Source organism: Xanthomonas bonasiae, from assembly GCF_014836395.1.
GTDB lineage: Bacteria > Pseudomonadota > Gammaproteobacteria > Xanthomonadales > Xanthomonadaceae > Xanthomonas_A > Xanthomonas_A bonasiae.
Map to the genome: position 1 here is coordinate 57,672 of NZ_JACSQX010000009.1, position 57,671 is coordinate 115,342.

Here is a 57,671-nt window from a genome sequence, read left to right on the forward strand (position 1 = left end):
CGCCGATGGCCGCGTGCGTAGCGGCGAAGGCGAGGTCATGGAAGCGCGCCTGGAAGATGGCCAGGTCGCGCTGCGCCAGCAGGATGGACAACAATGGCGGCTGCGTCCGCTCGGCGCGAAGCGGCTGCTCGGCCTGGATCGCGCGCACCGCTTCGTGGTGTTCTTCGGCGACGAGGCCGACCACTGCGGGGCCACGGCGCCCTAGGGCGTGTCCTCCCTCCCCGGGCGACCCGCGCCGCCGCCGCGCATGCGTGTCCACGTCGGCGCCGACACGGCAGCGCGCACGCGCGGGCGTAGTCCTGCGGGTTGGGACTGCGACCTGCTCTGAAATGGATGACACCCCCCAGGCACACGACACGGGCGGCCCGGAAAGGCCCCCGGGCGCCCAGCCAGCCGCGGCGCACGCCTCGACGCTCGAACGCAGCGCACGGCAATGCGGTCATCCGATCGCGTTAACAGCCCCCGGCGATCGGCACGCAATAATGTGCGGCACGCCGCTGCCTGTCGCCCAGCTACAGGTGGCTGCCCCTCCCCCCGCCCGACTGCCTACCGCCACCATGACCGAGTTCGACCGAGTACGCGACTACCTGACCGGGCTGCAGGACCGCATCTGCGCCGCCATCGAGGCCGCCGACGGCCGCGCCCGCTTCGCCGAGGACCTGTGGCAGCGTGCGGAGGGCGGTGGCGGGCGCACCCGCATCCTGCGCGACGGCGCGCTGTTCGAGCAGGCCGGGATCGGCTTCTCCGACGTGTCCGGCACGCGCCTGCCGCCCTCGGCCAGCGCCAACCGCCCGGAACTGGCCGGCGCCTCGTGGCGCGCCACCGGCGTGTCGCTGGTATTCCACCCGCACAGCCCCTACCTGCCCACCACCCACGCCAACGTGCGCTTCTTCCGCGCCGAGCGCGACGGCGAAACCGTGGCCTGGTGGTTCGGCGGCGGCTTCGACCTGACCCCGTATTACCCGTTCGACGAGGACGTGCGCCACTGGCACCGCACCGCGCAGGCGCTGTGCGCGCCGTTCGGCGAAGACCGCTATGCCGCGCACAAGCGCTGGTGCGACGAATACTTCTTCCTCAAGCACCGCAACGAGACCCGCGGCGTGGGCGGGCTGTTCTTCGACGACCTGCACGCCGACTTCGAGCGCGACTTCGCCTATCAGCGCGCGGTCGGCGACGGGTTCCTGGATGCCTACCTGCCGATCGTCGAGCGCCGCCGCGCGCTGCCGTGGGGCGAGCGCGAGCGCGAGTTCCAGCTGTACCGGCGCGGGCGCTACGTCGAGTTCAACCTGGTCTACGACCGCGGCACCCTGTTCGGCCTGCAGAGCGGCGGCCGCAGCGAGAGCATCCTGATGAGCCTGCCGCCGCGGGTGCGCTGGGAATACGGCTTCCAGCCCGAGCCGGACAGCGCCGAGGCGCGCCTGGCCGACTACCTGGTGCCGCGCGACTGGCTGCCATGAGCGCGACGCGCCGCGCACCGCTGCCGTCGAGCGTGCTGGGACGCGAGGACAAGGCCCGCATCGCCGAACAGCTGCAGCGCTATCTGCGCGAGGAGCTGCAGCAGCAGATCGGCGGCTTCGAGGCCGAATTCCTGCTCGATTTCGTCGCCGAGCGCATCGGCGCGCATTTCTACAATCGCGGCCTGCAGGATGCGCGCACGCAGCTCGCCGCCCAGCTGGACGCGCTGGACGACGCGCTCTACCAGCTGGAGCAACCAACCGAGCCACGCCGCTAGGTGGGGCGCGGCGTCCTGTAGGAGCGGCTTCAGCCGCGACCGGGCGTTACCGGTGAAGCCCGGTCGCGGCTGAAGCCGCTCCTACAGGGACAGCGGGCAGGCGCCCCGGCGCTGCCGGAAGCCCCGCTCAACTGTCCTTGGCGGTCAGGATGGTGATGTGGCCATTGGTCTCCAGCAGCGCCAGGCGCACGTTGTCCAGGCCCGGGCAGCCCTGCTGGCGCATCGCCGCCTCGAAGTCGGCGTTGCTGACCAGTTCGCGGCGCAGCACCTGGCGGAACACATGGCCGTCGCGCGCCAGCACCACCGGCTCGCCTTCGATCAGGCGCTCGGCGCGATCGCTGCGCGAGGTGATCAGGCCGACCCCAAAGTTCAACGCGATCAGCGTCGCCGCCAGCAACAGGCCGCCGCCGAGCGAGGTGTCCTGGCCCAGCAGGGCGTTCTGCACCGCATTGCCGAGCAGCACGATCAGCAGCATGTCGAACGGTGTCAATTGCCCCATCGCGCGCTTGCCCGACACCCGCACCATGGTCAGCACCGCCACATACACCACCACCGCGCGGAAAATGAATTCCCACCACGGCATCGACAGATGAAAAAGATCGGGCATCGCGCGGCTCGCAGGTTGGTGGTTGCGCCCCGGCGTGTGCCGGCGGCGATGGCGCTGAACTGGATTTTTTCGCAGGCAATAAAAAAGCCCCGCGGACCAGGGGGAGGTCGGCGGGGCCAGGGAACGGAGACTTGGGGAGGAGTCGCCGTTCCTAGATCTGCTCCAGGGGATGGGAGGAGATCCGCGACAGGTATTGCGCCTGTCGAGGGATATAAAACCATTTTGCACCTTGCTAGTTCGTGAAGATTTTAGTTAAAAATTCATCGAATTAAGGACCGATTCATTCACGAAATCCAGCGCAACGCAGGGTTCCAGAAACAACTGCTTTTTATAGGGTGGATCCGTGCGCAAGAACGCGGCGAACGATCGTTTGTGATGCGGAGTGGATCCCGAAACCGTGCGCTGTTCGCCGGTCTGGCGCATGGATGCTCCAAAACCGCTGCGAAACCGTCTGCTTCGCTACGCGAGCAACGCCGGGAGCAGCGCGTAGACAGTTGCGCTGCGACGCTCCCCCGTCCGTTCCATCGCCACGCCGCGCGATTTCGAATAAAGGCGTTCAGGCGTGCCGCAACATCACGAGCGCGGCCCGGCCACCACTCCTGCGCCCGCGAATCGGGCCGCCCACGGCAACGCGCCCCCATCCCCGTTCACCACACCAAGCCCCGGCCACTGGCCGGCCCGGACTTCCCGCTCCCGATTCTCGACTCCCGATTCCCTGCCCCCGACTAATGCGCCTCGTCCCAGTTGTCGCCGACGCCGCTGTCCACCACCAGCGGCACCTTCAGCGCGGCGGCGCCGGCCATCAGCCGGGTCACTTCGGGCAGCAGCGTGTCGACGAAGTCGGCATCGGCCTCGAACACCAGTTCGTCGTGTACCTGCAGGATCATCAGCGCGCGCTCGCGGTGCGGCTCCAGCCAGGCGTCCACGGTGACCATGGCGCGCTTGATGATGTCCGCCGCGGTGCCCTGCATCGGCGCGTTGATCGCCGCGCGCTCGGCGCCGGCGCGCAGGCCCTGCTGCTTGGCGTTGATGTCGTTCAGGTACAGGCGGCGGCCGAACAGGGTCTCCACGTAGCCCTGGGTGCGCGCCTGCTCGCGCATGCGCTCCATGAAGTCGCGCACCGCCGGGTAGCGGCTGAAGTACAGCGCCACGTAATCCTGCGCCTCGCCGCGGCCGATGCCCAGGTTGCGGGCCAGGCCGAACGCGCTCATGCCGTACATCAGGCCGAAGTTGATCGCCTTGGCGGCGCGGCGCTCGTTGTTGGTGACGTCCTCCAGCTTGCGCCCGAACACCTCGGCGGCGGTGGCGCGGTGCACGTCCACGCCGGCGCCGAAGGCGCGCAGCAGGCCCGGGTCCTCGGACAGGTGGGCCATGATCCGCAGCTCGATCTGCGAGTAGTCGCAGGCGATCAGCTTGCGCCCGGGCGGGGCGACGAAGGCGCGGCGGATGCGGCGGCCGTCGTCGGTGCGGATCGGGATGTTCTGCAGGTTCGGATCGGCCGAGGACAGCCGTCCGGTGGCGGCGCCGGCCTGGTGGTAGCTGGTGTGCACGCGGCCGGTGTCGGGATTGATCATCTCCGGCAGTTTGTCGGTGTAGGTGCTGCGCAGCTTGGCCAGGCCGCGGTATTCCAGGATCACCCGCGGCAGTTCGTGCTGGTCGGCGATCGCCTCCAGCGCCTCTTCGTTGGTGCTGGGCTGGCCCTTGGGGGTCTTCATCAGCGCCGGCAGTTTCAGTTCGTCGAACAGCACCGCCTGCAGCTGCTTGGGCGAATCCAGGTTGAAGGTGCGCCCGGCCAGCGCGGTGGCCTTCTGCTGCGCGGCGAGCATGCGCTGGCTCAGGTCCTGGCTCTGCCTGCGCAGTTCGGCCATGTCCACACTGACGCCGTTCGCCTCGATCCGCGCCAGCACCGGCACCAGCGGCATCTCGATCTCGCGGTAGACCTTGGCCAGCGCCGGTTCGGCGTCCAGCTGCGCGGACAGCGCGCGGTGCAGGCGCAGGGTGATGTCGGCGTCCTCGGCGGCGTAGCCGGTGGCGTCGTCGATGGCCACCTGCGAGAACGCGATCTGCTTGGCGCCCTTGCCGGCCACGTCCTCGTACTTGACCGTGTCGTAGCCCAGGTAGCGCCGCGCCAGCGAGTCCATGTCGTGGCGGCTGGCGGTGGAATTGAGCACGAAGCTCTCCAGCATGGTGTCGTCGGCGTAGCCGCGCACGTCCACGCCGTGGCGGCGCAGCACGTGCAGGTCGTACTTGCCGTGCTGGCCGACCTTGGGCTTGGCCGGGTCCTCCAGCAGCGGCTTCAGCGCCGCCAGCGCCAGGGTCCGGTCCAGCTGCACCGGCGCGCCGGGGTAGTCGTGGCCCAGCGGCAGGTAGTCGGCGCGGCCCGGTTCGATCGCGAAGCTGAGCCCGACCAGGTTGGCCCGCATCGCGTCCAGCGCGTCGGTCTCGGTATCGAAGGCGAAGCCGGCGGCCGCGCGCAGGCGCGCCAGCAGGTCCTCGAACTGCTCCGGGGTCATGATCGCGGCGTATTCGCCCTTGGCGGCCAGCGCCGGGTCCAGGGTGTCGTCGATCGGCGCAGCGGCGCGGGCGTAGCCGGCGGCGGTACCGCGCAGGCTGGGGGTCACCTCGGCGGCGCCGGCCGGGGCGGCCACGCCGCCGTCCAGGTCGCGCAGCGCCTGGGTGAAGCCGTAGCGCTGGTACAGGCCGCGCAGTTGCTCCGGGTCCTGCTCGCGCAGGGCCAGCGTGCGCGGCCCGCCGGGCAGGGCCACGTCGGTCTTGATGGTGACCAGTTCGCGGTTCAGCGGCAGCCGCGCCAGCGCCGCGCGCAGGTTCTCGCCGATCTTGCCCTTGATCGCGTCGGCATTGGCCATCACCCCGTCCAGCGAGCCGTATTCGGCCAGCCACTTGGCCGCGGTCTTGGGGCCGCACTTGTCCACGCCCGGCACGTTGTCGATGGCGTCGCCCATCAGCGCCAGCAGGTCGACGATCTGGCTCGGCCACACGCCGAACTTCTCCATCACCGCCGCGTCGGAGTCCATGCGGCTGCCGCTCATGGTGTTGACCAGCTGCACGCCGGGGCGCACCAGCTGGGCGAAGTCCTTGTCGCCGGTGGAGATGGTCACGTCCAGGCCGTCGCCGGCGCCCTGCAGGGCCAGGGTGCCGATCACGTCGTCGGCCTCGACCCCGCCCTCGCGCAGGATGGTGATGCCCAGCGCATGCACGATCTGGCACATCGGCTCGACCTGCGCGCGCAGCTCGTCGGGCATCGGCGGGCGGTTGGCCTTGTACTGCGCGTACAGGTCGTCGCGGAAGGTCTTGCCCGGCGCATCGACCACGAAGGCGACGTACTCGGGGCGCTCCTTCAGCGTGGCGCGCAGCATGTTGACCACGCCGAACAGCGCGCCGGTGGGCTCGCCGGCGGGGTTGGTCAGCGGGGGGAGCGCGTGGAACGCGCGATACAGGTAACTGGACCCGTCGATCAGGACTAATCGGCTCATCGGGCAATTCTACGCTGCACCTGGCTGGGGACCGGGGATCCGGAGCCCCTCTCCCGCCGGGAAGGGGTTGGGGTGAGGGTGCGGTGCGAAGCGACTCGCTGGGGGTGGGTGCGCGAGGCTTCGCCCGTACCCTCATCCGGCCCTGCGGGCCACCTTCTCCCGAGGGGAGAAGGAACAGCCGACTAGCCCCTCTCCCGCCGGGAGAGGGGTTGGGGTGAGGGTGCGGCGCGAAGCGACTCGCTGCGATTGGGTGCGCGAGGCTGCGCCCGTACCCTCATCCGCCCCTGCGGGGCACCTTCCCCCGAAAAGGGGGCCATGGTCCCGGTGGGAGAAGGAACAGCCGCCAGCCCATCAAGAGAGGGGTTGGGTGAAGCGCTGCGCGCATCCAGCCGTTACGCGCCGAATGCGGCCTCTCGGCGCATAATCCGTGCGACGACTTCGCTGTGGAGAATGCTGCAATGAAAGCCCTGATGCTGGTTCCACTGTTGCTGCTGGCGGGCTGCGCCTCGACCGGGATCGGCCCCGACGGCCCGCCGGTGGACGTCCGCGGCGCGGACGTGACCCATCGCACGATGGACAACGGCGACAGCGTGGACGAATACCGGGTCTCCGGCCAGCTGCGCGCGGTCAAGGTGACCCCGGCCAACGCCCCGGCCTACTACCTCTACGACCAGAACGGCGACGGGCACATGGACGGCAGCAAGGACAATGTGTCGCCGGTGTACTGGAAGCTGTATAGCTGGTGACGCCGGATCGGGAATGCTCGATCCAGCGCCGGCCGCGCACCGCTGCCACGAACGGAAACCTGGCGCGCTTTCGGATGCTCCGCGCGTCGCGACCGAAGTCGCTCCCGCAGTGCGCCCAGCCAGCGCGCCGCTGGCCTTTGCGGGAGCGACTTCAATCGCGACGCACGGAGTCGGCAACAACAGCGGTTTCGGCGCCATGTCGGGGCTGAAGCCCCTCCTGCGGTGCACCCGACACGTCGGCCGTTTCCCGTAGGCACGGTTTCAACCGCGACGAGCGAAGTCGTCCAGCTATCCGGCTTCGGCAGCAGTCGGGGCTGAAGTCCCCCACAGTGCACCGGCCGGCACGCCGTAAGCCCCTTGTGGGAGCGACTTCAGTCGCGACGCACGGCGCCTGAAACACCCGCGACTTCGGCGGTGCCGGGCCGAAACTGCCTGCGCCGGGGAACTCCGGCACCGCAGCCGGCGGCACGCGCCGGCTCAGGCGTCCTCGTCGCGGACGCCGGCCACGTGCTGCAGTTCGCTGACCCCGGCCGGGGCCAGTTCCTTGAGCAGGTCCAGGAAGTTGCGCCCGACCAGGCGCTGCGCGCGGCGCAGCAGCAGCGGCACCGGGCTGGAGGGTTCGTGGCTGGCGTAGTAGGCGCAGATCTCGTCGAGCCGGCGCATCACGTCGTCGGGACTGGCGATGCGGGCATTGCCGCCGGCTCCGGCGGGTGCTGCAGTGCCGCCCTGGCCGTCGGCCGGCTCCTCGCCCGCCGCGTCGCCCTCGGCTGCGCCGCCGTTGCGCGCGGTCCATTGCGGCAGCAGGAAGCGCTCCAGGTCGCGCAGGTCGCCGAGCAGCGGCTTGAGGTCCGGCGCGGCGCTGCCGATGCGTTCGGCGAACAGCGCGTCCACCTCGCGCGCCAGCTGCTGCGCACGCTGCACCGCGGCCACGGTCTCGCCCAGCGCTTCCAGCGGGCAGTCCAGGCAGCAGGCCTCGATCTCGGTCAGCGACGGCACGCTGTCGCCGGCATTGGCCGGCTTCACGCTGCCGTTGGCCACGCGCAGGTCGCGCAGGCTGAAGCGGCCCAGCCGCGGCGATTGCACGAAGGCGGTGCTGCGCAGCGCGCCGAGCAGGCCCAGCGGATCGCCCAGCGCGACCACCGCGTTGACCCGCGCGGTCGGGTCGTCGTCGTCCTCGGCATCCAGCTGCGGATGCACGCTGTCCCAGCGCTGCGCCAGCAGCGCATGCACCAGGGCCAGGCCGTCGGCCCAGCCGGACAGGCCGCGCAGGCGCAGCCAAGCCGCGCTGAGATGGATCGCCACGCGCAGGTCGTGGCTGCGGCGGAACAGCGCCAGCGCCAGCGTCTGCACCTTGTCCCAGTCCGGCTCCTCGGCGGCGATCACGCTGTCGCCGACCGCGCGCTCGGCCTTGTTCGCCGCGGCGCGGTCCAGCGCCAGGAAGTCGGGGTCGTATTCCAGGTCCGGGCCGGACGCCGCGTCGTCGGCGATCGGCGCCAGCAGCGTCTCGAGGGTCTGTTCGGTGCTCATGCGCAATCACTCCGGGGCGGATGCGGCCGGCGTGGCGAGGGCGCACGCCGGCAGGGAAACGGGACGGCGGCGCGGTGCGCTCACTCCTGCGTGCATTGCGCATCCGGATCGTCGGCGTCGCAGGCCGGCTGCTGGTCGGCCGGCAGGCGCAGGCCCGGCTTGACCAGGCCGAACGCGCGGTAGTTGGCGTTGGCCGCGCTCAGGTCCACGTAGGCGATGGTGCGGTTGCTGGAACTCTGCGCGCGGCTGGCGAACGCCGAGGTCGGTACGTTGATGCCCGACTCGCCAACCACGCCGAGCAGGCTGCCGTCGGCGGCGAGCGCGTAGAAGTACGCCGGCGGCAGGCCGATCGCCGCCACGGTCTGGTTGCGCACGCCCAGCACGTAGATCGGATTGGCGGCGGTGCCGATGCGGCCGCTGGCCGAGAAGGTGCCGGCGCCGTCGTACAGCCAGGTGGTGTCGGCCTGCAGCAGGTCGCCGAGCACCGCCAGGTACAGCGCCGAGGTGCCGGCATTGACGGTGTAAGCGCTGCCGTTGAGCGCGGACAGGGTCAGGCTCTGGCCATTGGTCAGGCTGAAGCCGCCGGGCGAGGAAAAATCGCCCAGGGTGCCGATGCGATTGTCGATCGCCGCACCGGCGGCGCCCAGCCGGGTGCTGCCGCCGACGCTGCCGCTCAGCGTGTCGGCGCTGATGCGGCCGCCGCCGGTTTCGCTCAGGTCGCCGCCGGCCTGCAGCCAGACGCTCTGGCCGCTGAGCGCGCTGCCGATCGCCAGATCGCCGCCCGCATCCAGGCGCAGCGCACCAGCGACCGCGACCGGACCGGTCACGCTCAGGTCGCCCAGCGTGCGCAGACTCAGCTGCGTCGCGTCGAAGGCGCCGAGCGCGGCGATGGCGTTGGCGCCGGTCAGGCTGGTGGCGCCGCCGGAACTGCCGCTCAGCGACGCGGCACTGAGCGTGCCGGCGGTCTGCGCGATCGCGCCGCCGCTGTGCAATTGCAGGCTGCCGCCGCTGCTCACGTCGTGGCCCAGGCCCAGGTCGCCACCGGCGCTCAAGCCGATGCTGCTGCCGCGCAACGCGCCGGCCGTGCGCAGCGCGCCGGCCGCGCTCAGCGCCAGGCTGCCGCTGGCCTGCGCCGCCACCGTCAAATCGTTGCGATCGGCAATGGCGATGTCGCCGCCGCTGGCCTGCACTGTGCCCTGGAAATCGTTGCCGGCCTCGGTCAGCGCGATCGCGCCGCTGCCGGCATCCAGGGTGGTGGCGCCGGCGACGGTCAGCGCGCCGCGCTGGCCGATACCGCCGCCGCTCGCCGCCGGCGTGGCGGCGCTGGCGGTGACGATGCTGGAGGTGGTGCCGCCGCCAGCATCGCTGCGTGCGACCAGATCGCCGCCGATGCGGCCCTGGCCCAGCGACAAGGCGCCGCCGCTGGTCACGTTCAGCGCGGCGACCGCCACGCTGCCCAGCGCCAGTGCGTTGCGATCGCGCAGGGTGACGGCGCCGCCGGCGAGGTTCACTTCGCCCTGGAAGTCGTTGCCGGCCGTGTCCAACGCGATCGCGCCGCCGCCACTGTCGATCGTGGTGCTGCCGCCCACCTGCAGCGCGCCGCGCTGGCTCACCGCGCCGCCGCTAGCGGCGACCAGGTCGCCGGCGATGCTGCCTTCGCCCAGGTTCAGTGCGCCTTGGCTGCCGACGTCCAGCGCGCCCAGCGACAGCGTCCCCAGGGACAACGCGTTGACGTCGCGGATGCGCGCGGCACCGCCGCTGAGCGCTAACAGGCCCTGGAAGTCGTTGCCGGCGTTGTCGAGCGCGATGGCACCGCTGCCGGTGGCGATCGCGGTATCGCCGGTCACGATCAATGCGCCGTTCTGGCTCAGCGCACCGGTGGTGGCGAGCTGCAACGCGGTGGCGTTGGAGGCACCCAGGGTCAGCGCGTCGAGCGCGTCGATGCGGACGGCGCCACCGTCGAATGCCAGCGTGCCGGCGAAGCGGTTGGCCTGGTCCAGCGTGATCGCGCCGCTGCCGGCCATCAGGCGGGTGGCGCCGCCGATGTCGAGCGCGCCGCTCTGGCCGATCGCGGCGTTGCCGCTGTCGGCCTGCAGGGCGCCGCGCACCGTGCCGTTGCCCAGGTTCAATGCGCCGCCGCTGCTCACCGCCAGGCTGTCGACCGACAGCGTGCCCAACGTCAGCGCGCCGCTGTCATGCAGTTGCACCGCGCCGCCGGCGATGTCGACGCTGCCGGCGAAATGGTTCCCGGCACCGGTCAGGGCGATGCTGCCGCTGCCGGTGGACAGGGTGCTGCTGCCGCCGACGGTCAGCGCACCGCCCGACTGCACGATGGCCGCGTTGTCGGTGCTCAGCAGCAGGGTGCCGGTCGCGGCGACGTCGTCGGCCAGGCTCAGGCCGCTGCCACCGCTGAGGGTCAGGTTGTGGCCGCTCAGCGCGCCGCCCAGATGCAGGGTGCCGTGGCGGGCGATCAGGCTCAGATCGCCGCTGCCGGTGTCGATCGCGCCGCCCGGCAGGTCGAGCGAACCGTCGGCGAGCAGCGACAGCGCGGCGTTGTTGCCGTTGTGGACGGCGGCGATGCTCAGGTCGTTGCGGTCGGCGAGCTGGATGCCGCTGCCGCTGAGATCGACCGCGCCGACGAAGTCGTTGCCGGCGTTGGCGAGCACGATCGACCCGCTGCCGGCGTCGAGCGTGCTGGTGCCGGCGACCGTGAGCGGGCTGCTGGCGGATTGGGTGATGGCGCCGCCGTTGCTGGTCGCGGTCAGCGCGCCGTTGATCGTGCCGCTGCCCAGATTCAGCGCGCCGCTGCTGGTCGCGGTGAGGTTGCCGGTGGTCAGCGTGCCCAGGGTCAGCGCGTTGCTGTCGGTGATCGCGCTGCTGCCGCCGGTCAAGCTGACCGCCTGGCCGAAGTCGTTGCCGGCAGTGGCCAGCGTGATCGATCCGTTACCGGCGTCGAGGTTGCTGCTGCCGGTGACGACCAGTGCGTTGGTGGTGGACTGGGTGATCGCGCCGCCATTGCTGGTCGCGGTCAATGCGCCGTTGACCGTGCCGCTGCCCAGGTTCAGCGCGCCGTTGCTGGTCGCGACGAGGTTGCCGGTGGTCAACGTGCCGAGCGTCAGCGCGTTGCTGTCGGTGATCGCGACGCTGCCGCCGGTCAAGCTGACCGCCTGGCCGAAGTCGTTGCCGCTGGTGGTCAGCGTGATCGATCCGGCGCCGGCGTTGAGGGTGCCGGCGCCGGTGACGACCAGTGCATTGGTGGTGGACTGGGTGATCGCACCGCCATTGCTGGTCGCGGCGAGGGTGCCGGTCACCGTGCCGCTGCCCAGGTTCAAGGCACCGGCGCTGGTCGCGGTGAGGTTGCCGGTGGTCAGCGTGCCGAGCGTCAGCGCGTTGCTGTCGGAGATCGCGGTGCTGCCGCCGGTGAGGTTGACCGCCTGGCCGAAATCGTTGCCGCTGGTGGTCAGGGTGATGGCGCCGCTGCCGGCATTGACGTTGCTGGTGCCGGTGACGCCGAGTGCGTTGGTGGTGGACTGGGTGATCGCGCCGCCGTTGCTGGTCGCAGTCAGCGCGCCGTTGACCGTGCCGCTGCCCAGGTCCAGTGCGCCGCTGCTGATCGCGGTGAGGTTGCCGGTGGCCAGCGTGCCGAGCGTCAGCGCGTTGCTGTCGGTGATCTGGGTGATGCCACCGGTGAGGCTGATCGCCTGGCCGAAGTCATTGCCGTTGGTGGTCAGGGTGATCGATCCGGCGCCGGCGTTGAGATTGCTGGTGCCCGTGACGCCGAGTGCGTTGGTGGTGGATTGGGTGATCGCATTGCCGTTGCTGGTCGCGGCCAGGGTGCCGGTCACGCTGCCGCTGCCCAGATTCAAGGCGCCGCTGCTGGTGACGGTGAGATCGCCGGTCGCCAGCGTGCCCAGGGTCAGCGCATTGCCGTCGGTGATCTGGGTGGTGCCGCCGGTGAGGCTGATCGTCTGGCCGAAGTCGTTGCCGCTGGTGGTCAGGGTGATCGCGCCGCTACCGGCATTGAGATTGCTGGTGCCGGTGACCGTCAATGGGTTGCTGGTGGATTGAACGATCGCGCCGCCATTGCTGGTCGCGGCCAAGGTGCCTGTCACCGTACCGCTACCCAGGTTAAAAGCGCCGTTGCTGGTCGCAGCGAGGTTGCCGGTGCTCAACGTGCCCAGGGTCAGTGCACCGCTGTCGGTGATCGCCGTGGCGCCGCCGGTCAGGCTGACCGCCTGCCCGAAGTGGTTGCCCGCGCCGGTCAACGTGATCGCGCCGCTGCCCGTATTGACGCTGCTGGTGGCGGAGGCGGTGATTGCGCCGGCGCTCTGGGCGATCGCGCTGTCGACGGTGGTCAGCGCCAGCGTGCCGGTGGCGGTGACGTCGTGCGCCAGGGTGATGCCGTCGTCGCCGCTCAGGCTGACGTTGCTGCCGGACAGCGCTGCGGCCGTGGCCAGCGCGTTGCCGCTGTGCAGGCTCAGGTTGGCACTGCCGGTGGCGATCGCGCTGCTCGGCAACGTCAGCGTGCCGGCCGCAGACAGGGACAGCGCGCTGTTGTTGCCCAGGGTCAGCGCGGACACGTTGAGGTCGTTGCCGTCGGCCAGGCGGATGCCGCTGCCGGTCAGCGACACGGCGCCGCCGAAGTCGTTGGCGGCGTCATCCAGTGTGATCGCGCCGCTACCGGCATTGAGGGTGCTGGTGCCGGTGACGGTCAGCGGATTGCTCGCGGACTGGGTGATCGCGCCGCCGTTGCTGGTCGCAGCCAAGGTGCCGGTCACCGTGCCGTGGCCCAGGTTCAGTGCGCCTGTGCTGGTCGCGGTGAGATTGCCGGTGGTCAGGGTGCCGAGGGTCAATGCGCCGCCGTCGGTGATCGCCGTGGTGCCGCCGGTCAGCGTCACCGCCGCCTGAAAATCGTTGCCGGCGTTACCCAGCGCGATCGCGCCGGTGCCGGCGTCGATCTCGGCCAGGCCGGTGACGGTCAGCGCGTTGCTTTGACCGATCGCCCCGCCGTTGCTGGTCGCATCCAGCGTGCCGGTCACGCTGCCGCCGCCCAGGTTCAAGGCGCCGCTGCTGGTCGCGGTGAGGTTGCCGGTGGCCAGCGTGCCCAGGGTCAGCGCATTGCTGTCGGTGATCTGGGTGATGCCGCCGGTCAGGCTGACCGCCTGACCGAAATCGTTGCCGCTGGTGGTCAGGGTGATGGCGCCGGTGCCGGCATTGAGGGTGCTGGTGCCGGTGACGGTGAGCGGGTTGCTGGTGGACTGGGTGATCGCACCGCCGTTGCTGGTCGCCGACAACGCGCCGGTCACCGTGCCGCGGCCCAGGTTGAGCGCGCCGGTGCCGGTCGCGGTCAGGTTGCCGGTCGCCAGCGTGCCGAGGGTGAGCGCGCCGCTGTCGGTGATCGCGGTGGTGCCGCCGGTCAGGCTGACCGCCTGGCCGAAGTGGTTGCCGGCGCCACTCAAGGCGATCGTGCCGCTGCCGGCGTTGACGCTGCTGGTGCCGGTCGCCGTCACTGCGCCGGCGCTCTGCACGATCGCGCTGTTGACGGCGCTCAGCGCCAGCGTGCCGGTCGCGGTGACGTCGTGCGCCAGGGCGATGCCGGCGTCGCCGCTCAGGCTCACGTTGCTGCCTGACAGCGCCGCGGCGGTGGCCAGGACGTTGCCGCTGTGCAGGCTCAGGTTGGCGCTGCCGGTGGCGATCGCGCTGCCCGGCAAGGTCAGCGTACCGGCCGCGGACAGCGACAGCGCGCTGGCGCTGCCCAGGGTCAACGCGGCGATGGTCAGGTTGTTGGCGTCGGTTAGGGCGATCCCGCTGCCGGTCAGCGACACCGCGCCGCCGAAATCGTTAGCGGCGCGCTGCAGAGTGATCGAGCCGGTACCGGCGTTGAGATTGCTGGTGCCGGTCACGGTCAGCGCATTGCTCGCGGACTGTGTGATTGCGCCGCCGTTGCTGGTGGCAGCCAGCGTGCCGCTCACCGTGCCGCTGCCGAGATTGAGTGCGCCGCTGCTGGTCGCCGTGAGATTGCCGGTGGCCAGCGTGCCCAGGGTCAGCGCGCCGCTGTCGACGATCGTGGTGGTGCCGCTGCTCAGGCCGACCGCCTGCCCGAAGTCGTTGCCGGCGTTGTCCAGCGTCAGCGCATGGCTGCCCAGCGAGAAGCTGCTGCTGCCGCCCACCGTCAACGCACCGGACTGCGTCAGGTCGATGGCATTGGACAGGCTCAGGTTGCCGCTCACGTCCAGCGTGCCGAGTGCGGCAATGCGGTTGCTGCCGCTGAAGCTGGCGTTGCCGCCGATGCTGCCGCTCAGGGTGCCGGCGGTGTAGGTGCCGCTCTGCTGCACGCTGCGCTCGGTGCTGATGCTGATCGCGCCGCTGCCCACGTCGATGCTGCCGCTGCCGCCGATGCCGGTCTGGCCGGCGCCGTTGGCGACCAGCGACACGCTGCCGTCGCTGCCGCTGCTGAGGGCGGCGGCGGTGATGGTGCCGCTGTTGTTGATCAACTGGTCGAACAGGCCCTGCGCGGCGCGCGCCTGCAGGGTGATGATGCCGCCGGGCGCACTGAGGCTGCCGCTGTTGTCCACCGCCAGCGTGTCCAGTTGCAGTTGCAGCGCCTTGTCGACGACGACGCCGAAGCCGCCGCTTTCGAAGGTGAGGGTGACCTTGTCGGCGCCGACCAGATTGATGTTGCCGGCGCTGGCGGTGATGGTGCCGCTGTTGACCACCTTGCCGCCGATCAGGTCGACCGCACCGGCGGCGGCGTTGATGGTGCCGCTGTTGGACATCAGCGCGACCGTGTTGCCGCCGGCGTCGAGCGTGTCGTTGCCGCTCATGAAATCGGAGGCGCTGATGCCAAGGGTGCTGGCCACCAGCCCGCCGACGTTGAACTGCGCGGTGCTGCCGAAGATGATCCCGTTGGGGTTGATCAGGAACACCTGGCCGTTGGAGTTGAGATTCCCGAAGATCTGCGTGGGATTGCCGCCCTGCACCAGGTTCAGCACCGCGGCGCTGGTGGACGGCTGGTTGAATGTCACCGTGGCCGCCGAGCCGATGTCGAAGGTGGACCAGTTCAACGCCATCCGGCTGGAGGTCTGGTCGATGGTCAGGGTCGCGCCGCTGGCCGCATTGATGGTGCCGGTGCCGCCGGCGATGCTGCCGCCGGTCGGCAGCTGGGTGCTCGCCACCTGCGCCGCCGCCATGCCCGGCGCCGCGCCGAGCGCGACCGCCAGGGCCAGCGCGAGCGGCGAATGGCGCAACGCGCGCGAGCGTGCGGCACGGGTGGCGAGCGAAGTCTGGGCGATGGCGGACATGAGCGGATTCCTCAAAAGGTGAAACCGAAACGCGAATAGAAACGGACGTCGCGTCCGTCGGACGCATCGCGCCCGCCGGTCGGCTTTGCGGCGCTGAGCCGCAGCTCGAAGCTCTTCCATTGCGGCACGCGCACGGTGACGCCGGCACCGACGCCATCGAACGTGGTCACCGCCGCGGTGGTCGCGCGGTTGCCGCCGGCCGGATAGACCTGCGCGTGGTCGGCGAACACGTCCAGCTCCAGCACCTCGCGCCACGGCCGGCCGTTGAACGGCGAGGCGGCGTCGGCGAAGCCGGGCGCATCGACGTGGTACTCCAGCGCGGCGTAGTAGCCGCGGTCGCCGAGCGCGTCGGACACCGGGTAGGCGCGCACGCTGTCCGGCCCGCCGACCGCGAACTGCTCCATCGGGGTCAGTGCGTCGTCGCTGTACTGACCGTTGAGCTTGAGGTACAGGCGCTGGGTGCGGCTGAGGTACTGCATGCGCGTATAGCTCAGCCGCGCGATGCTGAAGTGGCTGTCGTGTTCCGGGCTGACCAGGTCAGGCGTCGCCGAGCGGTCCTTCAGCGACTGGCGCAGGCTCAGCTGCAGCAGGTCGATGCCGCGCCAGCGCAGGTCGGTGCGGCGCAGCGCGGTGCTCAGTTCGACCACGTCGAACTTCTGGTCGGACAGCTGGATGCCGGCGGCGCTGAGCCGCGACTGCTCGCGCAGGTAGCGCGCCGAGGCCTGCCATTGCAGGTTCTCGCGATTGACGAACTTCCAGTCGCTGCCGAGGTAGACCACCGAGGTCGGACCCTGCAGGCCGAGCGTGGCGAACACGCCGTTGCGCACTTCCAGTTCGCTGCGGCTGGCACCGATCACCGCGCCGAACCCGGGCACGGCCGGCACCGGCAGCGCGTAGGACAGCGCGCCGATCCGGCTCTGCCGCGGGTCCAGCGAATAGGCGTAGTTGGCGGAAAGCACATCGCCCAGGCCGAGCGGGCTGTTCCAGGCCAGGCCGAGCTGGGCGCGGTAGCGGCCGGTCAACTCGGTGCCGTAGTTGTTGCCGCCCAGGCTGATCGCATACGGGCGCGGCGCTTCGCTGGCGACCAGCAGCACGTCGGTCTCGCCTTCGTGCTGGCCCGGCTGCAGCACCGAGGACACTGACACGCCCGGCAGGTCGCGCACGTACAGCAACGCGCTGTCCACGTCCTGCTTGCGCAGTGCCCGCCCCTGCAATGCCTGCAGCGGCGCGGCCAAGGTGCTGGCGCGGTAACGCGACGCACCCTTGACCTCGACCTGGCCGACGCGGCCTTCGAGCACGCGGATCTCGACGATCTGTTCCGGCCCCGGGGTCTGCGCCGGCAGGTAGGCGGTGCTGACGATGAAGCCGGACAGGCGGTAGGCGCGGGTGATCGCGTCGGCCACCGCCTGCAGTTGTTCGAAACGCAGCGCCACCACCGGCTGGCCCTGCGCCAGTGCCTGGAATTGCGCATCGGCCAGCGCCTGCACGCTGGCCGGGGTGATGCCGGCCTTGGCGTGTTCGCCGACGTCGCGCACGCGGAAGCCGCGGACCTGCAAGGTCACCGCGTTGTCGTCGCGGTCCTTCAGCGGCGGCAGCGTGGCGCTGGCGCCGCTGGCGGCAGTGCCGGTGTCGGCGGCGGCAGGCGGCAGCTGCGCCCACGCCGGAACGGCAGCGAGCCACGCGGACACGGCCGCGGCCAGACACGTCATACGCATGCGATTTCCCCTGGAACGATTCCCTGTCGTGCGCCGGCCTCGCCCCACTGCGTCCCGGGCCTTGCGGCATCGACGAGGCGATGCGCGCGCGGATCGGGAGCGGCCGTCGCTTGCGCCTGCCCTGCGAATGCGGGCACGGCGCCAGCGAAGAATAGCAGCAGAAATGCGAGCAGCGTCACGAAAATAAACACGACGAGCCAGCGCCGGCGGCGGCGTGCCGGCGCGTCGGCGAACAGCGCCCGCAGCGGCTCGTGCGCGGCGCGCGTGGCGTCCGGCGCGGCGACGACGGCGGTCGGCCGCAGCGCATTGCGATGGGTCACCCCCTGCCCGGCGCCGCGCACGGAGGCCAGCACGTTGCGCCGGCGCGCGCGGTATTCGTCGCGGCCGATGCGGCCGTGCTGGTAGGCCTCGGCCAGGGCCTGCAAGTGCGCGTTGGCCAGTTGCTGGGCCTCGTTCATGGCAGCTCCCGCAGCACGCGCAGGCCCACGTCCGGCTGCGCCGAGCCGTTGTCGGCGCGCCGCGCCTGCACCGTGCAATCGGCCCAATAGCTGGCGAAACTGCCGCCGCGCGCCTGCACTCCGGCGCCGCTGGACACCCATTCCCAGACGTTGCCGGTGACATTGACCAGCCCCCACGGATTGGGTTCGCGGCCGCGCGGCGGCAACGGTGCGCGGCTGGCGTCGCCGGCGCTGGCGGTGGGCGGCACGCAATTGCTGTCCTCGGCTTGGCGCCAATCGCTGCCGGCCTGCGCGGCGTGCTGCCATTCGGCATCGGTGGGCAGGCGATAGCGCCAGCCGCCGCTGGCGATGGTCAGCCAGCGCAGGTAGGCACGGGCCTGGGTCAGGCTGATGTTGCGCACCGGCGCACGCGCCAGTTCCAGGTCCCCGGCCGGTTGCGCGGTGCACTTGCCGGTGGCCTGGCAGAACAGGTTGAAATCGGCCACCGCCACTTCCGCGCGCGACAGCGCGTAGGGCTTGCCGCCGGCCAGGCCGGGCACCACCACCAGCATCGGCCCGCGCTGCGCGCCGAGCGCATCGAAGCAGGCCCTGCCGCGTCCGGGTGCGGCGGCGGCGGCGGCGCAAGGATCGGGGCCGGTGGGCACCGGCGGCAACGGGTCCTCGTCGCTCGCCGCGCCTGCGGCGGGCGCGCGTGCGCTGGCCGCAAGCGCGGTCGCCGGCTTGGCGGCGGGCTTGCCGGTCGCCGGCTTGCGCGTGGCGTCCTTGGCGGCCGGCTCGGTCGCCGCGGCCGCGGCCGCTGTCGGCGCCACGGCATCGGAACCCGGCGCATCGCTGCCGGCCTGGCGCTGCAGGCGCGCGCCGAGCGTGCCTTCGGGCAGCTGCCCGCGCGCCTTCAGGTCGGCTTCCAGCTGCGCCATCGCCTGCGCATCGCTGCGGTACAGCGCCTCCAGGCGCTGGCCCAGGCGCTGCCGTTCGGCAGCGGGCAGGGACGGCGTCGCAGCGTCCATCACCGCCGCGACGATGTCGTAGCGGGCCTGCGCGGCACGCAGTTCGGCGCGGTCGCCGAGTGCGGCGACGCCCTGGCCGAGCACGTCGGCGGCCTGGCGATAACGGCCCTGGCGGAACGCGCCGGCGGCGTTGCCGAGATAGACCCCGGCCAGCAGCTGCGGCGCTTCCTTCTGCAGGAACGGATGTTGCGGCTGCAGCGCGCCGATGCGCGCCAGCGCCTGGCGCGCCTTGTCCAGATCGTTGGCGGCCGCGGCGCGGCGCATCGATTCGATCCGCGAGGTCACTTCGGCCTCGGCGCTCTCGCGCGCCAGCATGGTCTGCAACTGTTGCTGCAGGGTCTGCAGGCGCGCGCGCTGGGCCAGCAGCTGCGGCGCCTGCGGCGCCTGGGTCAGGCCGAAATCGACCAGGGCCTGCGCGCCCGGCAACTGCAGCGGATCGCTCTGCGGCGCGACCGCCGCGGCGATCGCCGCCGCCAGCGCCGCGTCCTGCGCATCGCGCTCGGCCGCCGGCAGCACCGCCAACGCCGCTTCCACGTTGTCCTGCCAGTCCGGGTCGGCGGAAGGCTCGGCCAGCAGCCCAGCCAGCGCCTTGCGCGCCTGCGCCGGATCGTGCAACGCCGCTGCCGCCGGCTGGCTGGCATGGTGCTGCGCCAGTTCCAGCTGCGCGCCGCGCAACTGCAGGCGCAGCGAATCGGGCAGCGCCGCACGCGCCTGTTGCAGGCGGGTGCGCGCCTGCGCCCACTGCTGCGTGTCGGCCGACTGCTGGATCGCCGCGTCCAGGCGCAACTCCAGTTCCGGGTGGCGCAGCAGGGCGCTGTTCGGATCGATGCGCCGCACCTGGTCCAGCGTGGCCAGTGCGTTGTCGGCGCGGTCGCGGAAGATGGCGCCGGCGGCGATCTGCGCGTTGAGCGCGGTATCCAGCGCGTTGAGGCGTTCGTTCTTCTCGCGCTCCATGCTTTCGCGGCGCGCGTCCAGCGCCGGCGAATACAGCCGCAGCCGGTCGCGCAACGCGAACACCTGCAGCGCGCCGCGGTAGTCGTAGCGCCCGCTGGCCGGGTTCCACAGCGCATCCAGCCGGCGCAGCAGGAAATCCTGGATCAGGTCGCCGCGGTCCACCAGCAGGCGCCGGCGGTCGTCGTCGTCGAGGCTGGCCAGCGCCTGCATCGCCTGGGTCTCGTCGACGTAGCGCTGCGGATCGGCCGCGCCGAAGCGCGCGGTGACCTGCTCCAGATGGCGCTGGTGCAGATAGCGCGAGACGCCCCAGCCGCCGGCACCGACCAGCACCAGCGCCGCGGTGCCGTAGCCGAGCAGCGGCAGCGCGCGCTCGCGCAGCGGCACCTCGCGCAGGCCGTCCAGCAGCGCCTCGACCTTGCTCAGGCGCTGCGCGGCGGGAAACGCCACCGCCGCGCACAGGGTCTGGTACTGGCGCCTGGTCAGGCCCGGCACCGGCGGCGGCACGCGCTTGTCGCGCAAGGCCACTTCGGCGCTGAGCTTGTCGAACGGATGCTTGCCGGTGAGCAGTTCGAAGCACACGCAGCCCAGCGCGTAGATGTCGTCGGCAGGCGTGGGTTCCTGGCCGCGGATCATCTCCAGGCTGGCGTAGGCGGGGGTCAGCGCGCCGAGCGTGGCCGCGTCGAACACGGTCTGCTCGCCGGCCACGTCGGCGGCGTGCTTGCCGGCGCGGGCGATGCCGAAGTCGAACACCTTGGCCACGCCGTCGCGGGTGACCATCACGTTGCCCGGCTTGAAATCCGAATGCACCACGCCGGCGGCATGCGCCCGCGCCAGGGCCCGGGCCATGCCTTCGATCAGCGGCCGCGCGCGCGCCAGCGGCATGCCGTTGTAGGCCTGCTCGCGGATCAGCGTCTTCAGGTCGCAGCCGTCGATGTACTCCATGGTCATGAAGACCAGGGTGCGGTCCTTGTCGAAGTCGTAGACGCGCACGATGTTGTCGTGGGCCAGCTTCTGCGAGCGCCGCGCCTCGCGCTGCAGCGCGATCAACGAATCGGGATGGCGGCGGAACTCGTCGCTGAGCACCTTCACCGCCAGCCACGGGTCGCGGTCGCGCGCCTCGACCTTGCGTTCGTCGCGCGCCAGGTAGACCACGCCCATGCCGCCGCGGCCGAGTTCGCGCTCCAGGTAGAAGCGGCCCTTCAGCAGCGTGCCAACCGTGGCGTAGTCGCCGCCGGCGGCATCGGCCAGGCGCTGCCAGCTGGACAGGCTGGCGGTGCCCGCGGTGCCGGTCGCCCCGCCGGTGCCGGTGGCGCCGGTGCTGTCGGCGCCGGCCTGCGGCAGCGGCATCGCCGGTTGCACGCGGGTGGCATCGTCCTCGACGGCCGATGGCAGCGGCGCGGCACGGCGCGGCATCACCACGGTGGCGTCGTCGTCGATCGGCGCGGCCACGGGCGCGCTGCCACCGTCCGCGCGCAAGGCGTCGAGGCGGGTCACCAGCGTGGTCACGGTGACGTCGTCGAGCAGGTGCTGCTGGCGCAGCTGCCACAGCGTTTCCACCCCGGCCCGGTAATCGGCTTCGGGCACGGCGCTGCGTCTGGCCAATGCGTCGAGCACGGCCTTCAGGTCCAGCTCGCCGGTGCGCATCGCGGCGACCAGCTCGACGACGGTAGCGGTATCTTCGTGCACGTCCTTCACTCCTGCAGGCGGACGACGACGGCGGTGACGTTGTCGCGCGCCGCCCGGCCCATCGCCAATTCGAACAACCGCGTCAGCAGCGCCTGCGGCTCGCCATGCAGGCGGCACTCGGCATCCAGCTCCGGGTCGGGGATTTCCTTGTTGATGCCGTCGCTGCACAGCAGGAACTGCGCGCCGGACGCGCTCGGCGCCAGCACCCAGTCCACGAACAGCGGCTCCTGCGCGCCGACCGCGCGGGTCAGCACGCCGGCGTTGGCGGCCGGCTCGGCGCTGGCGCCGGCCTGCGCGAACTGGGTGGCGTCGTCCTTGACCCCGTGCACATGGTCGCGGGTGAGCTGGCGCAGCGGCCCCTCGAGGCGGCCGTAGCCGCGGCTGTCGCCGACCCAGCCGTACAGCATGAAATCCGGATCGTGCACCAGCAGCACCACGGTGGAGGCGATCATGTCGACCTGGCGCTGCTCGGCGCAGCGCAGCAACTCGGTGTTGATCTGCGCCAGCGCGTCTTCGATCGCTTCGATGAAATCGCATACGTCGGCCGCGCGCGGCAGCGTCGCCAGGCGCTCGACGATCAAGCCGCTGGCGTAGTCGCCGGCGGCATGTCCGCCGAGGCCGTCGGCGACCACCCACAGCCCGGCGTCGTCGCGCAGCAGCAGCGCGTCCTCGTTGTGGCGGCGCACCTTGCCGACTTCGGTATGTCCGGCGGAACGGTAATGCAGCGCGGCCATCAGCGCGTGGCCTCCGGCAGCGCGAGCGCGGCCGGCGCCAGCCAGCCCAGGTAGTCGTGCGCGGACAGCAGGCCGACGCTGTGCTGCACCACGCCGTCGCCGCTCCACCACAACGCCTGCCCGGCCAACGCGCGCGGCGCATTGGGAATGGCGGTGGCGTCCGGATCCGGCGCCAGCGCCTGCAACTGCGCGTCGAACGCCTCCACGCCCAGCGTGCGGTCGGCCAGCGCCTGGCCGAGCAGCGTGGCCGCACGCGCATACCAACTGCGGTCCGGCGCGGCCTGCGCCAGCGGCAGCGCGATCGCCAGCGGGAAGCAGCGGCCGACCCGGTCCTCGCCCGGCCCCAGCACGCCGGCCCAGGCCCCCGCGCCGCACAGGCCGCTGCCGAGCACGAACGCATGCAGGCCGCTGCCGCGGTAGGCGGGCGCCCACTGCGTGCCGAGCTGGTCGCGCGCGCCGGCGATCAGCTGCGAAAAATGCCGGTCCCACGGTTCGACGAACGCCGGCGGCAGCCGCCGCTGCACGAAGTCGCCGGCGCTCGGCAGCTTGCCGAAGAATCCGGGCTGCATGGCCTGCGGCATCCTCAACCCCCACACGCGAAACGACGCACGTCGGCGTCGAGGAAGGGATGGCGCAGGTTGCCGGCGCGCAGCGGCAGTTGCACCGCATGTCCCCCGACATCGAAATGGGCGACGAAGCGCAGGTCGGACGGGTTCTGCAGGTCGCCGGCCTGCAGGGCGCGGAACAGCGCCCAGTCGCCCTGGTAGTCGAGCCGGCCCAGCGCCGCGCCGTCGGCGCCGAAGGCGGCGATGCTGACGTGGCCGGGGGTGGGCCCGGGCCATTTCATCGGCATGCTGTCCACGCCGCCGGCGGTGTAGTCGAAGCGCTGGCCTTCGATGTCCACGGTCAGCCGCGCCACGCCGGCATCCAGGATCGGCGCCAGCATGGTGAAGCCGACCTCCGGCTGCGCCGCGCCGCGGAAGTATTTCTGCTTGATGCGCTCGGCCAGCTGCAGCTGCGCCGGCAAGCCCGGCGCGCCGGCCAGCGCATCCGGGCCGCTCTTCCAGCGCCAGTCGCGGCCGCTGGTGTCGAGCAGCTTCTGCAGCGCGTCGCGGTACAGCGCGTCGAAGCGCCCGCCGACGCCGAACAGCTCGCCGAAGTTCTGCAGCGGGATCTCCTGCGCGCTGGCCGGATCGAACGGATAGCGGCCCTTGACGAATTCGGCGCAGACCACGCCGACCGCCTGCTGCACCTGCGCGTCCAGCGCGGTCTGCGCGCCGCGCGTCATCAGCGCGGCGCTGCTGCCGGTCAACGCCTGCAGCCAGCCCGACAGCGGCGGCGGCAGTTGCGCCGCTTCCTGCCGCGCCAACAGCAATTGCGCATTGGGCTGCGGCGTGGCGGTGGCCGGATCGGTCATGGTCAGCAGGGTCTTGCTGAGCTGGTCGAGCACGCCGAGCAGGTGGTCCAGCGGCGTGGCGCCGGGCGCACCGCTGGCGAGCGCGTTGAGCGCGGCGAAATGGCTGGCGATGGCCTCGCCGGGCGGCGCGGCACCGGCATCGCCGGCGTCGCCGCTGGCGGCCAACGCCGCGGCCATGGCCGCGTTGCCGCCGGGCAGCTTGGCCGCCAGCTTCGCGCCGGCCTTGCCCGCGGCCTTGCTCGCCGCATCCTGCCCCGGCTTGGGCGGCGGCGCGCGCAGCAACTGCTGGGTGTTGTCGCGGACCACGCCGAGCAGCAGCCGCAGCGGCGAACTCGGCCCGGCCAGCTTGGCCGCGATCGCGCTGGCCTGCTGCAGGTCGGCGGCCGGCTGCAGCTGCAGATCGGCGAGCAGTCCGTCCCAGTAGCGGATGTAGTCCTGTTCGTAGAGCACGCGCACCTGCTGCGCCAGCCGCGCCTTGCCCAGCGCGTCGATGCGGCGTGGGCCGAACACCCAGTCGTCGCGCACGAACTGTTCGACCGCCTCGCCGATGCCCTGCCCGGCCAGCGCGGCGAACACCGGTTGCGTGTACAGCGCCGGCAACGGTTCGGACAGCGCGGTGCCGCTGCTGCGCTGGAACACATTGCCGAGCAGGCCCAGCGCCTTGTCCAGCTGCAGCGGCTCGGCGCCGGCCTGCGGTTGCGACAGCTTGAGGTTGCCGTACACCAGCGTGGCCAGGTCGGCCGAACGCAGCGTGTTGCGCGCCTGCTCCAGCAGCGCCGGATCCAACGACAACGCGCGCAGCCGTCCGGGTTCGTCGAGCAGCGCCTGGAAATGCCCGGCCAGGGCTTGCTGCAGCACCGTATCGGCAGGAAACAGCTTGCGCCATTCGATCGCGCTCAGCGCGGTCAACTGCGGCGCGTCCAGATGCTGCGGCTGGCCCAGCATCAGGTAGCCCTTGAGGTAGTAGTACAGCGCCTGCGGCGCGCCCGCGTTCTCGGCCATGCCCTGGCGCAGGCGCAGCGCCACGCCCGGCACCAGGGTGCCGTTGAGCTGGCGCAGGTAGGCATCGTGCAGTTCCTCGCCGACCGCATCGCCCTGGTACAGTCCCATCCGCATCGACCACGGCGCGCCGTCGCGGTACTGCTGCGCGACCTGCGCCAGCGCGCGGGTGCCTTCCAGTTGCTGCAGCGCCAGCGCGAAGTACTGCGGCGTGGTCGCCGCGCTGTCCGGATCCGGGCTGCGCGGGCGCGCATCCAGCGCCGTGCGCACCTGTTGCAGGTAGGCGCGATTGCCCAGATAGCTGCCGGCAAGTCCGCCCAGCAGCAGCGCGCCGAGCAGCGCGATGCCGGCGTAGCCGGCGACCTGCAGCCAGGCGCGGCGCCGCTCCAGCGCCGGCGCGCGTCCGGCCAGGCCGGATTCGCGCAGCAGCACCTGGCTGAGCAGGCGTTCGACGAAGAAGGTGCGGCGCTGCGCGCCCGGCGCCTGCACGCTGGCCTCGGCCAGGCCGAAGGTGCGCGCCACCGCGCCCATCATGCGGTCGATCGGGGTGCCTTCCTGGGTGCCCGAGGTCAGGTACACGCCGCGCAGCAGCGGCGGCGTGCCGTAGGCGGTGCCGGCGAACACGCCTTCGACGAACTGCCGCGCCGCTTCGCCGAGCGCGGCGAACTGCTGCGGGAACGACAGGATCGCCGCGCGCCGGGCGCGGTCGCGCTCCACGTGCATGCGTTCGAACAGGCGCGCGTTGAGCCGCTCCTGCAGCAGCGCGTACTCGTCGGCGAAGCCGCGCGCAGCACTGCCGTCGAGGCTGCGCGGCAGCGGGAACGACACGCCCCACACCTGCGCGCGCTGCTCGGGATTGAGATCGTCGAAGAACTCGCCGAAGCCGCCGATCAGGTCGCACTTGGTGAACACCAGGTACACCGGCACGCTCATCTTCAGCTGCTCGCTGAGCTCGTCCAGGCGGCGCCGGATCGCCTGCACGTGCAGGTCGCGCTCGGCATCGTCGAGCAGCAGCAAGTCGGACATGCTCATCGTCACCAGCACGCCGTTGAGCGGACGGCGGCGGCGGTAGCGGCGCAGCAGGCGCAGGAAATCGATCCACGCGCCGGCATCGACCTGGCGGTCGGAATCCTGCGTGGTGTAGCGGCCGGCGGTATCCAGGAACACCGCTTCGTCGGTGAACCACCAGTCGCAGTTGCGGGTGCCGCCGATGCCGCGCAGCGCCTGCTGGCCGAAACGCGCGGCGAGCGGGAAGTGCAGTCCGGAATGCTGCAGCAAGGTGCTCTTGCCCGAGCCGGGCGGACCGATCACCACGTACCACGGCAGCGTGTACAGGTCGCCGCCGCCGCGGCGCTTGCGCAGGACCTGCACCGCCTCGTGGAAGCGCGCCTGCAATTGCTCGCGTTCGTCGGCGCCGCGCGCCTGGCGGTCGTCGCCAAACGCGTCCAGCGCCGACGGCGTGGCCATCTCGGTGGCCAGCTGGCGGCTGTGCCGGCGCGCGCGCAGTTGCTGCCACTGCAGCCAGCCGGCCCACGCGCCGACCAGCAGCAGGATCAGCAGCAGCCGCGGCACCGCGCCGGCCAGCGGCTGGTGTCCGGCGATGCCGATGTAGGGGCCGATCAGCCAGATCAGCAGCGCCGCCAGCAGCAGTCCGACCATGGTCACGACCCAGCCGGATCGCAGCATTCCCAGCAGCTTGCCCACGGCGCTCACTCCCCCGGTTGGAACAGGATTTCGACGCGGCGGTTGCGCGTCCGGTTGGCCGCCAGGTCCGGCGGCACGGCCACCGGCTGCGAATCGCCGGCGCCGGCCGATTCGATCCGCCCCGGCACCGACAGGCGTTGCCCCAGCAGCTGCGCCACCGCCTCGGCACGCGCCGCCGACAGCGCGTAGTTGTCCTTGAAGCGCAGCGAGCGCAGCGGCTGGTCGTCGGTATGCCCGACCACGATCACCCGCCCCGGCAGCTGTTCCAGCGCCGCGGCGATCTTGCCCAGCAGCGGCAGCTGGTCCGGATCGACCTCGACCCCGCCGGAGGCGAACATCGCGTTGGCGTTGAGCCGCACCCGCGCCTGGCCGTTGGCCTGTTCTTCGACGACGAGCAGGCCGGCGCGCTCCTGCGGCGCCAGCAGCTGCTTGAGCGTGACCCGCGGCGGCGGCGGGCGCAGCGCGTCCGGCGGCGTGCCGCGCTGCAGGCCGATCTGCGCGGCGGCGGCGCTGATCGGCGCCGACAGCGCATTGAGCCGCGCGTTGAACCACGCGAACGCCAGCAGCACGATGCAGGCCATGCCCAACGCGGCCACCCACAGCGGCAGGTAGCGCGCCAGGCGCCGGCGGCGGTCGTCCACGCCCTGCCAATGCGGCGCCAGCGTGTCCGCCGCGGCGCCGCGCTGGGCACGGATGCGCCGGTATAGGTCGTCCTGGATCTCGGCCAACCTGGCGCGGCCGCCGGCCTCGATCTGGTAGCGGCCGCAGAAGCCCAGCGCCAGGCACAGGTACATCAGCTCGATCAGGTCGACGTGGCGCGGCACGTCCGCGCACAGGCGTTCGAGGATCTGGAAGAACTTGGCGCCGCCGTAGGACTCGCCATGGAACACCACCAGCAAGGTCTTCTGCGACCAGCCGCTGTGCTCGCCCCACGGCGCATTGAGCACCGCCTCGTCGAGCATCGCGCACAGCACGTAGCGCGCCGCGGTCACCGCTTCCGGCGCCGCGCCACCGTCGCGCGCGCGCTGCTCGAAGCGCCGCACCTGCGCGGTCACCTGCTCGCGCAGGCGGGCCACGTCCGGCAACGCCACGCTGTGGCGCAGTTGCACCGCCAGCAGCAACAGCGGACTGGCCGCCTGCACCAGCGGATTGACGCTGCGGCCGAGGAATTCGCTGATGTCGGCATCGCCGGCAGCGGCCGCCGCCGCGCCCGTTGGCGTGGCGAACGGCGCGGCGCCGCGCTGCGGGCGCATGACGGTGGCATCGCTCAACGGATCGACAGGCGGTCGTGCATTCATGCGCTCAGCTCCGGATCGCCCACAGCTGCAGGTCCAGCCCGGCGAACTCGCTGCCGAAGTGGAACGCGATGCCGCCGGAGCCCTTCAACGTGCGCCACAGCGGCGACTGCTTGTCGAATTCGAAATACAGGTAGCCGGCGTGGTACGGAATCTGCCGCGGCGCCACCGGCATCGGCATCGCCGCAATGCCGGGCAGCTGCAGATTGACCAGGTCGCGGATCTTCTCCACCGGGCCGATCTTGGCCTGCAGCGGCAATTGCCGGCGCAGCTCTTCGGCGGGCACGTCGGCCTTGGCCGCGAGCACGAACGCGGCGCTGTCGAACAAGGCCGCATCCGGCACCATCGCCACCCACACGCCGAACTTGCGCGCCTGCACCGGGATCGGCAGCGCGGTCTGTTCGAGCACCGCGCTGAGGCTGCCGCGCAGGCTGGCGATCACCGGCTCGAAGCTCGGCTGCAGCGCGTCGTGGCGATACGCCGGCCATGCCGACGGGCGCTTTCCCGGCGTGGTGAAGGTGCTCAGTTCGCCGGCCAGCGCGATCAGCGCCGCATACAGATCCTGCGGATGCAGCAGCGGCGCCGACGCCCAGTGCGCGACCAGCGGCTGCCACCGGTTGACCACCTGCAGCAGCAGGAAATCGGCGATTTCCGCCGCGCCGCCGCGGTCGCCGACCGACACCCGCGCGGCCAGCGCTTCGCCGCGCTGGTGCAGCAGGCCGAGCAGCTCGACCAGGAACGTGGCCAGCCGCGGCGCCGCCTGACAGGCCAGCGCGGTCGGCACGAACGCCTCGTCCAGCGTCACCTGGCGATCGGCGCGCGATTCGACGATGCGCGCCAGCGGCATCCGGGTCAGCCCGTCCAGCGGCTGCGACTGCGGCAGCAGGCGTGTGCTCATCCCGCCCACTTCCATCAGCACCGCGCCCTGCATGCTGCCGGAGGCGTCGTCGACTTCGGTCTCGCGCACCCGGTAGCGGAACAGTTGGTCCGGCGGCGCCTCGGCGCGGCCCACGTCGGCCTGCGCCGCCGCGCGCAGCGGCAGGGTCAGGTACACGGTCTGGTCGCGCCAGTTCGGCTCCACGTCCAGCGCCGGCGGCAGCGGATCGTCGCCCGGCATCGCGAACGGCGTGCCGTCGGGAAACACCCCGCGCGCGCGGCGGATGCCGAGCTTGCCGATCGCCAGCAGATCGGTTTCCAGTTCCAGTTCGGAGAAGCCCCAGGCATGGGGATGCAGGCCGCCGGCGCGCAGCTCCACGTAGCGCTCCAGGTAGCGCTCCTGCTGCTGCAGATGCTGGGGGCGCAGAAACAGCCCCTCGCTCCAGACGACCTTGTTGTTGTGCATGATCCGCCGTGTCCGCTGCTGTCGATGGCGATGCGGCCGCGGCGTTGGACGCAGCAGCCGACCCCAATGTGCGATCCCCTTGCCGACGGCCCGGACGCGGCGCGCGGCGCGCGCAGTCCAGGCTGGCGGGATGCAGTGTGGCCAGCGCGGATGCCGGCTACCCGACAATTCGTCTCAGGGCGGTGGGGACGCCGCGGCGCTGCGCTGCGCTCGAGAAGATCGTCTACGCAACGATGCCGACCGCAGCGCGCGCATTGCAGGCCGGCGCCGATGTCCTGGTGTCGTGCGCCGACATGCACCGCGGCGCCGACGCGGTGCGTTGCGTTGCCGCCGCCGCATATCGCCGATGCCGCGGCCGACGCCCTGCAGGCCACCTGCACCACGGCGTCGGCGGCATGCGCCGTGCGTACGTTCCTGTAGCTGCCGCCACGGCGGCTTTTTGCAGGAGCGGCTTCAGCCGCGACACGTGCTGCGGACACTCCCTGTCGCGGCTGAAGCCGCTCCTACAGGGGAGACTTCCCCGCGCGCCGCGCCGACTTCAGCCGCGCCAGCTGCGCCTCGTAGGCGCGGGCGAACTCGTCGCCGAACAGGCGCCGGAAGCATTCGTCCGGGTCCTTGGCCAGGGCCTGGAAGTTGTCGCGATAGCGCTCCCAGTAGCGGCCCTTGCCGGCGAACGCCAGGCGTTTGCCGCTGGCGTCCACCTCCTGCTCCAGCCGGTCGGGGCTGAAGTGGAACAGCATCGATTCGAACGCGGCGCGCATGCCGGCCAGCATCGCCATCTGGTGGCAGCGGATGTCGTCGAACGCGTCGTCGAACGCGGCCACGCCGGACAGGAACGCCGGACTCGGCGGCGCCAGCAGCTTCTGCAGCGCGTCCTCGGGCGTGGCAGCGAACTTGAGCGGGTTGTTCTCCGAACGCTGGATCACCGTCACCGGCAGGCGGAAGGTGTTCTTGATCTCGGCGCGCGCGCGCAGCACCTCCATCACCCCTTCGACGACGATCTCGAAGATCCGCGCCACGTCGTCCGGCATCTGCGCGGATGGCGCGGCCTGCGCCGCGAACGGTGGAGGTGCGGCAGGCATGGTCGCGGCGCTCGCCAGCGGCGGCGGCGGCGCGAAATCGCCGGTGGTCAGATCCCAGTTTTCCGGCAATTCGAAGCCGCGCGACGCGGCCGCTGCGGGCGGCGCGGGAACGCGGAAATGGTCGTGGCCCGCATCGCTGTGGTTCCAGCTGTGCGTCGGCTGCGGCGGCACCGGCGGTGCCGGCAGCGGATCGAGCAGGCGCAGCGGGTCCAGTTCGCCGGCCGCGCCCGGCACGCCGAGATCGCCGAGCAGCGCATCGTCGTAGGCGCCGCCCGCGGGCGCGGCAGCGCTGCCGAATCCCGGCAGGCCGAAGTCGAAATCGAACGCGCCGGCGGCGCCGGGCGCACTGCTGGCTGGGTGCGGCGGCAGCGGCGCCGGCACCACCTGGGTCAGGTCCGACGCGTCGTCCGGCACTGCCACGGCGGGCGGCGGCGGGGCGGCGGGCGCGTCGGCCTGCAGCTGCACCTGGATCTCGAAGCTGTCCAACTGCAGGCGGTCGCCGTCGCCGAGCGCGGCCGGGTCGCCGCGTTGCAGCGCGGCGCCGTTGAGCAGCATGCCGTTGGTGCTGCGGTCCTCGATGAAATACATGCCGTTGAGATAGCGCACCACCGCATGCGTGCGCGACACGCCGGGCGCGGCCAGCACCCAGTCGCTGTCGTCGGCGCGGCCAATGCTGCCGCCGCGCTGCGCGAACACCATCTGCGCGCGCGCGCCGAACTGGGCGGCGGCCTGGCCGGCGACGGTGAGGGTCAGTTTGGACGGTAGGGACACGGGGCGCTTCCTTCGGATCGGGTGGCGCGGCGCGGCCGCGGACACGCTGGTACGGATGGGCGAGGCGTTGCCGCACGCGCGCGGCGGCGTGGCACGACCGCGCTCATGCCGCAGCTCCGCCGGCCAGCAACTCCAGCGCGTGCAGCGCATAGCCATGGCGCCGCGCCTCGAACTGCGCCGGTTGCTGCGCGGCGAGCAGGTTGATCGCCGCCACCGCCGCGCGTGCGGTCAGGTGCTCGGCCGGCGGCACCGGGGTGTCCTGGGTCGGCGGCGCCAGGCTGCCGCCGGACCAGGCCACCGCCGCCGCCAGCCACGCGCCCAGCGAGGCATAACCGCCGGCCTGGGCGAAGGCAGACGCGGCGCGGCGGTTGGCTTCGTTCGGCTCGCGCACCCATTTCTCCGCCAGCGCGGCGCCGGCGCGGTCTTCCGGCGACAGCGCTTCGCCACGCGCGCACTGGCACAGCCAGGCGACCACGTAGCGCTTGGGCAGCAGCCGTGCCAGCAGCTTCAGCGCATCCTGCGGCTGGCCGCCGTCGAGCAGCACGCGCACCGCGGCCTGCGCCGGCTGCGCGGTGTCCAGCTGCGCGCGCGCCGGCGCCGACAGCTCCATGTCCACGCAGGCCTTCTCGATCGCATTCATCGCCGTGCCCTCAGCCGATCATGATCAGCGCGCCGCCGATCTGGTGCAGCGCGTCGGCCTTGAGGCTGAGCATCGGCGCCTTCAGCGTGCCCATCGCCCCGCCCTCCAGCGCCAGCATCGCGTCCGAGTGCACCTTGACGCTGGCGCCGGCGCCCATGTCCACGGTCGCCCCGCCCTTGATCGCCACCTGCACCTTGCCTTCCACGTTCACCGCGTTGTTGCCGGTGACGGTGATGGTCACGCCCTTGATCTCGATCTCGCCGCTGCTCTTCATCACGATGCTCGACGCGCCGGTGACCAGTTCGATCTCGCTGCCCGCACTGAGCTTGAACTTCTGTCCGATCGCGTGCCTGGCGTTGTTGCCGACGTCCAGCGTCTCGTCGTTGTCGACCTTGTGCTTGCGGTCGTGCTTGACGGTGCTGGTCTGGTCGTTGTCGACGGTGGCGAAGTGGTCGTGCTCCACTTCCTCGCGCAGGTCCTTCTGCGCATGCACGAACAGTTCCTCGCTGCCGAGCTTGTCCTCGAAGCGGATCTCGTTGAAGTCCGCGGCGCCGCCGCCGGCGCTGCGGCTGCGCACCCCGCTCTGGGTCTTGTGGTCCGGCAGCGCGAACGGCGGCATGTGGTCGGCGTTGTAGACGCTGCCGATCACCAGCGGGCGGTCCGGGTCGCCTTCCAGGAAACTGACCACCACCTCCTGCCCGACCCGCGGCAGGCTCATCGCGCCCCAGCCCTTGCCGGCCCACGACGAGGCCACCCGCACCGGGCACGACGGCTTGCTGCCGTCGCGCGCCGACGTGTTCCAGTGGAAGGTGACCTGGATGCGCCCGTACTGGTCGACCACGATGTCCTCGTCGGTGTCGCTGCCGGTCACCACCGCGGTCTGCAGGCCGGCGATCAGCGGCTGCCGCGCCCGCGCCGCGTTGCGGAACGGCAGCTTGCTCTCGATCGCCTCGAACCGGCACGCGAACGGCGCCGCGCCGCTGCCTTCGCCGGAGGCGTAGCCTGGCGCTTCCAGCGCGGTCTGCGCGCCGATCACCAGGTATTCCTGGTTCCATTCCGGGCGCGGGAACGCCTTCAGCGAGAACAGCGCGCCCACGCGCAACCCCACCGCGTCGCTGTCGCCGCGATAGCGCGAACGCTGCACGTTGTGCGCTTCCGCACGCACCTGCGCGTAGCGCTTGCCATCGGCGACCAGCACATGCGCGCCGGGGTAGTCGAAGGCGGTCAAGCCGCTGACCGGATGCAGATCGCCGCCGTGGCCGATGTCCTCGTCCACCGCCAGCGACGCGCGCGGGCGCAACGGATCGTAGTCGGTGAGCTGCTGCGCGCTGGTGTGCACGCGGCGCGCCAGCTGCCATTGGCTGATGGTGGCGCCCATCCCGTTGGCATGCTGCCCTGGCGGCACGTACGGCAGGGTCTCGAAACCGCTGCTGCTGGCGTGCGCGCCCAGCGCATCGGCCAGCACCAGCGTGTGCGTGGTCTGGCTGTGGGTGAAGAAGTAATAGATGCCTTCCTGCTCGAGCAGGCGGCTGATGAAATTGAAATCGTCCTCGCGGTACTGCACGCAATAGTCGCGCTTGGGATAGGTACCGCTCAGGCTCAGGGTCACATCGCCGTAGCCGATGCCGTCGAGCACCGTGCGTACGATCTCCGGCACGCTCTGCGCGGTGAAGATGCGGCAGTCGCGGCGCTGGGTCAGCAGCCACGGCTTGGGCACCAGGGTCACCTCCAGCACCGCGTAGCTGAGCCGGTCGACGACATGGAAGCCGGTCTGCGCGACGTGCGCGACGATGCCGTGGTACCAGCGCACATGGCCCTCGCCCGCCTTCAGCTGCACCGCCATCGAGGTGCCGAGCAGCGCGCGCAGGTCCGGCCGCGGCTGCGTGCTGAGCGCGGTCAGGCGGTACTCGAACAGGTCGCCCAACGCTTCCGTCGCCTGCATGCGCCAGAACAGCAGCGCATCGCCAAGGTCGGAGTGCAGCGTCATCATGGGCGTGGGCATCGTGGTGTCCGGGAAGTCGAGCGCCGCGCAATGCGGACCTGGGCCGGCGATCGCGAGCGGCGTTCGCGGTGCGGCGCGCAACGCCGGCACCGGCCCGAACGCCGCCCCCGCGCGCTGCCGGCAGGGCGATACTCACACGGCGCCTGCCGCGAAAGCCGACATTTCGTCTCAGCGCTGCGGCGGTTTGCGGCGTGCGTCCTCGCCGCATACCGGTGCGGAAGTGCGCGGCGCTAGCGACGTGCCAGCACCACCCAGCCCTGCACCGGCGCACCGCCCTCCTTGCGCAGCTGGTCGGCGCGGAGCTGCACGCGGGCGAAGCCGGCCTGCGCCAGCGCCGCCTGCACGTGCGCGCGGCTGTGCCGGTAGCGCCCGCTCGCACCGAGCTGCACCCGATCGTCCGCAGCGTCCAGCGCCTCCACGGTGAAGGCCAGCCAGCCGTCGCGGCGCAATGCCGCGTGCGCAGCCGCGCAGACCTCGCGCAGGTCGCCGAAGTACACCAGCGTATCGGCCGAGACCACCACGTCCCACGCCTGCGGCTGCGCCTGCAGATACGCGGTCAGCTCGCCGACCACCAACGCGTCGTAGCCGCCGCGCTGGCGCGCCTTGTCGATCATGCCGCCGGACAGGTCCACGCCGGCCAGCCGCCGCGCGTGCGGCCGCAGCAGCGGCGCGCACAGGCCGGTGCCGCAACCGGCGTCGAGCACGTCCAGCGCCGCGCCCGGGGCAGGCAGCACCTGCGCCAGCGCCGTAGCCAGCAGCTGCGGCGCGCGATACTCGAGATTGTTCAGCAGTTGCTCGTCGAAGCTCTCGGCGAAGCCGTCGAACACTTCGCGTACGTAAGCATCGTCGGCGCGCGGCGGCGCGTCGCTGCCGCCGCAGGCGGCCAGCATGTGCCGCGCCACCGCGTTGTGCGGGTCGCGCGCCAGCCAGTCGCGGTACACCGCCACCGCTTCGTCGTGGCGACCGAGCAGATACCAGGCGGTGCCCAGCGCCTCCAGCGCGCGCAGGTTGGCCGGGTCCAGCTGCCATGCGGTGCGGAAGCACTCGGCCGATTGCTCCAGGTGCTCGTGCTGCTGCGCGTGGTTGCGCAGGAACAGGCCGAGCAGGTAGTGGCCGTGGGCGAACGTGGGCAACTGCTGCAGCAGTTGCGCATAGGCCAGGAAGGCCTCGTCCAGCCGCGCCTGCGCTTCCAGCACCACCGCCAGGTTGCTCAGCGCGTTGTGGTGCGACGGCGCGCACGCCAGCGCGCGCCGGTAGCAGGCCTCGGCCTCGGCCAGGCGCGCGCATTCCTTGTGCACGTTGCCGAGGTTGTTGTGCGCGTCCGGGTAGGCGGGGATCAGCGTCAATGCGCGCTCGATCAGTCGCTGCGCTTCGTCGCTGCGCCCGCGTTGGTGGCACAGCACGCCGAGGAAGTGCAGCGCGTCGGCATGCGCGGCGTGCTGCGCGAGCAGGTCGCGATACCCGCGGCGGCGCGGCGGGCGGCCCCATGCCGGCCGCGACCGCTTCCGCATCCCCATGCCGCGCCAGCGCGGCCCCCGCCTGCTGCATCGCCCCGCTCCCCTTATCCGATCAACACGGTGAAACACCCCAGCACGATCGCCCCGCCGTGCGCGGTGCTGTCGCCCAGCCGCGCCGCGGGCATGCCCGCGATCAGCACGGTCGGCGCGCCGGACACGATGCTGTCCGGCGGCCCCACGCACACCGCCATGTCGCCGATCCGCGCCGCCGGCAGCCCGCCGATCAGGACCGTCGGCGCACCAGGCGCCAGGATCGGCCCGCCCACATGCGGCACCACCCCGGTGACCATCGGGCAGACGTGTAGATCAGTGAGGCGGGCGGCGGGTTGCATGCGGAGCCGATAGCGCAGTGGCCAGGCGTCCAGCTTGGCGCGCGCGGCGGCGCGCGACCCGTCATTTCGTCTCAGCCACCAGCGAAGAGCGCGGCGCGTCCGGCGCGTCCAGCTTGGCCATGGTCTCGCGGACCTGCGCCAGCGGCCCGGGGGCATCGCCGTACAGCCCGACCAGGATCGCGCGTGCGCGTTCGGCATGCGCGCGCGCCTGCGCGCGCTGGCCCAGCGCGATCTCCGCCTCGGCCAGGCCGCGCAGGATTTCCGCGGTCACCTCGTGCCTGCCGCCGAGGATGCGCTCGGACTTGGCCAGCGCCGCCCGCTGTTCGGACGCCGCGAGGTCCGCCTGGCCGTCGTCCAGCAGCCAGAAGGCGTGGTTGGTGCGGGCCATGATCGTGGTCGTGTTGTCCTCGCCGTACAGTGCGCGCGCATTGTCGAGCGCCTTGCGGTAGTACGGGCCGGATTCGGCTACCTTGCCCTGCTGGCGCAGCGCCCCGGCCAGATTGTTGTAGATCATCTGCGTGTCCGAGCCGCGCTCGCCGTACAGGCCGATCACGACCGGCAGCAATGCCCTCAGCTCGCGCTCGGCGGCGGGATAGTCGCGCTTCATCAGCAGATAGACCGCCAGGCTGTTGCGCATCGACAGGGTCAGCGGGTGCTCCGCGCCCAGGCGCTCGCTACGGCGGACGATCAGCGCGCGGATCAGCGCGATCGCCCGGCCGTATTCGCCGCCATCGGCCAGATTGCTCGCATAGCGATCGCCCGCGGTCAGTACGCGCTGGTCGTCCCCCGGCAGCACCCGCGACAGCCCCTCGTAGGCCAGCTGGCTCTCGCGCAGCGCGGCCTTGGTCTGGCCCTGCGCGCGCAGCGCCCAACTCAGGCGCGATTGCATGTCGTACGCCAGCGGCGCCGCATCGCCGCTGCGTTGCCGTACCTGCGCGATGCCCTCGCGCAGGATCGCGGCGGCCTGCGTGGATTTGCCGACCGGCACCAGCGCCTCGCCGAGCAGGCGCATGATCTGCAGTTCCTGATCGCTGTAGGCGCCGAAGTGCGCGACCGCATGGCGCCGCGCCGATTCCAGTTCGGGCACCGCGCGCTTGTACTCGCCCAGCGCCATCAGGCTGCGGCCGATGGTGGTCTGGACCTCCACCAGCGCCTGCGGCTGGCTGGCCAGCTCGCGCGTGGCACGCCGCGAGGCCTGGTCCATCACCTGCAGCAGCAAGGTCTTGTCCTTGTCCTGCGCGACCGCCGGATCCACGCTGGACAGCAGCGAGCCGAGGAAGTCCGCGGTCACCTGCGCCCGCTGCGCCTCGCGCTGCGCATTGCGCAACGACCACAGCGTGCTGGCCAGCCCGCCGCACAGCGCGGTCAGTACCAGCAGCGAGGCCAGCACCGCGCCACGGTTGCGCTGCACGAACTTGCGCACGTCGCGCCCGCGCGAGCGGCGCAACGCCCTGGGCGGATAGTCGCCGAGCCAGCGGCGCAGATCGTCCAGCAGCGACGACACCGATGCATAGCGCGCGGCGCGATCCGGCGCCATCGCCTGCAGCACGATCGCGTCCAGGCCGTCGTGCAGCCCGCGCAGCAGTTGCGCCGGCGACAGGCCACGCTGCAGCGCCAGTTCGCGCTGCAGCGCCAGCGGCTGCGCCTGGATCCAGCACGAGGGCGCTTCCGGCACGCCCGCCTCGAACAGTTCCGGGCGTACCCCGCAGATCAGCTCGTACAGCAGCGCGCCCAGCGAATACACGTCGCTGCGCGCGTCCACCCCGCCATCGTCGCCCTGCGCCTGCTCCGGACTCATGTAGCCGGGCGTGCCGCTGGCGCCGGCCGGATTGCGCGAGGGCTGCGCGGTTTCCACCGCGATGCCGAAGTCGATGATGCTCGGCGCCGGGCGCCCGTCGACATCGCCGACCAGCACGTTGTTCGGCTTGAGATCGCGATGGATCACGCCCTTCTGGTGCGCGTGCTGCACGCCCTCGCCGACCCGCACCAGCAGCTCCACCCGCGCGCGCAGCGACAACCCCTGCTGCGCGCACCAGCGGGTCAGCGGCTCGCCGCGGATGTACTCCATCACCAGATACGGCCGCCCCTGCGCATCGGTGCCGGCATCGTGGATCTGCGCGATCGCCGGATGCTGCATCTGCGCCAGCAGGCGGCATTCGAACTCGAACACCGCCCGCTGCTGCGCATCCAGCCCCGTCGCGGCGATCAGCTTGATCGCCACCTCGCGCGCGTAGGCGCCATCGGCGCGATGCCCCAGATAGACCTGGCCCATGCCGCCGCGGCCGATCAGCCGGTCGATCGCCCACGGGCCGAAACGGGTCCCGGGCGGCAGCTCGGCGGCGTTGCCATCGCCGCCGAGCAAGGTGCCGAGCAGGCCCGGGCGCGGCAACTCGGTGGCGCGCAGGTCGGCCTCGAGCAGGCCAAGCAACTCGTGCAGCAATGCCGGATCGTCGCCGGCCTGCGCCCGCGCGAAGGCGGCACGCTGCGACTCGGGCAGCGCGCAGGCCTGGTGGAACAGCGCCTGCAGGCGCTGCCAGGCGGCGGGGTTCAGCGGCATGGCGGGGGGGGCCGCGGCTCGGACCGTTCCCGGGCGAGGCGGGCCGCACGAACCCGGCAACACCCTGCACGCGCCGGTCCGCCCCTCACCGGCAGGCCCTGGCCAGGGATCGGGATCGGGCGGAGCAGACTGTCGGACATGGCCGTACGCGCGGGCTGGGAAGCGCTAAGTATCACGCATAAATGGCGATAGAAATCACACATCGGTCCGGCAGCCCTGGCAGCGGGGGCGGCACCCGCATCGGCACGCGCCTGGCCTCGACGTGCGAGCCAGATGGAGTTACATCCTTATCTCGTCGGTGACTTTCGCGACCAGTATCGCGCTGAGCCGCCTCATCGCCGCCTCGACATCGACCGGTGCCCACATGAATCGTACTTTCGCGCGGGTTCCTTCCTGTGCCGCCATCTTGAGGATCTCGCTCGTATCGCCTTCGTGCATGCTCTTGCTGGAGAGCATGTACGCGTCCTGATAGAAGCCGTCGGGTGTCATGTCCTTGGGATTTCCGATCCCGCACAACCGCGTGGCAAGCGCGCACAGATGCCACGCAAGGTCCACTTCCTGGAGCGACTTCGCATCCGCGACCCAGTCGTTCAGCCCGAAGGCATTGCTGACGTGACAACCAACGTTGGTCTGGTAGATGTACCCCTGCAGATCATCGCCGCCATGGCGCTGTTTGCTGAGGAAAACGTACGAATGCCCGGCGCCGCCGCCAATCACGTTGATCCGCACGATCAGATGGCCCTCGACAGCACGCATCTCTTCCAGCGCTTGCAACGGCGCCTTTCCATCGATCAGCGGAACGGCTTTGGGATTGGTCATGATGTCGCTCATCGGCGTCCCGGCCAATATCTCGCACAGGCGCGTGGCACTGGTGCCGCAGGCCATCTTGTTTCTGATCTGGTTCTCCAATGAGAACTCCGCGACGCCCCAGGACATCATTTCGCGGTCGATCACCACGCCTTTGAAGGCCTGCTGGCCCGCGAGATTCTCCCAAGCGCGAAGCACCACGTGCCGCAGGATGACGTGCAACGTATCCATTCCCCCTCCTATCGATCAACCATGCGTTCAATCTCCGGGCCGCGACCAGGTCCACCGACGAATCGTGGCCGGATCCGCCCAGAGGCGGTAAGGCGCGCCGAGCGCGAGGGATGGCAATGCGCCAATGCCCCACCGTATGGACGGCTAGCTCCCTAGCAGGCGGCAATGGCCGACGAATGCGAGCTTCCGCCTCCTCCCCCGCCGCTCCCTGCATCGTCGTCAGGATCGCGCTTCTTATGCCAGTGTTCGATCGCAGGCTTGCAGCTGCTGGGCAGCATGCTCCAGGGGTCGAGCCAATGCGTACTCGAATCGCTGGTCACCCATGCTTCCGAAAAGGCAATACCCAGGTATTGCAGTACTGCGCGACACAGGGGGCAGATAGGCTTGCTGACGCCGATGCGCTCGATCTCGCTGGCGGGGTTCTTCCCGCGCAGAAGGTAGTGCAGCACGGCATACATCTCCGCGTGGAGATGAGCGCCACCTCCAGGCTTGAAGACGAGACCATGATCCGCGTAGTGGCGTAGCGCATAGTCTTCCATCGCAGACATGAAGCGCTGGGAAAACACCACGTGGCGGCCATTGCGCTTCCTGACCACCGCGGTGACGCATTGATCCCCGTGCCCTTGCCAGTCGTAGGCGTTATGAATGTTGTGTGCCACATCGTCCAATGCCGAACGGCGGGCGTTCGTCGTTGGCGGCGCGGCCAACAACGCTTGCCGCGTTTGTTCCACGACCTGCCTGCGCGCTTCCACTTCCCGCGCTCGCTGTGCGGCGGCCTGGACGCGTTGTTGCTCGCGCAGCGCTTCCGCTTGCGCTGGCGTCATGCGAACACGTGTGGACCGTTGCCGCGCCAGCCTGGCGCAACCGCGTGCATGGCCTATTCCGTCGGCCGTTAGATTCTGACCACATTCCGAGCATCTAGCCACTTGGCACCCCACTGAATGACATTACGCCACCGCGCTACCGAGCAGCGGAGGCGATCTCTCTGGAAGAAGGTCGCGCGACTTCTTCTCGCTTTGACAATGCACCGGCCGGTGGTGGTCAGGACGCGATGCCGACGGCTTCAGAAACGCGGCGCCAGGCAACGCTCTCGGCATCTCGAATGTCGAAGCCGCATGGATTCGACGCCGCATCAAGACCACTCGGCGACGATCGCGCCATGGTCACTGAATCTCCCGACTTCGATTCCGATGGACACCGAGACATTGGTCGCCGGCTTCGCCAGTACGTAGTCCAGCGTACCGCCGCTCTTCTGGGTATGCGGCACGTACTTGGTGATGTTGCCCCGATAGGCATGCCAGCGGCGTCGGAAGCTGACCGGCCTGGTGCCCGGCGGCGGACCGAAGCACGCACAGAGATTGTTGTGGAAGTTCGCGAACAAGGCCTTGCTCGTGTCCTCGGCCACCTCGGTCCGAAATTCCTCCAGATCGATGTTCAGGTCGCCGATGGCGATGCACGGCTTTTGTTCGACGGCGATCATGCCGGCAAGCTGTTTGACCGTCTCGCCACCACCCTTGCCGAACGCTGGCGCGTGCACGGCGTAGATCACCCTGTCCACGAACTCCAGCCGGACGATCTGGCGCTTGGCAGACGTGACATTGACCTCGACCTGCGTCATCTTGAAATCGAGATTGGTGAATATCAAATAGTTGCGATGTTTCTGCTGGGAATCCAAGGCTTCCCACCGGTGATATTTCCAGATCAAGGGCGATAGCTGAACTCTGGACAGCCGCAATATCACCTTGGGCTGTCTTGCTGTGGCGATCATGGAGGCCAGTGTGCCGGGGTCTTCGATGGCGCGCACAGCGGACCCGAGTTCCCGCATGATCTTCTTGTTGGTTCGCAGGATGTGATTGCGCGACTTGAACTTCATGCCGCTTCGCGTTCGCGAAGACTCCATGCCGATATGCGTCTTCGCCTTGTTCAACTTCGCGCGCCGTGCCGCCATGATGTTCACATAGGGCGACGGAATCTTTTCCTCTTCGCAGATCACCTCCAGCGCCGCCGCCTTTTTGATCGACTCTATTTCCGCAAAGTCGATCGCCGCATCCTGAACTTCGCAACAGATGACCACGTCACAATGGAGGCTGTTGATCGCGCTCTGGATCAGCGACCCTTTGCCGTCCATGCCCATCTCCATGGGGTTCCCGCTTTCAAGATTCCAGAAAAGTACGCGCATTGCGCTGCCTCCATGCCGATGTCGAAGTTGCGTTTGGGTCGAGACTCGCATCCGCCGGCACGTCGGATCCGGTCTCGATCGCGTCGCACCGAGGAGCGTGCGTCCGCGCGGAAGGCATCACCTCAGATACTTGTGGCGTTGGTCGGCTGGGTTACCTTTCGCCGTATCGCGCCAGTGCGCACCGTATTCACTTGAGCCACAACGCCGCCGACCTCGGCGAGTTTTGCGGCGACGATGAACGCCTTTTCCTGGGCATCCGTGTAGTTATCGACCCATCGATAGTAGGTTTTGCTTCCTGCATTCACCACGAGGTAGGTACCGCCATGACCAGGCATAACAAGCTCCTTCGCTAAACAACGGAAGCCGGCCATGCTGGCCGGGACTGGAAAAATCCGATCAAACGCAGTCGCAGGCGAATCCATCTTCGCCGGGCAGCGCCGGCGGGAAGATCTTCATCGGCCTTTGCAATCCTTCATTCCACACATGTACAGCGCCCTTTTCCTTCGTTCCCATTGCGATCCGACGATCGCTGTCGGCGATGCCGATACGCTTCGGCGCCGCCCCCATCAATTCAACACCTTGGCCATCGGCGCGACGATGGGGATTGCCTTGTCCAGGTCGATATCCGCCGCCGTCATTTGTCCCGTGACCACCTGCGCCACGAACTTCCAACCCATCGGCGTCGCATAGCCGATGACGAAAGAGGAAGTGCTGTTGGTGTAAGGGGTCCCGCCCGACATCGACATGCGGCGCGCGCGCGTGTCGACCGTGCCTGGCGTTGCCCCCGGAAACAGGCGGCGTTCTGCCCGATTGCGATCCACAGCTCCGCACGGCATGTTGCCGGCGAGGTGTGCCACTTTCGCCTTCTTCGGATTACCCAGGTCGGGCAGGAACGACAGGCGGCAGCCGGTCAGTTCGGAGGTGAAGAAAAGCGGCGCGAGGTCCGCGTCCAGGTCCAGCGAGGTATCCGCTCCGGACTTCCAGGGCAACCAATGCGCGCGCATGCTGTGACCGTTCTTGCCGTCGTCCGGCCGCAGCAGCACGACATTCTGGAACGCGCTCGCCAGAATGAACCGGTGCACGCCGGCCGGCGGAAAGGCGACGGTGTCGAGCTTCTGCTGGCACCCGCCACGGCGCCATTCGCGAAAGTCGGCATGGCTGATCACGCCTTCTTCGTCGACCACGATCACGTGGCGCGACAGAAAGTCCTTCGGCTTTTTGGCGAGGTCATCGACCAGGGTCATACGTTCGTTCCGCTGGACGCGTCCTCGTCGCCACCGAAGCTGTAGGCGAAGCCCGCGCTGTCCGTCGCTACACGGACACCGGCAATCGGCTCGCTGCGCATCATGCGGTCGAGGAACTCGCGGCTGATCTCCGGGAGCATCGAATTGGTCAAGATCGCATCGATCATCCGCCCACCCGATTCGCTCTCGGTGCAGCGGCTGACCACCAGCTTGACCACCTCGTCGTCGTAGTCGAACGGGATCTTGTAGCGGGCGTCCACGCGCTGCTTGATCCGGTTCAACTGCAGCTTGACGATCTGCCCCAGCATCGCGTCGCTCAGCGGGTAGTACGGGATGGTGACCAGGCGGCCCAAAAGCGCCGGCGGGAAGATCTTCAGCAACGGCTCGCGCAGGGCCTTGGCCATGCCCTCCGGATCCGGCATCAGGTCCGGGTCCTTGCACAGGCTGGCGATCAGCTCGGTGCCGGCATTGGTGGTGAGGATGATCAAGGTGTTGCGGAAATCGATGCGGCGGCCTTCGCCGTCCTCCATCACGCCCTTGTCGAACACCTGGAAGAACAGTTCGTGCACGTCCGGGTGGGCCTTTTCCACCTCGTCCAGCAGCACCACCGAGTAGGGCTTGCGCCGCACCGCCTCGGTCAGCACGCCGCCTTCGCCGTAGCCGACATAGCCCGGAGGCGCGCCCTTCAGCGAGGACACCGTGTGCGCTTCCTGGTACTCGCTCATGTTGATGGTGATCAGGTTCTGCTCGCCGCCGTACAGCGCTTCGGCCAGGGCCAGCGCGGTCTCGGTCTTGCCGACGCCGGAGGTGCCGGCGAGCATGAACACGCCGATCGGCTTGTGCGGGTTGTCCAGGCCGGCGCGGGTGGTCTGGATGCGCTTGGCGATCATCTCCATGGCGTGGTCCTGGCCGATCACGCGCTTGGCCAGCAGCTGCGGCAGGCGCAGCACGGTGTCGATCTCGTTGCGCGCCATGCGCCCGACCGGGATGCCGGTCCAGTCGGCGACCACCGCAGCCACCGCTTGGTAGTCCACGGTCGGCAGGATCAGCGGGTTCTCGCCCTGCAGCGCACCCAGTTCCGCCTGCACCTGACGCAGCCGGGCCAGCAGCGCGTCGCGTTCGTTGCCGGACGGCGTCTGCGCCGGCATCTCCTGCATCTGCTGTGCCGGCTCCTGCTGCGCCAGCGTCTGCGCCGCCGCTTCCAGCGGGCTGCCGGTGCCTTCGATCGGGGCGATGCCGGCGCGCAGTTGCGCGCGCAGCGCCAGCAGTTCGTCGACCAGCGCCTTCTCCTCGCCCCAACGCTGCTCCAGCTCGGCCAGGCGCGCCTGTTCGGTGTCCAGCAGCGCGCGGCAGGCGACGTCGCGTTCGTCGACGACGATGCCGATCGCGCGTTCGCGCTCGATGATGCCGCGCTCGGTCTGCAGCGATTCGATGCGGCGGCGGCTGTCGTCGACATCGGCCGGAGTGGCGTGCAGGCTCACCGCTACCCGCGCGCAGGCGGTGTCGAGCAGGCTCACCGACTTGTCCGGCAGCTGCCGCGCCGGGATGTAGCGGTGGCTGAGCTTGACCGCCGCCTCCAGCGCCTCGTCGAGGATCTGCACCTTGTGGTGCTGCTCCATGGTGCTGGCCACGCCGCGCATCATCAGCACCGCCTTGACCTCGTCCGGCTCGTCCACCTGCACCGCCTGGAAGCGGCGGGTCAGCGCCGGGTCCTTCTCGATGTATTTCTTGTACTCGGCCCAGGTGGTGGCGCCGACCGTACGCAGCGTGCCGCGCGCCAGCGCCGGCTTGAGCAGGTTGGCCGCATCGCCGGTGCCGGCCGCGCCGCCGGCGCCGACCAGGGTGTGGGTCTCGTCGACGAACAGGATGATCGGCTTGGCGCTGGCCTGCACTTCGTCGATCACCGCGCGCAGGCGCTGTTCGAACTCGCCCTTCATACTGGCGCCGGCCTGCAGCAGGCCCACGTCGAGCGCACGCAGCTCCACCTCCTTCAGTGCCGGCGGCACGTCGCCGCGGGCGATGCGCTGGGCCAGGCCCTCGACCACCGCAGTTTTGCCGACGCCGGCCTCGCCGACCAGGATCGGATTGTTCTGGCGGCGGCGCATCAGGATGTCCACCACCTGGCGGATCTCGTCGTCGCGGCCGATGATCGGGTCGAGCTTGCCCTCGCGCGCCTGCGCGGTCAGGTCGGTGGTGAATTTCTTCAGCGCCTCCTGCTTGCCCAGCGCCGCCGGCGCGATCGCGCCGCTGGCCTCGCCCGGCGCACCGGCCTGGCCCAACTGGAAGCCGTCGCTGGGCAGCAGTCCGTCTTCCGGCGAGCCGGCGACGATCTCGGCGAAGCGCTCGCTCAGCGCTTCCGGCTTGATCTTCTCGAATTCCTTGGAGATGCCGAGCAGCGCATTGCGCAGCGTGCGCACGCTGAGCACGCCGACGACCAGGTAGCCGGTGCGCACCTGCGCTTCGCCGAAGCTCAGCGAGGCGTACACCCAACCGCGCTCGACCGCTTCCTCGACGTTGCCGGACAGGTCGGTGACACCGCCGGCGCCGCGCGGCAGCCGGTCCAGCGCCTCGGTCACGTCGCGCGCCAGGTTCGACGGGTTGAGCTCGAAGCGCTTGACGATGCGGTGCAGGTCAGAGTCGGGCAGCTGCAGGATCTGGTGCAGCCAATGCACCAGCTCCACGTACGGGTTGCCGCGCAACTTGCAGAACACGGTGGCGCTTTCGATGCCGCGGTAGGCGAGCTTGTTGAGCTTGCCGAACAAGGCGCTGCGACTGATCTCGGCCATGACGGTGATTCCTTGTGCGAATGCGGAAAGAAGAGAAAGTGGAACGCGGCGCTCAGCCGGACGGCCGCAGCACCACGTCGTCGGCGTCGGCGATGTCCCAACTGCGCTGGCCGAGCCAGGTGTCCAGGCCCAGGCGCCCGCCGCGCGCCAGCGTGGTCGCCGGCACCTCGTCGGACTGCAGCAGCAGTTGCAGATCCCAGCCCTTTTCGTCGCCGACGTAGCTGCGCACCGCCGCGGCCAGCTGGCGCAAGGCCTCGCCGCCGGGCAGGAAGCGCTGGAACGCGCTGCGCGACAGCGGCCCCAGGCGCAGCCGGAAGCGCTGCTGCGCGCCGCGCGCATGCGCGCCGAGCACCGTGCTGTGGCCGAGCGTGGCGACCTCGGGCGAAGCGCCCAGCCGCAACCGCGCATCGTCGGGCAGGCGCATCCATTCGGCGACGAACTCGAGCACCTGCACCGGCACCGCGAACAGCTGTTCGAGCAGGCCGCGCAGGCCTTCGGCATTGCGCGCCACCGGCAGCAGGCGCCCGGCGAAATGGCGGCGCGCGTCGTCGGGCAGCGCGTCGCGCCCGCGCAGGTGCGGCGAGGCGATGCCGCTGAGCGCATCCAGGTAGCCGCGGAAACGGTCCTCGTGCGGGCGGTCGGCCTGCACGGTCGGCTGCGCATCGGCCCAGGCGCGGTAGAACAGGCTCAGCATGCGGTGGTGGAACAGGTCGGCGAACGCGGCCAGGGTCGGGTCCCTGGCCTGCGCCTGGCGCTCGATCGCGTACTCGGTGAGGTGCAGCGGCAGCGGCGCGTTCGGGCCGAACAGGCCCAGGAACAGCCCGTACAGCTTGCCCGGCTGGGTGCCGGCGGCGGCCACGTAGCGGTCGATCGAGCGTGGCGCGAACGCCAGCGAGGGCGTATGCCGCAGCCGCACCGGGTCGTCGGACGGGCGCGTGGAGCGGCCCAGTCGCGGGCGCTGCGGATGCGCGCGTTCCAGCGCGCGCAGCGCGGCGAAGAACTCGAAGTCCTGCGGCCGCTCGCGCAGCGCCTGCTCCAGGGCGGCCAGATCGGCGGCGCTCACAGCAGCGCCCGTTTGCCGAGCTGCGCCGGCCAGCGTGCGATCTCGTTGCGCTCGCTGGTGCGCAGCACGGTCTCGGTGAAGGAATTGACCGACACGTAACGGGCGAAGAAGTGCTGCAGCACCGCGCCGAGCAGGAACGCGCCGCTGCCTTCGAACGCGCTGTCCTCGCAGGTCAGGGTGATCTCCAGGCCGCGACCGAAGGTGATCGGGCCCGGCGCCGGGATGCGGCGCACGATCGGCTGCGCGCGCACCTGCTTGATGCCTTCGATCTGGCGCAACGCTGCGGCGTCGAACGGATCGCAGTACAGCGTCAACATCTCGCGCAGTGCGGCGGCGCCGTCCTGGCCGTCCTCGAACAGCGACAGGTAGTTCAGCTGCAGGTGGCTGAGCAGGCGCCACGCGGTGGCGCCGTCGCTCAGCGCCGGGCGCGGCTTGGTCGGTCCGGCCACGCAGCGCACGCTGTGCACCGGCGCGCCGGCGTCCATGGTGAAATCGGTGGCGCCCTTGCCCACCGGCATGTGCAACGGCAGGTCGCGGTTGCTGCACAGCAGCTGCAGGCCGAGCTGGCGCAGGGAGGTGGCGTAGGCGCCGTCGTCGGCATCGACCAGGCTCACGTAGACCTCGCTGCCGACGTAGCTGGAGCGCGCGCCCTGGCGGCGCTGGCGTGCCGACAGCAGGCGCGGCTCGCGGCGCATGGTGTAGAACGCGCCGTGGCGCGCGTGCCAGGTATGTGCGTCGCCGCCGTAGAACGGCAGGAAGCGCTGCTCCGGTTCCTGGCGGTCGCCGAAGCCTTCGACCTCGCCCAGGCTGTGGATCTCGAAATCCATCGGCCGGGTGCGGTCGGCGAGCACGTGGTATTCGGTCTTGCCCGGCGCCAGGTGCAGGCGGTCGGCGCGGCGCGGGAACAGGTTGATCGCGGGCGTGCAGAACAGGCGGAAGTTGTCCGCGCTCACCGCCTGCGCCAGGCTGGGCACGCTGCGCTCCAGCAGCACCACGATCTCGAAACCGGTGCCGTGCAGCCGCCGCAGCGCCGCGCGCAATCCGCCCAGTTCGGCGAACAGGAAGCGCTGCGGGCAGGCGAAGTATTCCTGCAGCAGGCGGTAGCCGCTGAACGCGCGGCCGTCGTACGGCACCAGCGCCTCGTCGTCGGCGAAGCCGCGCGCGCGCAGGTCGCTGCGGCCGCGCTGCAGTTCCACGCTCGCGCCGGCCGCGTCCTGGCCGCGGACCACGAAGCCGGCGGCGTGGCCGAGCAGTTGTTCGTACAGGCGCGTGGGCAGGTCGTCGGTGCCGGCCAGGAACAGCGGCAGCGCGTCCAGCGCCAGCATGTTCGCCTGCACCCCGGCCAGCGTTTCGAAACGCAGGCGCAATGCGGCGCGCATCGGCTTGGCCGCGGCCTGCGCCGGCGGCAGGCCGATCCCGGCCGCGGCGATCGCCGCCGGCGTGTCCAGGTACTTGGCCTCGCGCAGCGCCAGCGGCCACAGCGTGAGCGCATGCGCGGTGCGGTATTCGCAGGCGGTGCGCTCGCCGCCGGCGACCAGGCTGCGCAGCGCGGTGTGGCGCGGCACGGTATGGCCGGCCGCCAACGCGCTTTCCTTCAGCTCCGGCTGCAGCTGCACCACCGCCATCGATGGCATCGGCGTCAGGTAGTGCGGGTACACCATCTGCAACAGGTGCTGGGTGAACACCGGATACTGCGCATCGAGCTTGAGCTGCACGCGCGCGGCCATGAACGCGAAGCCTTCCAGCAGGCGCTCCACGTACGGGTCGGCGCACTCGAAGCCTTCCAGGCCCAGGCGTCCGGCGATCTTCGGGAACTCGCGCGCGAATTCGCCGCCCATCTCGCGCACGTGCTGCAGTTCGCGGTTGTAGTAGCCGAGCAGGCGCGGATCCATCAGGCGTAGCCCTCGCTGACGTCCAGGCGCCCGTTCTCCAGGTCCAGCTCGGTCTTCAGGTACAGGTTCAGCGGCAGCGGCTGCGCCCACATCTCCGATTCGATGAAGAACACCAGCGAGCGCCGGTCCATGCGCCGCGCGTCGGCCTGCACGGTGACGCGCAGGGTGTCGGCGATCAGCCGCGGCTCGAACGCCAGGATCGCCTCCCGCAGGCGCAGCTGCAGCGCCGCCGCGTCGATGCCGGACATGGCCACGCCGGCCAGGTCGGGGATGCCGAAATTGAGCACCGAACGGCGCACTTCCGGATACGCGTCCAGCGGCTGGTCGGTGGCCAGGTTGACGCAGTTCAGCAGCCACGACAGGTCGCGCATCACGCATTCGCGCAGGCGCGCGGCGGAGATGACCCGCTTGTCGCGGCTCTCCTCCTGGCGCAGCGGCTCGTCGTCGCTGAGCCGGTCCAGCAGCGAGGGCTGCAGGCGTTCCTGGGTGGTGAGTTCGGCCATCGCAGCGCTGCGCTCAGGCCGGGTCGAACAGGATCTGGCGCACGTCGAGCAGCGCGTGTTCGCCGGCATCGGTGGCCCACACGCGCTGGCCCAGGCCGACGTCGCCGTCGCGGCCGCTCCAGTCGGTGCGCCGCGCCAGCAGCAGCTGGCCGTCGTCGCTGCGTTCGGTGCCGGGGTAGCGCACCGGCACGAAGCCGAACGCTTCGCCGCCGTTGCGCCAGGTCACCGCCACGGGCGCCCACAGCATGTCGCGCAGGTCGGCCGGCGCCTCGAAGCGCAACGCCTGGATCTGCGCGAACGGCACCCAGGCATAGCCGCCGTTGACCACCAGTTCCAGGCACGGGCCGAAGCGCGGATCGGCATCGGCAATCCACGCGAAACGCGTGTCGTCGAGCTCGCCGGCGCTGGTCGGGGCCTGCTCGAATGCCTGCGCGCGCAACTCCGCGGCCTGCGCGGTGGCGCCTTCGGCCGACAGCCGCAGCGCCTGCAACAGCAGCGCCAGCCACGGCTCGGGCGCGCCGAGCACGGTCGGCAAGGCCTGCCCGGCGAACACCGCTGCGCGCTGGCGCTCGGCCTGCACGGTGATCGCATAGGTGGCGGCGAGCGCCGCATTGTCGGCATCGAGTTCGCGACAGGCGTCGAGCTGGGCGCGGGCACGGTCCCATTGGCCTAGCACCGCCAGCAGCTGGAACAGGAACACGCGCTGGCGCGCGTCGGCCGGATGCTGGCGCACGCGTTGGGTCAGCAGTTTCAGCGCTTCGTCCGGACGCCCGTGACGCAGCAGCAGTTCGGGAGTGGTGTCCATGGCCTGTCCGCACGAAGGGAATGTGCGGCGCCGTCGCGACGACGGCGCCGGGGTGCGAGGCGGCCGCAGCCGCCCCGCCGCCGCGATCAGGCCTTGGCCACGCCCTGGATGTCGTAGGTGAATTCCTTCGCCCCGCCCTGCGCCGTGCCCTTGTCGTCCTGCGGCTGGAAGCTGTACTTGAACTTGCCGAAGTGCAGGGTCAGGTTCTCGGTCAGGCGATCCTCGCCGCCCGAGCCGCCGGTGGACAGCGAGGTGACCAGCACGCCTTCGCTCAGTTCCAGGGTCAGGAAGTCGGTCTGCTCGCCGGTGGCGTTGGTCACGTACAGCCACGCATTCTCCACGCGCGCGCCGGTGCACACCGCGTCCAGCAACGCGTTGGAGCAGCCGTCGACATACTTGGTGATGGAGATGTCCTGGATGTGCGCCTTGCCGCCGCTGGCCGAACCGCCACCGGTGTGCAGGTCGCCGGAATTGCTCGCGCCCCACGACCAGGCCAGGATCGGCACCTCGCCCTTGTGCTTCTTGTGGTTGGACGCGCCTTCGATCTTGACCTTGCCGCTGCCGAACTTGATATGCATGTCGAACGCCATGGAACTGCTCCTCTAGTGAAAAACGGACAACGATGGGTCGGCGCGCGGCGCGCATCGCCTGCGCGCCGGAGAGCCGTGGCACGGTGGCGCCGGGTCAGGCCTTGGCCGCCGACGGCAGCCGCGACACCAGTCGCAGCGACACGGTCAGCCCTTCCAGCTGGTAATGCGGTTTCAGGAAGAACTTGGAGGTGTAGTAGCCGGGCGCGCCCTCCACTTCTTCCACCACCACCTCGGCCGCGGCCAGCGGCTTGCGCGCCTTGGTGTCTTCGCTGGAGTTGGACGGATCGCCGTCGATGTACTGGGTGATCCAGCGGGTCAGCCACGCCTGCATCTGCTCGCGATCGCTGAACGAGCCGATCTTGTCGCGCACGATGCACTTCAGGTAATGCGCGAAGCGGCAGCAGGCGAACATGTACGGCAGGCGCGCGCCCAGTGCGGCGTTGGCGGTGGCATCCGGATCGTCGTACTCGTCGGGCTTGTTCAGCGACTGCGCGCTGATGAAGGCGGCCATGTCCGAGTTCTTGCGATGCACCAGCGGCATCAGCCCCATCTTGTCCAGTTCGGCCGAGCGGCGGTCGGTGATCGCCACCTCGGTCGGGCACTTCATGTCCACGCCGCCGTCGTCGGTGGGGAAGGTGTGCGTGGGCAGGCCCTCGACCGCGCCGCCGGATTCGATGCCGCGGATCCGCGAGCACCAGCCGTACTGCTTGAACGAACGGTTGATGTTCACCGCCATCGCATAGGCCGCGTTCTGCCAGGTGTACTTGGCCGAATCGGCGCCGGTGGTCTCTTCCTCGAAATCGAACTCTTCCACCGGATTGGTCGATGCGCCGTACGGCAGCCGCGACAGCGTGCGCGGCATCGCCAGGCCGATGTACTTGGAATCCTCCGACTCGCGCAGCGAACGCCATGCGGCGTAGTCGGGCGTGGAGAAGATCTTGGCCAGGTCGCGCGGGTTGGACAGCTCGTTCCAGTTGTCCATGCCCATCAGCTTGGGCGCGGCCGCGGAGATGAACGGCGCGTGCGCGGCGGCGGCGACCTGGGCGATGCCGTTGAGCAATTCCACGTCCGGCGGGCTGTTGTCGAAGTAGTAGTCGCCGACCAGGCAGCCGTACGGCTCGCCGCCGAGCTGGCCGTATTCCTGCTCGTAGACCTTCTTGAAGATCGGGCTCTGGTCCCAGGCGGTGCCCTTGTAACGCTTGAGCACCTTGCCCAACTCCTTCTTGGAGATGTTGAGCACGCGGATCTTCAGCTGCTGGTCGCTCTCGGTGTTGTTGACCAGGTAGTGCAGGCCGCGCCAGGCGCCTTCCAGCTGCTGCATGTCGGCGTGGTGCAGGATGTGGTTGAGCTGCTCGCTGAGCTTGCGGTCGATCTCGGCGATGTAGGCCTTGATCGTCTGCGACACGTCCTCGCTGACCACGTCGCTGCGGCTGAGCACCTGCTCGGCCAGCGTGCGCACCGCGGACTCCACTTCTTCCTTGGCGCGCTCGCTCTTGGGCTTGAACTCGCGGTTCAGCAGCGCGGCGAAATCGCCCGCTTCCAGAACCTGGGTACCGCTGCCGGCTTCGGCCAGTTGTTCGCTCGCCATGGCTCAGCCCTCCTTCGGATCGGCGGGCTTGGCCGCCGAGACCAGCGACTGCAGCAGCGCCGGATCGCGCAGCGCCTGCGCGATCAGGTTCTCGGCGCCGGCCTTGCCGTCCATGTAGGTGTCCAGGTTGGCGAGCTGGGTGCGCGCCTCCAGCAGCTTGGCCAGCGGCTCGACCTTGCGCGCGATCGCCGCCGGCGAGAAGTCGTCCATGCTCTCGAAGGTGATGTCCACCGCCAGCTCGCCTTCGCCGGTCAGCGTGTTGGGCACCTTGAACGTGGCGCGCGGGCGCATCGACTGCAGGCGGCTGTCGAAGTTGTCCACGTCGATCTCCAGCGCCTTGCGTTCCTCCAGCGACGGCAGCTCGCCGGCATTGGCGCCGGACAGGTCCGACATCACTCCCATCACGAACGGGATCTGCACCTTCTTTTGCGCGCCGTAGACTTCCACGTCGTACTCGATCTGTACCCGTGGCGCCCGATTGCGCGCGATGAACTTCTGACTGTTTGCCATTGCCTCGTCTCCGATTGAGCCTTTCGACCCGGCCCGCCGGCAACGCCGTGCAGGCCGGCCGCGCACCTGCCGCCGGTTGATCCCCGGGACGCCGACGCGAAACGCCGGCGGCGCTCCCCCATCGCGCGCTCGCCGCCGTTCCGCCTCCACGTTCCCCTTGCGCCGTCGGTGCGCGGGCAGATCGCCGCACACCGGGCATCGCATGCCATGCGTGGCGCCGATCCCCTCGGCGCATCCCGCTGCACGGCGCTTTTCAGCGATGCGGCGAGTCTAGGAACGGCCCCGGCGGACCACCCGACATTTCGTCTCAGCGAAGGCCGCGTCTACGCCTGTGCACAAAGTGTGACGACGGTGATGGCTTTGCCCCGCTTCTTCCGGTTGTACCGATGACAGGCCCCGGGGTGGGCCGCGACCGCCGCAGATGACCACGATCCGTCGCATCACCGTACCGGCGCGCATGCCAACGCGCACGCACCTCGCCGACGCCGGCGAACCGCTGTTGATCGACCTGCTGGCCTACATCGAGGAGAACATCGGCGAACCGGAGTTGGGCGGCGAGATGCTGCTGGCCGCGTTCCCGCTGTCGCGCGCCACCTTGTACCGGCTGTTCCAGGCGCGCGGCGGCGTGGCCAGCTACATCCGCGAGCAGCGCCTGCGCACCGCGCACCGCTACCTGCAGCTGCACCCGCAGTGCAGCCTGACCTGGTTGTTGTACGAAATGGGCTTCGCCTCGGAACGGCAGTTCCAGCGCGCGTTCCAGGCCCGCTTCGGCATGTCGCCGGCGCAATGGCGCAAGGCGTGCCGCGCGGCGCCGTGCCAGCCCAGGGAAGAGCGTCGCGGCCCCTACATCCCGATGTGGCGGATCATCCGCGAACTGTGCCGCACCTCGATGGTGGACGATGCGCCGGTGTACGCGCCGGCGGAGCCGGCGACGGCGCAATAGCCGCCGCCGCGCCGCGTTCCCTGTAGGAGCGGCTTCAGCCGCGACAGGTTCGCGCTGGGGAACGATTCTGTCGCGGCTGAAGCCGCTCCTACAGAACGCGCCGCCGCCGGCGCGTGTCCCGCCTCAGCGAATCACCAGCACCGGCACCTGGCTGCGCGCCAGCACCTCGGCGGTCTGGCTGCCGAGCAACACCCGGCTCATGCCGCGGCGGCCATGCGAGGTCATCACGATCAGATCGCAGCGGTGCGAAGTGGCGATATCGATGATGCCCTCGGCCGGATAGCGATCGAGCACATGGCAGCCGTGCGCGATCACGCCGGTGGCCTCGGCGGCGGCCAACGCCGGCGCCAGGATCTTCTGCGCGCCTTCTTCCCGGTCCTGCCGGTATTCGGGCGTGGCCTCGTAGCCCACGCTCCAGCCCATCGCGTCGTACATGCCCATCGCCCAGGGCTCGGACACGGTGACCACATCCACTTCCGCACCGAGCCTGGCGGCCAGCGCCAGGCCCTGCTGCAGCCCCTTGGCGGACAACTCGGAACCATCGATCGCAATCAGAATGCGCTGGTACATCTGCGTGCTCCGGTAACGCCGCTTGCAGCGGCATGGGTCCCATTGGACACCCGGCGTGGACGCCGCGCCTTGACCCGGATCAATTTCCGGGCGATCGCGCCGCCAGCGCGCGCGCCGGATTGCCGGCCACGCGCGCACCGGCAGGCACGTCGCGGGTGACCACGCTGCCCGCACCGATCACCGCATCGTCGCCGATCGTCACCCCGGGCAGCACGATCGCCCCGCCGCCGATCCACACGTTGCGGCCGATCGTCAGCGGCCGGCCGAATTCCAGCCCGGCCGCACGCTGCGCCGCATCGCGCGGATGGTCGGCCGCATACAGCTGCACCGCCGGCCCGATCTGCGTGCCGGCGCCGATGCTGACCTTGCACACGTCCAGGATCACGCAATTGAAGTTGAGGAACACGTCCTCGCCCAGATGGATGTTGTAACCGTAGTCGCAATGGAACGGCGGCCGCACCACCGCCCCGCGCCCGACCGCGCCCAACCGCTCGGCCAGCAACGCACGCCGCGTCGACGGCGGTTCGGCCAGCGCCGCGTTGTAGCGCACCATCCACGCCTTGGCCGCGGCCTGGTCGGCCTGCAACTGCGCATCGCCGGGCCGGTACGGCTCGCCGGCCAGCATCTTGTCTTTCTCGCTACGCATCCTGTCCTCCCAGGCGGTGTGGAGGGCGCATGATCGCATCGACCGCGACACCTGCGTTGTGATGCCCTCGCCGCATGGGCAATACTTTCTGCACTGCAGCCGGCCGGCGACCTGATCGTCATTGGGTGATCGCATGAAACTTCGCCTTTTCTGCCTGGCCACCCTCCTCGCGATGTTGTTCGGCACGCCGGTCCATGCCACGTCGATGCTTGCGTTCGAAGGCAGCGGCTACAGCATGACGTTCGAGATCGGCCACACCGATCGTCCGGTGATCGCCAGTATCCATTTCTACGAACCGGGCGACACCAAGGGTGTCGTATTGCGCGAGAGCTTCCAGGTAAAGACCTTCGACACCAAGCGCAAAGCGCTGCGGCTCGTCTACAGCGGCCGCGACCAGCGCGTGCCTCCCTTCACGCTGGTGGTGCATGCCAATACGTCGACACTGTCGATCGGAGACAAACGCATCGCGTCCACCTTCAGCTGGGAGATGTAGCGTGGCGAAGCGACCGCGCTAGGCACCGGCCACGATTGCGCGCTGCCGCACAGGGCCGTCCCCACCGGTGCTAATGTCCCGCGCTTGACTCACCCCAATCCAGATCCCGGAGCCCCGCCATGCCCGCCGCTATCCTTCCCGTCCCCCGCCGCGCGTGCCTGGCGCTGGCCCTGGGCCTTTCCCTGGCGCTGGCTGGTGCGGCAGGCGCGCAGACCGTACGCACGCCGGATGTGCCGCCGCCGCAGGACACGCCGTATCCGGGCAGCATCGCGCTGCAGGTGGATGCCGGCGACGTGCGCCAGGGCATCTACCGGGTGCGCGAGACCATTCCGGTCGCGGCCGGGCGGCTGACGCTGCAGTATCCGCAGTGGATCCCCGGCGACCATTCGCCGAGCGGGCCGGTGGCGATGCTGGCCGGGCTGACGCTCACCGCCAACGGCGCGCCGCTGGCGTGGCGCCGCGATACCTTCGATGTCTACACCTTCCACGTGGACGTGCCGCAGGGCGTGTCCGCGATCGAGGCCAGCTTCCAGTACCTGTCGCCGCGCGACGACGGCTTCGAGATGACCGACAGGATGCTGCAGCTGGAATGGAACAAGCTGGCGTTGTATCCGGCGGGGCACTACACGCACGGCATCCGCGTGGTGCCCAGCGTGACCCTGCCGGCAGGCTGGCAGTTCGGCACGGCGCTGGAGACCGCCACGCAGTCCGGCGCCACCACCACGTTCAAGCCGGTCGATTTCGAAACCCTGGTCGATTCGCCGATCTACGCCGGCCGCTATTTCAAGCGCGTGGACCTGACCCCGCCGGGCAGCGCGCCGGTGCATCTGGATGTCATTGCCGATACGCCGGCATCGCTGGAGATCACGCCCGCGCAGTTGCAGGCGCACCGCAACCTGGCCGTGCAGGCGCTGAAGCTGTTCGGCTCGCATCACTACGACCACTACGACTTCCTGTTCTCGCTGTCCGACGTGCTGGGCGGCAACGGCCTGGAGCACCACCAATCCAGCGAGAACGGGCTGGAGGCGGACTACTTCAGCGCCTGGGCCGACAACGCGCCCGACCGCGATCTGCTGGCGCACGAGTACACCCACTCCTGGAACGGCAAGTTCCGCCGTCCGGCCGATCTGTGGACGCCCACCTTCAATGTGCCGATGGGCGACTCGCTGCTGTGGGTCTACGAAGGGCAGACCCAGTACTGGGGCTATGTGCTAACCGCGCGCGCCGGGATGTGGACGCCGGAACAGTTCCGCGATGCGCTGGCGATGACCGCGGCCAACTACGACCGCAACCGCGAGGGCTTCCAATGGCGTTCGCTGGAAGACACCACCAACGATCCCACCGCCGCGCATCGCGCGCCGCTGCCCTACCGCAGCTGGCAGATGAGCGAGGACTACTACAGCGGCGGGCAGATGCTGTGGCTGGCGGTGGATGCCAAGCTGCGCGCGCTCAGCCACGGCCGCAAATCGCTGGACGATTTCGCCAAGGCCTTCTTCGGCGTGGACGACGGCAGCCACGCGGTCAGGACCTACACTTTCGACGACGTGGTGGCCGCGCTCAATGGCGTGGCCGCGTTCGACTGGGCCGGCTACCTCGCCCCGCGCGTGGATGCGGTGAACCCGCCGCTGCTGGAAGGGCTGCAGGCCAGCGGCTGGAAACTGGTCTATACCGACCAGCCGAGCGCGTTCGAGAAGCAGTACGACAGCCGCCACCAGTCGGCGCGCCACCGCTACAACTTCGCCTGGTCGCTGGGCCTGGTGATGAACGACGATGCCAGCATCAACGACGTGGTGTGGGACGGCCCCGCGTTCAAGGCCGGCGTCAGCACTGGCGCCACGGTGCTGGCGGTCAATGGCCAGGACTACACGCGCGAGGTACTCAAGCAGGCCATCGCCGACGCCAAGGGCGGCACCGCGCCGATCGTGCTGACGCTGAAGTTCCAGGGCGGCGTGCGCAGCGTGGAGGTGAACTACCACGACGGCCTGCAGTACCCGCACCTGGTGCGGGTGGACGGCACGCCGGACAGCTTGAGCCAGGTCATCGCCGCGCGACGCTGACGCGACGGGCGGCCGGGTCCGTACCGGCCGCCACTGCGCAGGCAGGCCACGCGAAGGCAAACGGGCCTGGCGCCGCCATTGGGAAGCGCCGCGCATCGGGCACCCCGGCGCGGACGCGGTCCATGCCGCCTCCCGGTCCACCGCCAGCCGGGGTGGCCGGATCGTCGCCGGCCAAGGCGGCGCGGCGCTGGTCGCAGCGCGGGCGCGGCTGCCTTTCCCGCCGAAAACTGTGGCAGAATTCTCACAATAAGCGTGCTGGGGAGCACGGAGACGCCTCGGGCTATGGTGGTTTCTGCGCCATTGCCGCATGACGACGGCCGCACTTCGATGCCCTGCCGAGTTCAGCGCGCGCCCCTCCGGATCTGGTGAGCACATGGACTTCCGCACTTCGTTCGACCTGGCCTCGCCGTGCATGAAGCTCGTCCGCCGCGTCGTCCTGCTGGCGCTGGCGGCGCTGGCGTTGAGCGGCTGCCAGCCGCGCCAGACCGGCATGTTCTCTACCCTGGAACTGGACAAGGACGGCCTGCTGTACGGCTACGAGATCTTCATCGTCAAGGCCGATCGCGACGCCGGCGCGGGCCAGGACTACTACGCGATCGTGCAGTGCGCCGACGGCAAGGCCGGGCCGCCGGCGATCGGCCAGGTGACGATGACCGCCGATCAGGTGCGCATCGCGCTGCCGACGCACGCGACGCCGGGCTGCCCCTCCTCCACCTTCGTCGGCACGGTGGGGTTCAAGGAACTGGCCGGGCATTTCGCCGGCGGCGAGCAACTGGCGCTGGCCCGCAAGTACAGCTTCTGGGAATGAACGCCCTCGCCTGACCCCGGCCGTGCTTGTTGGAAGACGGGCGGCAATGCTAGCGTCGCAGCGCACGCCTCCACAGGACGACTCCATGAACGCGCAGGGAGTACGCCCGTTCCGTTGGACGCAGCGTGCTGCCGCCGAGTCGCCGTTGGCGTGTTGTCCATTGCAGCCGGAACATTCCTGGGAGGTCGCATGAAGATGCTGTGTGCCGTCGTGTTGGCGGCGGTCTTGATACCGGACGCGTCCGCGCATGCCGATTCGCCGAAGTCCTCGCCATTGCTCGGCAGCTGGGCCGTGGACGTGTCACGGTTGCCGAAGCCGCCGCAGGAACGGCCGCAGA

General features: G+C 70.3%; 42 protein-coding genes and 1 pseudogene (2 of these 43 cut by a window edge). 9 read left to right on the forward strand and 34 right to left on the reverse strand.

From position 1 onward, the window contains the following. The 3 genes from H9658_RS15485 to H9658_RS15495 all read left to right on the forward strand — a co-directional run. Nucleotides 1-205 carry the end of a hypothetical protein gene (locus H9658_RS15485; RefSeq protein ID WP_191826021.1) on the forward strand. The gene continues 803 nt to the left of window position 1, outside the view, so 205 of the gene's 1,008 nt are visible here — the last part of the coding sequence; its start codon lies off the left edge, out of view; its stop codon occupies nucleotides 203-205. A gap of 352 nt (nucleotides 206-557) precedes the next feature. Next, nucleotides 558-1,457, forward strand: a complete 900-nt coding sequence (gene hemF, locus H9658_RS15490; protein WP_191826022.1) for an oxygen-dependent coproporphyrinogen oxidase — start codon at nucleotides 558-560, stop codon at nucleotides 1,455-1,457. Further along, the gene (locus H9658_RS15495) at nucleotides 1,454-1,732 is read left to right on the forward strand and encodes a DUF2164 domain-containing protein (RefSeq protein ID WP_191826023.1); all 279 of its coding nucleotides are present in this window, start codon (nucleotides 1,454-1,456) and stop codon (nucleotides 1,730-1,732) included. The genes hemF and H9658_RS15495 overlap by 4 nt, the downstream gene beginning before the upstream one ends. A gap of 127 nt (nucleotides 1,733-1,859) precedes the next feature. On the opposite strand, the gene H9658_RS15500 is transcribed toward H9658_RS15495, so the two are convergent. Together H9658_RS15500 and polA are read right to left on the reverse strand one after the other, a co-directional pair. Next, complete coding sequence (locus tag H9658_RS15500; protein ID WP_179569868.1) at nucleotides 1,860-2,339, reverse strand: DUF421 domain-containing protein; 480 nt, start codon at nucleotides 2,337-2,339, stop codon at nucleotides 1,860-1,862. Nucleotides 2,340-3,064: 725 nt separating this feature from the next. After that, a complete protein-coding gene (gene polA / locus H9658_RS15505; RefSeq protein ID WP_191826024.1) occupies nucleotides 3,065-5,833 on the reverse strand; it encodes a DNA polymerase I in 2,769 nt (922 codons plus the stop codon). A 458-nt stretch (nucleotides 5,834-6,291) separates the two neighbouring features. On the opposite strand from polA, the gene H9658_RS15510 reads away from it, so the two are divergent. Continuing rightward, a complete protein-coding gene (locus H9658_RS15510) occupies nucleotides 6,292-6,579 on the forward strand; it encodes a DUF2782 domain-containing protein (RefSeq protein WP_145703958.1) in 288 nt (95 codons plus the stop codon). A 477-nt stretch (nucleotides 6,580-7,056) separates the two neighbouring features. Here the strand turns inward: H9658_RS15510 and tssA are convergent, their stop codons facing one another. The 30 genes from tssA to tssB form a co-directional block, all read right to left on the reverse strand. Further along, a complete protein-coding gene (gene tssA, locus H9658_RS15515) occupies nucleotides 7,057-8,106 on the reverse strand; it encodes a type VI secretion system protein TssA (protein ID WP_191826025.1) in 1,050 nt (349 codons plus the stop codon). 80 nt (nucleotides 8,107-8,186) lie between these two features. Further along, nucleotides 8,187-15,398 (reverse strand): two-partner secretion domain-containing protein, encoded by a 7,212-nt coding sequence (locus H9658_RS15520; protein ID WP_455275814.1) that lies wholly within the window; start codon nucleotides 15,396-15,398, stop codon nucleotides 8,187-8,189. A gap of 20 nt (nucleotides 15,399-15,418) precedes the next feature. Then, nucleotides 15,419-17,116, reverse strand: coding sequence for a ShlB/FhaC/HecB family hemolysin secretion/activation protein (locus H9658_RS15525; RefSeq protein ID WP_191826138.1), 1,698 nt, complete (start codon nucleotides 17,114-17,116; stop codon nucleotides 15,419-15,421). Beyond that, nucleotides 17,113-17,580: a hypothetical protein gene (locus H9658_RS15530; RefSeq protein WP_191826027.1), complete on the reverse strand. Its 468-nt coding sequence runs from the start codon at nucleotides 17,578-17,580 to the stop codon at nucleotides 17,113-17,115. Before H9658_RS15530 ends, H9658_RS15525 begins: the two co-directional genes overlap by 4 nt. After that, nucleotides 17,577-21,227: a protein kinase domain-containing protein gene (locus H9658_RS15535; RefSeq protein ID WP_191826028.1), complete on the reverse strand. Its 3,651-nt coding sequence runs from the start codon at nucleotides 21,225-21,227 to the stop codon at nucleotides 17,577-17,579. The genes H9658_RS15530 and H9658_RS15535 overlap by 4 nt, the downstream gene beginning before the upstream one ends. A gap of 5 nt (nucleotides 21,228-21,232) precedes the next feature. After that, on the reverse strand, nucleotides 21,233-21,961 hold the full coding sequence (locus H9658_RS15540; protein WP_179569886.1) for a PP2C family protein-serine/threonine phosphatase: 729 nt from the start codon (nucleotides 21,959-21,961) through the stop codon (nucleotides 21,233-21,235). Next, nucleotides 21,961-22,548, reverse strand: coding sequence for a type VI secretion system-associated protein TagF (gene tagF, locus H9658_RS15545; protein WP_406848136.1), 588 nt, complete (start codon nucleotides 22,546-22,548; stop codon nucleotides 21,961-21,963). Before tagF ends, H9658_RS15540 begins: the two co-directional genes overlap by 1 nt. After that, nucleotides 22,545-26,063 (reverse strand): type VI secretion system membrane subunit TssM, encoded by a 3,519-nt coding sequence (gene tssM / locus H9658_RS15550; RefSeq protein ID WP_191826030.1) that lies wholly within the window; start codon nucleotides 26,061-26,063, stop codon nucleotides 22,545-22,547. The genes tagF and tssM overlap by 4 nt, the downstream gene beginning before the upstream one ends. A 23-nt stretch (nucleotides 26,064-26,086) precedes the next feature. Beyond that, the gene (icmH, locus tag H9658_RS15555) at nucleotides 26,087-27,379 is read right to left on the reverse strand and encodes a type IVB secretion system protein IcmH/DotU (RefSeq protein ID WP_318241383.1); all 1,293 of its coding nucleotides are present in this window, start codon (nucleotides 27,377-27,379) and stop codon (nucleotides 26,087-26,089) included. A gap of 4 nt (nucleotides 27,380-27,383) precedes the next feature. Further along, nucleotides 27,384-28,718, reverse strand: coding sequence for a type VI secretion system baseplate subunit TssK (gene tssK / locus H9658_RS15560; protein WP_191826031.1), 1,335 nt, complete (start codon nucleotides 28,716-28,718; stop codon nucleotides 27,384-27,386). A gap of 503 nt (nucleotides 28,719-29,221) precedes the next feature. Next, nucleotides 29,222-30,571: a type VI secretion system-associated FHA domain protein TagH gene (tagH, locus tag H9658_RS15565; RefSeq protein WP_318241385.1), complete on the reverse strand. Its 1,350-nt coding sequence runs from the start codon at nucleotides 30,569-30,571 to the stop codon at nucleotides 29,222-29,224. A gap of 103 nt (nucleotides 30,572-30,674) precedes the next feature. Beyond that, entirely contained in the window at nucleotides 30,675-31,211 is a 537-nt protein-coding gene (locus H9658_RS15570; protein WP_179569900.1) for a DUF6931 family protein, read from the reverse strand. A 10-nt stretch (nucleotides 31,212-31,221) separates the two neighbouring features. Continuing rightward, nucleotides 31,222-33,213, reverse strand: a complete 1,992-nt coding sequence (gene tssI / locus H9658_RS15575; RefSeq protein WP_225210021.1) for a type VI secretion system tip protein TssI/VgrG — start codon at nucleotides 33,211-33,213, stop codon at nucleotides 31,222-31,224. A 230-nt stretch (nucleotides 33,214-33,443) separates the two neighbouring features. Further along, nucleotides 33,444-34,724 (reverse strand): tetratricopeptide repeat protein, encoded by a 1,281-nt coding sequence (locus H9658_RS15580; RefSeq protein ID WP_225210022.1) that lies wholly within the window; start codon nucleotides 34,722-34,724, stop codon nucleotides 33,444-33,446. Nucleotides 34,725-34,774: 50 nt separating this feature from the next. After that, nucleotides 34,775-35,062 carry a PAAR domain-containing protein gene (locus tag H9658_RS15585; protein ID WP_185814486.1) on the reverse strand — a complete coding sequence of 96 codons (288 nt, stop codon included), beginning with the start codon at nucleotides 35,060-35,062 and terminating at the stop codon, nucleotides 34,775-34,777. Between the two features lie 61 nt (nucleotides 35,063-35,123). Then, nucleotides 35,124-37,619 carry a serine/threonine-protein kinase gene (locus H9658_RS15590; RefSeq protein ID WP_191826033.1) on the reverse strand — a complete coding sequence of 832 codons (2,496 nt, stop codon included), beginning with the start codon at nucleotides 37,617-37,619 and terminating at the stop codon, nucleotides 35,124-35,126. A 279-nt stretch (nucleotides 37,620-37,898) separates the two neighbouring features. Then, nucleotides 37,899-38,657 (reverse strand): hypothetical protein, encoded by a 759-nt coding sequence (locus tag H9658_RS15595; RefSeq protein WP_191826034.1) that lies wholly within the window; start codon nucleotides 38,655-38,657, stop codon nucleotides 37,899-37,901. Between the two features lie 152 nt (nucleotides 38,658-38,809). Next, nucleotides 38,810-39,481 carry a hypothetical protein gene (locus H9658_RS15600; protein WP_191826035.1) on the reverse strand — a complete coding sequence of 224 codons (672 nt, stop codon included), beginning with the start codon at nucleotides 39,479-39,481 and terminating at the stop codon, nucleotides 38,810-38,812. A gap of 308 nt (nucleotides 39,482-39,789) precedes the next feature. Further along, entirely contained in the window at nucleotides 39,790-40,836 is a 1,047-nt protein-coding gene (locus tag H9658_RS15605; RefSeq protein WP_191826036.1) for an endonuclease/exonuclease/phosphatase family protein, read from the reverse strand. Between the two features lie 122 nt (nucleotides 40,837-40,958). Continuing rightward, the gene (locus H9658_RS15610; protein WP_191826037.1) at nucleotides 40,959-41,171 is read right to left on the reverse strand and encodes a hypothetical protein; all 213 of its coding nucleotides are present in this window, start codon (nucleotides 41,169-41,171) and stop codon (nucleotides 40,959-40,961) included. 61 nt (nucleotides 41,172-41,232) lie between these two features. Beyond that, entirely contained in the window at nucleotides 41,233-41,403 is a 171-nt protein-coding gene (locus H9658_RS15615) for a hypothetical protein (protein WP_191826038.1), read from the reverse strand. Then, on the reverse strand, nucleotides 41,403-42,080 hold the full coding sequence (locus H9658_RS15620; RefSeq protein ID WP_191826039.1) for a hypothetical protein: 678 nt from the start codon (nucleotides 42,078-42,080) through the stop codon (nucleotides 41,403-41,405). The genes H9658_RS15615 and H9658_RS15620 overlap by 1 nt, the downstream gene beginning before the upstream one ends. Continuing rightward, nucleotides 42,077-44,866 carry a type VI secretion system ATPase TssH gene (tssH, locus tag H9658_RS15625; protein WP_191826040.1) on the reverse strand — a complete coding sequence of 930 codons (2,790 nt, stop codon included), beginning with the start codon at nucleotides 44,864-44,866 and terminating at the stop codon, nucleotides 42,077-42,079. The genes H9658_RS15620 and tssH overlap by 4 nt, the downstream gene beginning before the upstream one ends. Nucleotides 44,867-44,918: 52 nt before the next feature. Next, nucleotides 44,919-45,962, reverse strand: coding sequence for a type VI secretion system baseplate subunit TssG (gene tssG, locus H9658_RS15630; protein WP_191826141.1), 1,044 nt, complete (start codon nucleotides 45,960-45,962; stop codon nucleotides 44,919-44,921). Then, entirely contained in the window at nucleotides 45,926-47,821 is a 1,896-nt protein-coding gene (tssF, locus tag H9658_RS15635; protein WP_191826041.1) for a type VI secretion system baseplate subunit TssF, read from the reverse strand. The genes tssG and tssF overlap by 37 nt, the downstream gene beginning before the upstream one ends. After that, nucleotides 47,821-48,324, reverse strand: coding sequence for a type VI secretion system baseplate subunit TssE (tssE, locus tag H9658_RS15640; RefSeq protein WP_191826042.1), 504 nt, complete (start codon nucleotides 48,322-48,324; stop codon nucleotides 47,821-47,823). The genes tssF and tssE overlap by 1 nt, the downstream gene beginning before the upstream one ends. Nucleotides 48,325-48,337: 13 nt before the next feature. Further along, entirely contained in the window at nucleotides 48,338-49,129 is a 792-nt protein-coding gene (locus H9658_RS15645; protein ID WP_179569924.1) for a type VI secretion system accessory protein TagJ, read from the reverse strand. A gap of 86 nt (nucleotides 49,130-49,215) precedes the next feature. Continuing rightward, entirely contained in the window at nucleotides 49,216-49,719 is a 504-nt protein-coding gene (locus H9658_RS15650; RefSeq protein ID WP_179569926.1) for an Hcp family type VI secretion system effector, read from the reverse strand. A gap of 94 nt (nucleotides 49,720-49,813) precedes the next feature. Next, nucleotides 49,814-51,307 carry a type VI secretion system contractile sheath large subunit gene (tssC, locus tag H9658_RS15655; protein ID WP_179569935.1) on the reverse strand — a complete coding sequence of 498 codons (1,494 nt, stop codon included), beginning with the start codon at nucleotides 51,305-51,307 and terminating at the stop codon, nucleotides 49,814-49,816. A 3-nt stretch (nucleotides 51,308-51,310) separates the two neighbouring features. Then, nucleotides 51,311-51,817 carry a type VI secretion system contractile sheath small subunit gene (gene tssB / locus H9658_RS15660; RefSeq protein WP_191826043.1) on the reverse strand — a complete coding sequence of 169 codons (507 nt, stop codon included), beginning with the start codon at nucleotides 51,815-51,817 and terminating at the stop codon, nucleotides 51,311-51,313. Nucleotides 51,818-52,274: 457 nt separating this feature from the next. Between tssB and H9658_RS15665 the strand changes: the two are divergent. Continuing rightward, nucleotides 52,275-52,751: pseudogene (locus H9658_RS15665) on the forward strand (helix-turn-helix transcriptional regulator); the annotation flags it as partial. Between the two features lie 132 nt (nucleotides 52,752-52,883). On the opposite strand, the gene H9658_RS15670 reads toward H9658_RS15665, so the two are convergent. Both H9658_RS15670 and H9658_RS15675 read right to left on the reverse strand, forming a co-directional pair. Then, entirely contained in the window at nucleotides 52,884-53,330 is a 447-nt protein-coding gene (locus tag H9658_RS15670; RefSeq protein ID WP_179569947.1) for a universal stress protein, read from the reverse strand. 79 nt (nucleotides 53,331-53,409) lie between these two features. After that, nucleotides 53,410-53,976: a maltose acetyltransferase domain-containing protein gene (locus tag H9658_RS15675; protein WP_191826045.1), complete on the reverse strand. Its 567-nt coding sequence runs from the start codon at nucleotides 53,974-53,976 to the stop codon at nucleotides 53,410-53,412. Nucleotides 53,977-54,244: 268 nt separating this feature from the next. On the opposite strand from H9658_RS15675, the gene H9658_RS15680 reads away from it, so the two are divergent. From H9658_RS15680 to H9658_RS15695, 4 genes are all read left to right on the forward strand, one after another. Next, on the forward strand, nucleotides 54,245-54,469 hold the full coding sequence (locus H9658_RS15680; protein WP_191826142.1) for a hypothetical protein: 225 nt from the start codon (nucleotides 54,245-54,247) through the stop codon (nucleotides 54,467-54,469). 119 nt (nucleotides 54,470-54,588) lie between these two features. Further along, nucleotides 54,589-56,526 (forward strand): M61 family metallopeptidase, encoded by a 1,938-nt coding sequence (locus H9658_RS15685; RefSeq protein WP_191826046.1) that lies wholly within the window; start codon nucleotides 54,589-54,591, stop codon nucleotides 56,524-56,526. 373 nt (nucleotides 56,527-56,899) lie between these two features. Next, on the forward strand, nucleotides 56,900-57,334 hold the full coding sequence (locus H9658_RS15690) for a hypothetical protein (RefSeq protein WP_191826047.1): 435 nt from the start codon (nucleotides 56,900-56,902) through the stop codon (nucleotides 57,332-57,334). 189 nt (nucleotides 57,335-57,523) lie between these two features. Further along, nucleotides 57,524-57,671, forward strand: the 5' portion of a protein-coding gene (locus H9658_RS15695) for a hypothetical protein (RefSeq protein WP_225210023.1). 359 nt of this gene lie beyond the right edge of the window; the window shows 148 of its 507 coding nt (coding positions 1-148); the start codon lies at nucleotides 57,524-57,526; the stop codon falls past the right edge of the window.

Excerpts from the sequence above, each read along its gene's own strand:
- hemF (WP_191826022.1), top strand. The coding sequence starts at position 558 with ATGACCGAGTTCGACCGAGTACGCGACTACCTGACCGGGCTGCAGGAC.
- H9658_RS15495 (WP_191826023.1), top strand. The coding sequence starts at position 1,454 with ATGAGCGCGACGCGCCGCGCACCGCTGCCGTCGAGCGTGCTGGGACGC.
- H9658_RS15500 (WP_179569868.1), bottom strand. The coding sequence starts at position 2,339 with ATGCCCGATCTTTTTCATCTGTCGATGCCGTGGTGGGAATTCATTTTC.
- polA (WP_191826024.1), bottom strand. The coding sequence starts at position 5,833 with ATGAGCCGATTAGTCCTGATCGACGGGTCCAGTTACCTGTATCGCGCG.
- H9658_RS15510 (WP_145703958.1), top strand. The coding sequence starts at position 6,292 with ATGAAAGCCCTGATGCTGGTTCCACTGTTGCTGCTGGCGGGCTGCGCC.
- tssA (WP_191826025.1), bottom strand. The coding sequence starts at position 8,106 with ATGAGCACCGAACAGACCCTCGAGACGCTGCTGGCGCCGATCGCCGAC.
- H9658_RS15525 (WP_191826138.1), bottom strand. The coding sequence starts at position 17,116 with ATGACGTGTCTGGCCGCGGCCGTGTCCGCGTGGCTCGCTGCCGTTCCG.
- H9658_RS15530 (WP_191826027.1), bottom strand. The coding sequence starts at position 17,580 with ATGAACGAGGCCCAGCAACTGGCCAACGCGCACTTGCAGGCCCTGGCC.
- H9658_RS15540 (WP_179569886.1), bottom strand. The coding sequence starts at position 21,961 with ATGGCCGCGCTGCATTACCGTTCCGCCGGACATACCGAAGTCGGCAAG.
- tssM (WP_191826030.1), bottom strand. The coding sequence starts at position 26,063 with ATGCTGCGATCCGGCTGGGTCGTGACCATGGTCGGACTGCTGCTGGCG.
- icmH (WP_318241383.1), bottom strand. The coding sequence starts at position 27,379 with ATGAATGCACGACCGCCTGTCGATCCGTTGAGCGATGCCACCGTCATG.
- tssK (WP_191826031.1), bottom strand. The coding sequence starts at position 28,718 with ATGCACAACAACAAGGTCGTCTGGAGCGAGGGGCTGTTTCTGCGCCCC.
- H9658_RS15570 (WP_179569900.1), bottom strand. The coding sequence starts at position 31,211 with ATGAATGCGATCGAGAAGGCCTGCGTGGACATGGAGCTGTCGGCGCCG.
- tssI (WP_225210021.1), bottom strand. The coding sequence starts at position 33,213 with ATGCCCACGCCCATGATGACGCTGCACTCCGACCTTGGCGATGCGCTG.
- H9658_RS15580 (WP_225210022.1), bottom strand. The coding sequence starts at position 34,724 with ATGCGGAAGCGGTCGCGGCCGGCATGGGGCCGCCCGCCGCGCCGCCGC.
- H9658_RS15585 (WP_185814486.1), bottom strand. The coding sequence starts at position 35,062 with ATGCAACCCGCCGCCCGCCTCACTGATCTACACGTCTGCCCGATGGTC.
- H9658_RS15590 (WP_191826033.1), bottom strand. The coding sequence starts at position 37,619 with ATGCCGCTGAACCCCGCCGCCTGGCAGCGCCTGCAGGCGCTGTTCCAC.
- H9658_RS15595 (WP_191826034.1), bottom strand. The coding sequence starts at position 38,657 with ATGGATACGTTGCACGTCATCCTGCGGCACGTGGTGCTTCGCGCTTGG.
- H9658_RS15600 (WP_191826035.1), bottom strand. The coding sequence starts at position 39,481 with ATGACGCCAGCGCAAGCGGAAGCGCTGCGCGAGCAACAACGCGTCCAG.
- H9658_RS15605 (WP_191826036.1), bottom strand. The coding sequence starts at position 40,836 with ATGCGCGTACTTTTCTGGAATCTTGAAAGCGGGAACCCCATGGAGATG.
- H9658_RS15610 (WP_191826037.1), bottom strand. The coding sequence starts at position 41,171 with ATGCCTGGTCATGGCGGTACCTACCTCGTGGTGAATGCAGGAAGCAAA.
- H9658_RS15615 (WP_191826038.1), bottom strand. The coding sequence starts at position 41,403 with ATGGGGGCGGCGCCGAAGCGTATCGGCATCGCCGACAGCGATCGTCGG.
- H9658_RS15620 (WP_191826039.1), bottom strand. The coding sequence starts at position 42,080 with ATGACCCTGGTCGATGACCTCGCCAAAAAGCCGAAGGACTTTCTGTCG.
- tssH (WP_191826040.1), bottom strand. The coding sequence starts at position 44,866 with ATGGCCGAGATCAGTCGCAGCGCCTTGTTCGGCAAGCTCAACAAGCTC.
- tssF (WP_191826041.1), bottom strand. The coding sequence starts at position 47,821 with ATGGATCCGCGCCTGCTCGGCTACTACAACCGCGAACTGCAGCACGTG.
- tssE (WP_191826042.1), bottom strand. The coding sequence starts at position 48,324 with ATGGCCGAACTCACCACCCAGGAACGCCTGCAGCCCTCGCTGCTGGAC.
- H9658_RS15645 (WP_179569924.1), bottom strand. The coding sequence starts at position 49,129 with ATGGACACCACTCCCGAACTGCTGCTGCGTCACGGGCGTCCGGACGAA.
- H9658_RS15650 (WP_179569926.1), bottom strand. The coding sequence starts at position 49,719 with ATGGCGTTCGACATGCATATCAAGTTCGGCAGCGGCAAGGTCAAGATC.
- tssC (WP_179569935.1), bottom strand. The coding sequence starts at position 51,307 with ATGGCGAGCGAACAACTGGCCGAAGCCGGCAGCGGTACCCAGGTTCTG.
- tssB (WP_191826043.1), bottom strand. The coding sequence starts at position 51,817 with ATGGCAAACAGTCAGAAGTTCATCGCGCGCAATCGGGCGCCACGGGTA.
- H9658_RS15670 (WP_179569947.1), bottom strand. The coding sequence starts at position 53,330 with ATGTACCAGCGCATTCTGATTGCGATCGATGGTTCCGAGTTGTCCGCC.
- H9658_RS15675 (WP_191826045.1), bottom strand. The coding sequence starts at position 53,976 with ATGCGTAGCGAGAAAGACAAGATGCTGGCCGGCGAGCCGTACCGGCCC.
- H9658_RS15685 (WP_191826046.1), top strand. The coding sequence starts at position 54,589 with ATGCCCGCCGCTATCCTTCCCGTCCCCCGCCGCGCGTGCCTGGCGCTG.
- H9658_RS15690 (WP_191826047.1), top strand. The coding sequence starts at position 56,900 with ATGGACTTCCGCACTTCGTTCGACCTGGCCTCGCCGTGCATGAAGCTC.